The sequence below is a fragment of the Spirosoma sp. SC4-14 genome, from assembly GCF_037201965.1.
In the GTDB taxonomy this organism is placed as follows: Bacteria; Bacteroidota; Bacteroidia; order Cytophagales; family Spirosomataceae; genus Spirosoma.
Genome location: NZ_CP147518.1, coordinates 2,203,501 through 2,261,171, shown reverse-complemented (window position 1 = coordinate 2,261,171; position 57,671 = coordinate 2,203,501). Strand labels below are relative to the sequence as shown.

49 protein-coding genes and 1 tRNA gene (1 of these 50 running past the window's edge) are annotated in these 57,671 nt (G+C 47.8%); 36 read left to right on the top strand and 14 right to left on the bottom strand.

The genetic code is table 11. The features are described from left to right. Positions 1–32: 32 nt before the first annotated feature. From WBJ53_RS09145 to WBJ53_RS09130, 4 genes are all read right to left on the bottom strand, one after another. A complete protein-coding gene (locus WBJ53_RS09145) occupies positions 33–3,131 on the bottom strand; it encodes a lantibiotic dehydratase (protein ID WP_338875781.1) in 3,099 nt (1,032 codons plus the stop codon). A gap of 70 nt (positions 3,132–3,201) precedes the next feature. Further along, complete coding sequence (locus WBJ53_RS09140) at positions 3,202–3,345, bottom strand: hypothetical protein (RefSeq protein WP_338875780.1); 144 nt, start codon at positions 3,343–3,345, stop codon at positions 3,202–3,204. Between the two features lie 107 nt (positions 3,346–3,452). Beyond that, positions 3,453–4,202 (bottom strand): LytTR family DNA-binding domain-containing protein, encoded by a 750-nt coding sequence (locus WBJ53_RS09135; protein ID WP_338875779.1) that lies wholly within the window; start codon positions 4,200–4,202, stop codon positions 3,453–3,455. Further along, entirely contained in the window at positions 4,183–5,385 is a 1,203-nt protein-coding gene (locus WBJ53_RS09130; protein ID WP_338875778.1) for a histidine kinase, read from the bottom strand. Before WBJ53_RS09130 ends, WBJ53_RS09135 begins: the two co-directional genes overlap by 20 nt. Positions 5,386–5,981: 596 nt before the next feature. On the opposite strand from WBJ53_RS09130, the gene topA reads away from it, so the two are divergent. The 5 genes from topA (at position 5,982) to WBJ53_RS09105 (ending at position 11,468) form a co-directional block, all read left to right on the top strand. Beyond that, entirely contained in the window at positions 5,982–8,651 is a 2,670-nt protein-coding gene (gene topA / locus WBJ53_RS09125; RefSeq protein ID WP_338875777.1) for a type I DNA topoisomerase, read from the top strand. A gap of 62 nt (positions 8,652–8,713) precedes the next feature. Then, positions 8,714–9,178 (top strand): GNAT family N-acetyltransferase, encoded by a 465-nt coding sequence (locus tag WBJ53_RS09120; protein WP_338875776.1) that lies wholly within the window; start codon positions 8,714–8,716, stop codon positions 9,176–9,178. A 166-nt stretch (positions 9,179–9,344) separates the two neighbouring features. Continuing rightward, a complete protein-coding gene (ureG, locus tag WBJ53_RS09115; protein ID WP_338875775.1) occupies positions 9,345–9,983 on the top strand; it encodes an urease accessory protein UreG in 639 nt (212 codons plus the stop codon). After that, complete coding sequence (locus WBJ53_RS09110) at positions 9,980–10,777, top strand: urease accessory protein UreD (RefSeq protein WP_338875774.1); 798 nt, start codon at positions 9,980–9,982, stop codon at positions 10,775–10,777. The genes ureG and WBJ53_RS09110 overlap by 4 nt, the downstream gene beginning before the upstream one ends. After that, positions 10,767–11,468, top strand: coding sequence for a hypothetical protein (locus WBJ53_RS09105; protein ID WP_338875773.1), 702 nt, complete (start codon positions 10,767–10,769; stop codon positions 11,466–11,468). The genes WBJ53_RS09110 and WBJ53_RS09105 overlap by 11 nt, the downstream gene beginning before the upstream one ends. Before the next feature lie 81 nt (positions 11,469–11,549). Here WBJ53_RS09105 and WBJ53_RS09100 read toward each other — a convergent pair whose 3' ends face one another. Next, complete coding sequence (locus WBJ53_RS09100; protein ID WP_338875772.1) at positions 11,550–12,563, bottom strand: zinc-binding alcohol dehydrogenase family protein; 1,014 nt, start codon at positions 12,561–12,563, stop codon at positions 11,550–11,552. Positions 12,564–12,758: 195 nt separating this feature from the next. Beyond that, positions 12,759–13,601 carry a factor-independent urate hydroxylase gene (pucL, locus tag WBJ53_RS09095; protein ID WP_338875771.1) on the bottom strand — a complete coding sequence of 281 codons (843 nt, stop codon included), beginning with the start codon at positions 13,599–13,601 and terminating at the stop codon, positions 12,759–12,761. A 133-nt stretch (positions 13,602–13,734) separates the two neighbouring features. Here pucL and allB point away from each other — a divergent pair, with 133 nt between their 5' ends. The 7 genes from allB to WBJ53_RS09060 all read left to right on the top strand — a co-directional run bounded on the left by allB (position 13,735) and on the right by WBJ53_RS09060 (position 20,082). After that, complete coding sequence (allB, locus tag WBJ53_RS09090; protein WP_338875769.1) at positions 13,735–15,075, top strand: allantoinase AllB; 1,341 nt, start codon at positions 13,735–13,737, stop codon at positions 15,073–15,075. 30 nt (positions 15,076–15,105) lie between these two features. After that, positions 15,106–15,561 (top strand): hypothetical protein, encoded by a 456-nt coding sequence (locus WBJ53_RS09085; RefSeq protein WP_338875768.1) that lies wholly within the window; start codon positions 15,106–15,108, stop codon positions 15,559–15,561. Between the two features lie 73 nt (positions 15,562–15,634). After that, positions 15,635–16,867, top strand: a complete 1,233-nt coding sequence (locus WBJ53_RS09080) for an allantoate amidohydrolase (protein WP_338875767.1) — start codon at positions 15,635–15,637, stop codon at positions 16,865–16,867. A gap of 78 nt (positions 16,868–16,945) precedes the next feature. Then, on the top strand, positions 16,946–17,692 hold the full coding sequence (gene allE, locus WBJ53_RS09075; protein ID WP_338875766.1) for a (S)-ureidoglycine aminohydrolase: 747 nt from the start codon (positions 16,946–16,948) through the stop codon (positions 17,690–17,692). Further along, entirely contained in the window at positions 17,689–18,195 is a 507-nt protein-coding gene (gene uraD, locus WBJ53_RS09070; protein ID WP_338875765.1) for a 2-oxo-4-hydroxy-4-carboxy-5-ureidoimidazoline decarboxylase, read from the top strand. The genes allE and uraD overlap by 4 nt, the downstream gene beginning before the upstream one ends. Further along, positions 18,192–18,524, top strand: coding sequence for a hydroxyisourate hydrolase (gene uraH, locus WBJ53_RS09065; protein WP_338875764.1), 333 nt, complete (start codon positions 18,192–18,194; stop codon positions 18,522–18,524). The genes uraD and uraH overlap by 4 nt, the downstream gene beginning before the upstream one ends. Before the next feature lie 127 nt (positions 18,525–18,651). Beyond that, positions 18,652–20,082 (top strand): phosphoenolpyruvate kinase, encoded by a 1,431-nt coding sequence (locus tag WBJ53_RS09060; protein ID WP_338875763.1) that lies wholly within the window; start codon positions 18,652–18,654, stop codon positions 20,080–20,082. Between the two features lie 75 nt (positions 20,083–20,157). Here WBJ53_RS09060 and WBJ53_RS09055 read toward each other — a convergent pair whose 3' ends face one another. Further along, complete coding sequence (locus WBJ53_RS09055; RefSeq protein ID WP_338875762.1) at positions 20,158–20,622, bottom strand: CHRD domain-containing protein; 465 nt, start codon at positions 20,620–20,622, stop codon at positions 20,158–20,160. A gap of 297 nt (positions 20,623–20,919) precedes the next feature. Here WBJ53_RS09055 and WBJ53_RS09050 point away from each other — a divergent pair, with 297 nt between their 5' ends. Further along, entirely contained in the window at positions 20,920–23,187 is a 2,268-nt protein-coding gene (locus tag WBJ53_RS09050) for an aconitate hydratase (protein ID WP_338875761.1), read from the top strand. A gap of 208 nt (positions 23,188–23,395) precedes the next feature. Here the strand turns inward: WBJ53_RS09050 and WBJ53_RS09045 are convergent, their stop codons facing one another. Continuing rightward, a complete protein-coding gene (locus WBJ53_RS09045; RefSeq protein ID WP_338875760.1) occupies positions 23,396–23,755 on the bottom strand; it encodes a nuclear transport factor 2 family protein in 360 nt (119 codons plus the stop codon). 194 nt (positions 23,756–23,949) lie between these two features. After that, positions 23,950–25,449, bottom strand: coding sequence for a helix-turn-helix domain-containing protein (locus WBJ53_RS09040; protein ID WP_338875759.1), 1,500 nt, complete (start codon positions 25,447–25,449; stop codon positions 23,950–23,952). 286 nt (positions 25,450–25,735) lie between these two features. Between WBJ53_RS09040 and WBJ53_RS09035 the strand changes: the two genes are divergently transcribed. Continuing rightward, on the top strand, positions 25,736–26,020 hold the full coding sequence (locus WBJ53_RS09035) for an osmoprotectant transporter permease (RefSeq protein WP_338875758.1): 285 nt from the start codon (positions 25,736–25,738) through the stop codon (positions 26,018–26,020). Between the two features lie 140 nt (positions 26,021–26,160). Here WBJ53_RS09035 and WBJ53_RS09030 read toward each other — a convergent pair whose 3' ends face one another. After that, entirely contained in the window at positions 26,161–27,612 is a 1,452-nt protein-coding gene (locus tag WBJ53_RS09030) for an ammonium transporter (protein ID WP_338875757.1), read from the bottom strand. Positions 27,613–28,153: 541 nt separating this feature from the next. On the opposite strand from WBJ53_RS09030, the gene WBJ53_RS09025 reads away from it, so the two are divergent. The 4 genes from WBJ53_RS09025 (at position 28,154) to WBJ53_RS09010 (ending at position 30,957) form a co-directional block, all read left to right on the top strand. Next, positions 28,154–28,822, top strand: coding sequence for a hypothetical protein (locus WBJ53_RS09025; protein WP_338875756.1), 669 nt, complete (start codon positions 28,154–28,156; stop codon positions 28,820–28,822). Positions 28,823–28,951: 129 nt separating this feature from the next. Continuing rightward, a complete protein-coding gene (locus WBJ53_RS09020; protein WP_338875755.1) occupies positions 28,952–29,500 on the top strand; it encodes a hypothetical protein in 549 nt (182 codons plus the stop codon). Positions 29,501–29,824: 324 nt separating this feature from the next. After that, the gene (locus WBJ53_RS09015) at positions 29,825–30,202 is read left to right on the top strand and encodes a hypothetical protein (protein WP_338875754.1); all 378 of its coding nucleotides are present in this window, start codon (positions 29,825–29,827) and stop codon (positions 30,200–30,202) included. A 236-nt stretch (positions 30,203–30,438) separates the two neighbouring features. Then, positions 30,439–30,957 (top strand): hypothetical protein, encoded by a 519-nt coding sequence (locus tag WBJ53_RS09010; RefSeq protein WP_338875753.1) that lies wholly within the window; start codon positions 30,439–30,441, stop codon positions 30,955–30,957. A gap of 610 nt (positions 30,958–31,567) precedes the next feature. On the opposite strand, the gene WBJ53_RS09005 is transcribed toward WBJ53_RS09010, so the two are convergent. After that, a tRNA-Ser gene (locus tag WBJ53_RS09005) sits at positions 31,568–31,652 on the bottom strand. 181 nt (positions 31,653–31,833) lie between these two features. Between WBJ53_RS09005 and purL the strand changes: the two genes are divergently transcribed. Together purL and WBJ53_RS08995 are read left to right on the top strand one after the other, a co-directional pair. Beyond that, the gene (gene purL / locus WBJ53_RS09000; RefSeq protein WP_338875752.1) at positions 31,834–34,092 is read left to right on the top strand and encodes a phosphoribosylformylglycinamidine synthase subunit PurL; all 2,259 of its coding nucleotides are present in this window, start codon (positions 31,834–31,836) and stop codon (positions 34,090–34,092) included. A gap of 16 nt (positions 34,093–34,108) precedes the next feature. Continuing rightward, positions 34,109–34,666, top strand: coding sequence for an SIS domain-containing protein (locus tag WBJ53_RS08995; protein WP_338875751.1), 558 nt, complete (start codon positions 34,109–34,111; stop codon positions 34,664–34,666). Positions 34,667–34,722: 56 nt separating this feature from the next. On the opposite strand, the gene WBJ53_RS08990 is transcribed toward WBJ53_RS08995, so the two are convergent. The 3 genes from WBJ53_RS08990 to WBJ53_RS08980 all read right to left on the bottom strand — a co-directional run bounded on the left by WBJ53_RS08990 (position 34,723) and on the right by WBJ53_RS08980 (position 38,569). Further along, positions 34,723–35,433, bottom strand: a complete 711-nt coding sequence (locus WBJ53_RS08990) for a sulfite oxidase-like oxidoreductase (RefSeq protein WP_338875750.1) — start codon at positions 35,431–35,433, stop codon at positions 34,723–34,725. 54 nt (positions 35,434–35,487) lie between these two features. After that, positions 35,488–36,561, bottom strand: a complete 1,074-nt coding sequence (gene pheA, locus WBJ53_RS08985) for a prephenate dehydratase (RefSeq protein WP_338875749.1) — start codon at positions 36,559–36,561, stop codon at positions 35,488–35,490. A 109-nt stretch (positions 36,562–36,670) separates the two neighbouring features. Next, positions 36,671–38,569, bottom strand: coding sequence for a DNA topoisomerase IV subunit B (locus WBJ53_RS08980; protein ID WP_338875748.1), 1,899 nt, complete (start codon positions 38,567–38,569; stop codon positions 36,671–36,673). 251 nt (positions 38,570–38,820) lie between these two features. On the opposite strand from WBJ53_RS08980, the gene WBJ53_RS08975 reads away from it, so the two are divergent. The 16 genes from WBJ53_RS08975 to WBJ53_RS08900 all read left to right on the top strand — a co-directional run. Next, positions 38,821–41,421 carry an SLBB domain-containing protein gene (locus WBJ53_RS08975; protein ID WP_338875747.1) on the top strand — a complete coding sequence of 867 codons (2,601 nt, stop codon included), beginning with the start codon at positions 38,821–38,823 and terminating at the stop codon, positions 41,419–41,421. 14 nt (positions 41,422–41,435) lie between these two features. Further along, entirely contained in the window at positions 41,436–42,548 is a 1,113-nt protein-coding gene (locus WBJ53_RS08970) for a hypothetical protein (protein WP_338875746.1), read from the top strand. Positions 42,549–42,624: 76 nt separating this feature from the next. Then, the gene (locus WBJ53_RS08965; protein WP_338875745.1) at positions 42,625–43,464 is read left to right on the top strand and encodes an ABC transporter permease; all 840 of its coding nucleotides are present in this window, start codon (positions 42,625–42,627) and stop codon (positions 43,462–43,464) included. Between the two features lie 99 nt (positions 43,465–43,563). Further along, a complete protein-coding gene (locus WBJ53_RS08960) occupies positions 43,564–44,820 on the top strand; it encodes an ABC transporter ATP-binding protein (protein WP_338875744.1) in 1,257 nt (418 codons plus the stop codon). A gap of 41 nt (positions 44,821–44,861) precedes the next feature. Continuing rightward, positions 44,862–45,956 carry a DegT/DnrJ/EryC1/StrS family aminotransferase gene (locus tag WBJ53_RS08955; RefSeq protein WP_338875743.1) on the top strand — a complete coding sequence of 365 codons (1,095 nt, stop codon included), beginning with the start codon at positions 44,862–44,864 and terminating at the stop codon, positions 45,954–45,956. A gap of 42 nt (positions 45,957–45,998) precedes the next feature. Continuing rightward, positions 45,999–48,065 carry a glycosyltransferase family 39 protein gene (locus WBJ53_RS08950; RefSeq protein ID WP_338875742.1) on the top strand — a complete coding sequence of 689 codons (2,067 nt, stop codon included), beginning with the start codon at positions 45,999–46,001 and terminating at the stop codon, positions 48,063–48,065. Positions 48,066–48,125: 60 nt separating this feature from the next. After that, entirely contained in the window at positions 48,126–48,824 is a 699-nt protein-coding gene (locus WBJ53_RS08945) for a WbqC family protein (protein WP_338875741.1), read from the top strand. Positions 48,825–48,875: 51 nt separating this feature from the next. Further along, the gene (locus WBJ53_RS08940) at positions 48,876–49,529 is read left to right on the top strand and encodes an acetyltransferase (protein WP_338875740.1); all 654 of its coding nucleotides are present in this window, start codon (positions 48,876–48,878) and stop codon (positions 49,527–49,529) included. Positions 49,530–49,702: 173 nt separating this feature from the next. Then, positions 49,703–50,830 carry a glycosyltransferase family 4 protein gene (locus WBJ53_RS08935; protein ID WP_338875739.1) on the top strand — a complete coding sequence of 376 codons (1,128 nt, stop codon included), beginning with the start codon at positions 49,703–49,705 and terminating at the stop codon, positions 50,828–50,830. A 31-nt stretch (positions 50,831–50,861) separates the two neighbouring features. Next, on the top strand, positions 50,862–51,980 hold the full coding sequence (locus tag WBJ53_RS08930) for an acyltransferase (RefSeq protein ID WP_338875738.1): 1,119 nt from the start codon (positions 50,862–50,864) through the stop codon (positions 51,978–51,980). Between the two features lie 47 nt (positions 51,981–52,027). Beyond that, a complete protein-coding gene (locus tag WBJ53_RS08925) occupies positions 52,028–53,035 on the top strand; it encodes a glycosyl transferase (RefSeq protein WP_338875737.1) in 1,008 nt (335 codons plus the stop codon). Between the two features lie 85 nt (positions 53,036–53,120). Continuing rightward, positions 53,121–54,080, top strand: coding sequence for a glycosyltransferase family 9 protein (locus WBJ53_RS08920; RefSeq protein ID WP_338875736.1), 960 nt, complete (start codon positions 53,121–53,123; stop codon positions 54,078–54,080). After that, positions 54,077–54,904, top strand: a complete 828-nt coding sequence (locus tag WBJ53_RS08915; RefSeq protein WP_338875735.1) for a DUF5672 family protein — start codon at positions 54,077–54,079, stop codon at positions 54,902–54,904. The genes WBJ53_RS08920 and WBJ53_RS08915 overlap by 4 nt, the downstream gene beginning before the upstream one ends. 8 nt (positions 54,905–54,912) lie before the next feature. After that, positions 54,913–55,935: a glycosyltransferase family 2 protein gene (locus WBJ53_RS08910; protein WP_338875733.1), complete on the top strand. Its 1,023-nt coding sequence runs from the start codon at positions 54,913–54,915 to the stop codon at positions 55,933–55,935. An 18-nt stretch (positions 55,936–55,953) separates the two neighbouring features. Then, positions 55,954–56,976 carry a hypothetical protein gene (locus WBJ53_RS08905; protein ID WP_338875732.1) on the top strand — a complete coding sequence of 341 codons (1,023 nt, stop codon included), beginning with the start codon at positions 55,954–55,956 and terminating at the stop codon, positions 56,974–56,976. A gap of 105 nt (positions 56,977–57,081) precedes the next feature. Further along, positions 57,082–57,671, top strand: the 5' portion of a protein-coding gene (locus tag WBJ53_RS08900; protein ID WP_338875731.1) for a glycosyltransferase family 1 protein. 514 nt of this gene lie beyond the right edge of the window; the window shows 590 of its 1,104 coding nt (coding positions 1–590); the start codon lies at positions 57,082–57,084; its stop codon lies beyond the right edge, outside the window.

Genomic DNA, 57,671 nt, shown 5'->3' with positions numbered 1-57,671 from the left:
ACAAAGGCGGGTGTCTGCTCGTTTATAAGTCCTTAGCGGCATTGCCGAGCCTGTTGTGACTCATAATATCGAGCCAGAAAATGATAAATAACCATCTCGTGCGTGCGTTGCTGGGAAATAAACAGGCGATTCAAACTCATATGCAGATAACTGGCAATTAGCGAATATTCTGCTGGTTGGTGGCTAGTATTCTGGATGTTGCCCTTAATTCGATCAATAATGGCCTGGAGTTGCCGGGAGCGCGTCTGTAGATATGCGGCATTCAGGTTTGACCCTTCGGATAAGCCGCCAGAAAGTAACTGATCAATTATAGACCGGTCGTTTCGGTAGCGATCGTTCAGTTCTTTGCGGAGCGTTTTATCGGCTCGGTGTTCGGCTAAAAATTGACGTTGTAACTGCTGTAGCAAGCCAACTTTAGCCTGAATACTCAATCCAAAATCGTTTAGCAACGCATCGCAGCTTTGAAGGGCAAAAAGCCAACGATCCTGTAAACTGATTTCATCCTTCAGATAGTCCAGAATTGCCTGGCTATCGACGTCGAATAATTGCTCACTATCGACGATCGCACTAGCGCCGTAGCGTTCTATTTCCCGCTCATAGGTATCGGTTTGTACCCGATAAATAACCCCTGATTGTCGGTAAGGTGCCAGGAGTTGATAAAGCTGTTCGAGAACAGAGGTATAAAATTGAGGACGCGTACTATAAAAACGCAGACGTAGATGCGTATCAGGATCTGCATAGCGAATAAAAAAGAAAAGTTCGATCTGGTTTTGGGCTTTTAGTTGTTCAATAAATGGCCCGATTACTGTTTTTAGCAAGTCATCGGCTGGCTGTACGCCCATATAGAGTTTTACGTAGAGCCATTCGCTGCCTAGGTCAAAGGAACGAGTGTAGGAAAAGGAATCAGGTTCAGCCGCGCCCCAGGCCGTTGAAAATCTGTTTTGATTAAATAAAGGAGCTGGCGTTGTTCTGGTTTCACACGGAATAACCAGCTCGTTTACGTAGGAGCCGTCTTTGGTGGCTATCCAACATTGGTCGGGAGTAGCCACCCATTCTATAATTCGTAACGGAGATCGCCGACGGTATTCGTCCAATAACAACTGCTGTCCGATAAGCGACTCTAAATCAAGCACCAATTCATTATCTCCGTCAGCAATCGCAATCCATTTGGGAAGCTTATAGTGTATGGACAGATGCGCTATAAATTCGTTGAGCGAATTCGTTGGCAGGGTGTGCTGGCGAAGTATCCAGCGTGCGCGCGACAGGATAAGATTTTTGTATGTAACTCGGGGTAAAAATGGCTGATTATCTAAGGCCCCCCACTGCCAGCCAAGGTGCGTTGCCTGATTTTGCCGCTGCAAATCTGCCAAAAATTGATACGTACTTAAGCCTGTGTGGTAATTGTGAGCTGTCGATAATCGGGGAATAATTTCTTTCCCATATCGCTTCGAGCGTAATACTAATCGGCCATCTGCCTGTACTGAAAGCAGTAAATCATCGAGTGGTATTTGATGGTCTTTGTCTACCGAAGCCTGGCTGATATAGGGAATCTCATAGTCACGAAGAACAGGGCGCACCAGAATGTTTCCCAGCCTATCATCTGGCCAGTGAATTATTTCGGCAAAAATTGCATCGAGTTGTTCTTCTTCTTCGCGCTTGAGCAAGCGTTTTACCTGGTTGGTTAGCTCTGGCGAGTGAGCGCAGAACCGCCCCAGAAGGTTAGCGGCCGAAGGGCCCTCAGCAGATAGTATATTGAATTGAAAATCGCCACGGTCCAGATTTGCAGCCGATGCACTGAGGAGATTGCCTAAAACATAAAAACTACTGGCAAACGGAACGCCTGAACCCTCTAATGGAATCAGATCATCGGCTGTTAGTACTATGACGGGTTCATTCGCTCTTAAAGCCTGGCTGAACTTGCTCAGCACCAATTGTTCATAAGGCCCTAAAAGAAACTGGGTCGGCGAATTGGCAGGAGGAATCGTTAATGAATCTAAGAGAGGAGTATAGTTAGCCTGATCGCCCGATGAGTTGCCGTAACCAATACCAAAATCACTATCCAGCGCCAGTTGTAGGGGAATTTCCTGCTGATCGTATCGTTCCCGAAAGCGTCGGCTAAAGTCGGTGAGCTGTGTAGTGACAGATGATTGGTTTACGTCTTTTAGCTCTGCCAGTTGGCTAAGAATCGTCTGAATAACGTTCTGACTAATCTGATTGTCAGGTGTATTCAATGATGTGTCAGTTTGAATAAGCCGCTGAGGTACAGTTGATCCTGTATAGCCAGCTATTAGATTCTCTACAGATTGGTAAACGTCTCTTGAGTCAGCCGTTGTCGAACTGAGGAGGTGTTCAATCTGGCTCAATCTATTTACAAGAGAATGACTTCCCCGTAGTTGAGCAAGACGTTCGCGTAACCGGCAGATCATGGAAGGACCTGTAAGCATTGGCTCTAGTTCACTTACCAGCAATTGACTATCGACGAGTTCATCAACAAAGGCACGGGCTGTTTGATAGGGAGCGCCTGCCTGCTTGAGCAGGCAGGCCAGGTGTTCCAGGGATGCTCCGGTTTCCGTTCGTTGTAGTAAATCGGTTAAATAGTCCGTTTGGCTAACCGAGCTAATAAAGTAGTGGCGGCTTAAGCCTGTATCGTCCCGTTCGGTGTAGCGGAGTTCGTCGCCAACGGTATAGCGACTGTTGTTCGGGAAAAAAAGGAGTTGTTTTTTTATCGTAATATCGCTGTTAATGTGCCGAATCAAGCCCGCCATGCAATCCATATCGAGCCGTTGGTGTCGAACAACGACTTGTTCTGAATTGATGCTGACCCGGGTTGATTCGGCTAATTGACCTACCGAGAAGCCTGACATCAGACCGAAAGGGGTAGCTCGGCTGCTCATCCGCAGCGCATATTTTACCAACGAATGGAACAGCGCATTGGAGAGTGGCCAGCCTTTTAAAGAAATATGGTTACTAACTTGCTGATATAGCTCGGGGGAGGCAACAAACACGGCTTCGGCCAGAATTGTAGTTTCCCATAGATGTTGTAAAGAGGTGGCGATAGCCTCCACTTTTACGGATTGAAAAGGAAGAGCAGGAAGGCGGAGTAGATAAAAACTAGATGCTATACTAATCATACTCGCGTATTGAAAGAATAAAAAATCACACCAGATTTAAATCCGGTGTGATTTGCAAACCATTGTCCTACTAAAAGCTTGTGGCGATTGTTCCTGTTCCGGTTATAGTCGTAGATCGTTTAGGGTTGGTTGTCTGATGAGCAGATTTGGTAAGGTGATGCACTCGTTTTTTATTGAGTGTTGGTGTGAGCGAATTGTGCGTAGCTGTTTTCATTATAGAAAAAATTAAGTTTAGAAATAAGGAACATTCAAACGTAGACTATTCTGGTAGGCCGAACAATTTGTTTAGACTAAGTAGGTGATATTCTCGACTAAATGAATTTACTCTGGTGTTGTGCGTCCAATAAATGTATCACGCAGCGATTCCAGAACCGAATTTCGGTAACTGCTACCCATCACTAGTTCGTGTTTCGAAAGTGTTTCAATCGTATTTCCATGAATGGCTCGTATGGCTTTCTTGCGTACCAGATAAGAGCGATTGATGCGAAGAAATTGGCCCTTTGGAAGCAGTTCTTCCATTTTGGTCATCGTTAGGTAGGTAACCACTACCCGGTCAACCAGGTGTACCTTAACATAATCTTTAAGCCCTTCCATAAAGATCACGTCGTCGGTATTGATTTGTAGAAGTTTGGTACCTTCCTTGATCCAGAAGTATTGCCCATCTGCGGCTTTTGTTTCCGTTGGTATGGCTGTTGTTGTACCGTTGATTCGGCCTATGGAGCGGTTTACCGCTCTCAGGAAGTGCTCAAACGAAATGGGTTTAATTAAATAGTCGGTTACGTTATAGGTAAATCCTTCAACCGCATATTCAGAGTGGGCGGTTGTCATAATGATCTGAGGCCGATTGGCGGTTAAAGTCTGTAGCAACTCAAATCCTGTCATTTCGGGCATCGTGATATCCAGAAAAATAATGTCTGGATGAAACTGATGAATGGCGTCTATAGCTGCCACCGCATGGTTCGATTTTCCGATTAGTTTTAAAAATGATAATCGGGCCACAAACTTTTCAATTAAATTCTGGGCAAGAGGTTCATCATCAACAATCAGACAGCTATATGTGCGTTGCTCCATTGAGTGTGGTGATTACATTTTGTTGGGTTAGGAATGTCTCTGTCGACGCGGGTTTCGTCCGCTCAAGGTTAAGTGTCAGATTGACCGTAAAGGTTTCGGGGTCATTTTTTATTAGTAATTGATGTCGTTTTGGGAATAATAAGTTAAGCCGACGTCGTGTATTTTCGAGACCTATACCTTTAGTGCGTTTATTGTTTCGTTGTTGTACATCAAGAGGAGGCTTTGAGTTTTCTACTTGAAAATTCAATATACCATCTTCCTGAATTTGCAGCCGTACATTAGCCCAGGCCTGCCGATAAGTTGCATTGATCCCATGTTTGAAGGCATTTTCGACAAAGGTTACCAGCAGAAGCGGAGGAATTTGATACCCCTCTACAGAGCCTTCATTTTGAAACGAGAGCGTAGTGCGTTCATGTTGACGAACGGCCTCCAGCCCAATGTATTCGCGGAGAAATTCGACTTCCTTATCCAATGACACGGTTGGGTTAGCCGTTTCGTGAAGCGCATACCGTAGCAAGGCCGACAGACGTAGAAGCATCGTTGCAGCTTCATCGTCGGTACCGGCCACTACCGAATAAACGCTATTGATCGAATTTAAAACAAAATGAGGCTGAATCTGAGCTTGTAGAAATTGCAGTTCCAGCCGTATGTTATCCCGCTCCAGTTCGGCAGTTTTGGTTCGCGCCATCAAAATGTCTTTCACTACTTTCAGCGCTACCGGGATCGTCAATGACGATAGAGTAAACGACCAGTTAATTAATAAGGTATTGCTTTGTGTCAGCGCATGCAGTATTCCATTGCCTCCGAGGTTATCTGCAATTTTTGTAAATACATTATAGTGTGTGGCAACCCACACAAATGAGTAATAATTATACGCCGTCTGAACAATGTATAAGGCCACTACTAGCATTAAAAGCCGTAGCCATTGTTTTTGATACAGTAGAGGTAAACAATAGTGGGCAACAAAATAGTAGCTTGCCAGTACGATGGTTGTACCACTAAGGGCCAGGATAAAAATTAAAGAAGATTCATTGACCAGCCATTTATAGGTGTACAGCATAAACAGGAACATAAACCCCCAGAATATGCTATGCATAGCTAAGCGCCCTCGTCCACTCGCGTATAAGCCCTGATGAAGAATGGGAGAATTTAGCCAATTGTTAGGCTCTAGTCCGTTCGACATACATATATGCGTCTAATTAAAAATGAATCTTTGCTATTAAGGGATTAAAATCAAATGTATTAAATATATCTAAATTATTTACAAATGCCGGATACCGTATCCTTTCCTTTAGCAAACAGGTGTATCAGCATCGGTTACACTACATTAAGGATCGTTACCTTGCTGGACGATAGGCAATGGGTAACTCAGTAGACTTAACAGGAAGAAACGCTAAGCTCAGTATGATTACATTCAGACTAATTGAGAAATTTATTGCCAGTTGCTGGCATACATGGAGAGATGTGTAGCTAATGATTAATAGTGAATATAAACACTACCAGTGAATCAGCCTGCAGCGCATGTTTATTTCGGGTTAGCTTCTGTAAGACAGCCGGTTTTGTAGCTATTTTATCTTACACTCGTCAGCTACGTTACAGAATCTCTCGATAAAAATCCGAACGTTGATTTATTATATATTGTTACATACCTATATAATTTCCTCCTCTCATTTGGTTCCATAAAACTTGGCAGGTTGCACAAGTAAGGCTTTTGCGTCTATATTTGGCCCGGTCGATGCGAAAATAGCAGAGGAGGTATCATCAACCTGAACACCAACTATGTCGAAAAACTTAGTCATTGTGGAGTCGCCGGCGAAGGCGAAAACCATTGAAGGCTATCTGGGTAAGGACTTTACGGTGAAGTCCAGTTTTGGCCACGTTCGCGATTTGCCCAAAGATGGGCTGGCCGTAGACGTAGCCAATGGCTTCCAACCGTCTTATGAAATTTCGCCCGATAAAAAAAAGCTGGTCAGTGAACTCAAAACATTAGCCAAGTCGGCCGATGAAGTATGGCTTGCTACTGACGATGATCGCGAAGGAGAAGCCATTTCCTGGCACTTGAAAGAAGCATTGGGCCTGCGTGACAATACGAAACGAATTGTTTTTCGCGAAATCACTAAGAATGCCATCCAGAATGCCATTAAAACCCCCCGCACCATTGATGTCGATCTGGTTAATGCGCAGCAGGCTCGGCGCGTGCTCGACCGGCTGGTCGGTTACGAACTCTCGCCCGTTCTATGGCGTAAGATCAAAGGCGGCAGCACCGGATTGTCGGCAGGTCGTGTGCAATCGGTTGCGCTGCGGCTTGTTGTCGAACGGGAACGCGAGATCGATAGGCACCAGTCAAAATCGTCTTTTAAGGTTACTGCCCAGTTTATTGTCGATGGCACTAAAGTTCTGAATGCCGAATTGCCGAAGAACTTTGCCACCGCAGGCGATGCGCGTGCGTTTCTCGAAGCCTGTGTAGGGGCTACCTTTACGATCAAAAATCTGGAAGTAAAACCTGCCAAAAAATCACCAGCTCCGCCTTTTACCACGTCTACTCTCCAACAGGAAGCTTCGCGTAAGCTTAGCTTTTCGGTCGATCGCACCATGCGGTTAGCACAGAATCTGTACGAAGCCGGTAAGATTTCCTACATGCGTACCGATTCAACAAACCTGTCGCAGGAAGCAATCGATAAAGCCAAGGCCGAAATCGAAACTGAATTTGGACCGCAATATGTACAGACCCGGCAGTTTAAGACTAAAAACGAGTCGGCACAGGAAGCACACGAAGCCATTCGGCCTACCAACTTCAACGACCGCAATGCCGGAGCCGATCGGGATCAGAAACGATTGTATGAACTGATCTGGAAACGGTCGATTGCTTCGCAAATGGCCGATGCTCAACTGGAGCGGACAACGGTTACGATCGGTATCCGGTTTGCCAATGGTGCAACAGCAACAATACAGACTCATGTGGACGACAGTCCGTTTATCGATACTCTGGCTCAGCCACGCAATTTCCCCAATGAGCTGGTGGCACAGGGCGAAGTGATCAAATTCGATGGTTTTCTGCGCGTTTATCTGGAGTCGAAAGACGACGAAGATGGCGACGAAGATGCCAAAGGAATGCTCCCTCCCCTAACCATTGGCCAACCGCTGGCGCTTGGGCAGATGAAGGCAACCGAGAAGTTTTCGCGTCCGCAACCGCGTTATGCCGAAGCGTCGCTGGTAAAAAAACTGGAAGAAATGGGTATTGGCCGCCCATCGACCTATGCCCCAACAATTTCCACAATTATTAACCGGGGCTATGTAATTAAGCAGGACAAACCAGGCCAGGAGCGTAAGTATCAGGAGTTTACCTTACAGAACAACCAGATCAGAGAAACCAGTGGCAAAGAGACCTTTGGCTCCGAAAAAGCCAAGTTGTTTCCGACCAACACGGGTATTGTTGTCAACGATTTTCTGGTTGAATATTTTCCTGATATTGTCGACTACCAGTTCACAGCTACAGTCGAAAAAGAGTTCGACGAAATTGCAGATGGGCGGATGAACTGGAAGAAAATGCTGGAAGAGTTTTACGGCGACTTCCATAAGAGTATCGAAGATATTCAGGGAGCATCGGGGGTGTCGTTCAAAACCGGCGAACGTGTTTTAGGCGCTGATCCGGCAACGGGGAAGCCCGTGTCGGCACGGCTGGGACGCTATGGAGCCTATGTTCAAATTGGCGAAGCCAGCGATGAAGAAAAGCCCCGCTTTGCCAACCTGCGCGATGGGCAACTCATTGAAACCATTACTTTGCAGGAAGCCTTAGACCTGTTTGCGTTGCCCCGCGAAATCGGCTTCTTCGAAGATAAACCGATGGTTATTGGCATCGGAAAGTTTGGGCCCTATGTGAAGCACGACGACAAATATGTTTCACTCACTCGCGAAGACGACCCCTATTCGATCGATGCACCCCGCGCCATTGAACTGATTCAGGCCAAACGGGCCGAGTCGGTTAGCGAAACACTTGGCGATTTTGAAGGCAAGCCCGTTACAACCGGGAAAGGTCGTTTTGGACCCTATGTAAAGTTTGAAGATAAATACATTTCATTGCCCCGGAATGAGTCGCTGGCGGGTATAACGCTGGAGAGAGCGATCGAACTGATCCAGGCCAAACGGCAAATTGAAGCGAATAAGTATATTAAAGAATTTCCGGAAAATCCGGCGGTGAAAGTTGTGAATGGTCAGTATGGGCCGTATCTGGCAGTGGGTAAACGGAATATCCGAATTCCCAAAGATGTTGACCCGGCCAGCCTGACGCTCGACGATTGCCTGCAATTGGCGGGCGACGATCCGGCATCCACCAAAGCACCGGCCAAAAAAGCCAGTGCCACAAAAGCGAAAGCCAGCGATACTGCGGCAAAAAAAACAACAACGAAAAAGACGACGGCAACCGCAAAAAAGACAGCGTCGAAAAAGTAAATCAGTAAATCCCGTAGCCTACCCGCTGCGGGATTTTTTTGTTGCAACAAAGCAGATGTTATATGAATCAACAGCTTACCTTTCGATTAGCAACAGCGAATGATTTAGTAGAAATTGTACAAATGCTGGCCGATGATCCACTGGGGTCTATGCGCGAAAAGCTGGAGCTACCCCTTCCCGAAGCATACATAAAAGCCTTTGAACGAATCATAAAGGATTCGAATCAGGAGCTGACCCTGGCCGAATTGAACGGCAAACCCGTAGGTACATTCCAGTTGACGTTTATCCAATACCTAACCCATCAGGGCGGCCTCCGCGCTCAGATTGAAGCCGTAAGAGTTCATTCAACTCATCGTGGCAAAGGTATTGGAACGGCAATGTTTACCTACGCTATTGAAAGAGCCCGCGAGCAAGGGTGTTATATGCTTCAGTTGACAACGGATAAACAACGCCCTAAAGCTGTTCATTTCTACGAATCACTGGGCTTCGTGGCTACCCACGAAGGCATGAAATTAAACTTACGATAATTGGGCGCGCAACGCGAGACCTGGCCTGCTGGTATCATTACTACAAGTTGGAGCGACAATAGCGAATGTGTTGTTACTATGGAGCAGAACGGAACTCTCTCGGCTATTTCTTAAATTAGAGGGTGAACCCCGATACTGGTGGGTGGCTATTTTGTGACATCAATCCATGACATCAAGAAACTACATAAAAATTGGCGTGGCCGGGCCGGTAGGGTCAGGAAAAACGGCACTGATTGAGCGGCTATCGCGGCAAATGACCAGGCACTATAGCATTGGCGTTATCACCAACGACATTTATACCAAAGAAGATGCCGAGTTTCTGACGCAGAATAGCCTGCTGCCCCCCGAACGGATTATTGGTGTCGAAACCGGAGGGTGCCCGCATACGGCCATTCGCGAAGATGCCAGCATGAATCTGGAAGCAGTTGACGAAATGGCCCAGCGATTTCCCGATATCGAAATTATCTTCATCGAAAGTGGTGGCGATAACCTCTCGGCTACGTTTAGCCCCGATCTGGCCGACGTGACCATTTTTGTGATCGACGTGGCCGAAGGCGACAAAATCCCCCGTAAAGGCGGGCCCGGCATCACACGCTCCGACCTGTTGATTATCAATAAAATAGACCTGGCACCTTACGTTAACGCCAATCTGGACGTGATGGAGCGCGACGCCCGACGAATGCGCAACGGCCAGCCGTTTATATTCACCAACCTGATGAGCCTCGAAGGACTCGACAGTGTGATTGACTGGATACGGCGATATGCCTTACTCGAAACTATTGAAGAGCCTAAATTGTGGCGATGAAGGCCAAGCTACACATTCAGACCGCCCATCGGGAAGACAGAACCGTTCTTAAAAAAGCGTTTTTTACGCCACCGTTTAAAGTTGCCAATGTCACTGAAGACAAACGGTCGAATCTGCTGAAACTAATGCTGATGAGCTCGTCGCCGGGTATTTTAGAGGGCGACGTTTATCAGATACAGGTTGATGTAGCCGAGAATTGTGCGCTGGAGCTACAGACTCAATCTTATCAACGGCTGTTTAGCATGAAGCTCGGAGCTTCGCAGCAAACGCAGATTAGACTGGCGGCCAACTCTGCATTTTGTTACCTGCCTCATCCTACAGTACCCCATGAAGCTTCCCGATTTTCGGCCATTAACCGCATCGACATGACCGATTCGAGTAGTTTAATCTGGGGCGAAGTACTTACCTGTGGTCGTAAGCTCAACGGCGAAGTCTTCCACTTTTCGCGTTACCATAATCTGACGCAGGTATGGCTCAATCAGCGGTTAGTTGTCAAAGAAAATCTTTTGGTCGAACCTGATCGGATGAACGTACAGGCTATTGGCCAGATGGAAGGGTTCACGCATCAGGCCAACCTGCTCTACCTCCATCAACAAGCGCCGGTAAGCACGCTCAGCAACACCCTACACGACTATCTTAATCAGCAATCTGATGTTCTGTTCGGCGTTACGGCGGCACCAGTCAACGGACTGGTTATTAGACTCCTTGGCCATCGGGCCGAGCAATTACACACTTGTCTAAAAACCATTGCTAACCTTTTGCCGCAACCGAAAGCCGTAACCAATGCAGCCTGAAAATCAGCTACTGGTGCTTACTGCCCTCACCATCGCATTTCTGCACACACTTACGGGGCCAGATCATTATGTGCCATTTATTGCACTGGCCAGAGCCCGCGGCTGGTCGCTGACACGAACCATAGGCTGGACGCTCGTATGCGGTTGTGGCCACGTCTGGAGTTCGGTACTGCTCGGGTTAGGCGGAGCTGCGGTGGGCTGGTCGGTCGCCAGAATCAGTTGGTTTGAATCCATACGCGGTGGCATGGCAGGCTGGGCCCTATTGGCCTTTGGGTTTGTCTATTGCTTGTGGGGTGTGTATCGCGCTTATCAGAACCGCCCCCACAAACACGTCGATATCTACGACGATGGAGCGATGTATGTGTACCAGCATAAACATGGTCGGGCAGTTTACCCTCAGGAGCGATTCAGAGTAACGCCCTGGGTTATGTTTGTCATCTTTGTGCTGGGCCCCTGTGAGCCGATGATCCCTCTTCTTTATTTTCCCGCAGTCCAACACTCGTGGATGGGTATGCTGCTACTAATCGGCGTGTATACGCTCTGTACCCTGATCACGATGCTCGCGCTGGTCCTGCTCGGCTACTACGGATTTTCCTTCCTGAAAACTGACAAACTCGAACGCTATATGCACGCACTGGCAGGCATCACCCTGTTCCTCTGCGGTGCCGGTATGGTGTTTCTGGAATGGTGATATTTAGTGAAGAATGAAGAATAATTTCAAAGGATGCGGAGCTATTCTTCACTCTTCATTCTTCACTAACTAAGCTCTTCACTAAAAAGACGCTATCGCTTTAATAACGCCGTTGGCGGGATCGAGCCAGCTCTCAAATTCAGATTGAATCTGGTCGAAACCAACGCGATGAGTAATGTAGGTGGTGGGATCGACCAGGCCTTTTTTCATACTGGCAATCACGTGCTCAAAATCGACGCGGGTAGCGTTGCGGCTGCTCATGAGCGTGGCTTCGCGTTTGTGAAATTCGGGATGCGAAAAACTGATGTCGCCTTTCTGTAAGCCTACCAGCACATACCGGCCACTATGCGCCATATAAGCAAATGCGGTATTAATGGCTCGAAGGCTCCCCGTCGCGTCGATCACAACGGTAGGCATATCACCATTGGTAATGACTGAGAGTTGCTCAGCAACGTCAGGTGATAATGCATTGACAGTATGACTAACGCCTAAGCGGTTCTTGCAGAACGCCAGCCGGGATTCATTAATGTCGAGCGCGATGACGTTGGCACCAGCAATACGGGCAAACTCCATTGTTCCCAGGCCAATCGGTCCGGCTCCAACGACCAGCACATTTTCGCCCGGTTGCACATCGGCCCGACGAACGCCGTGGGCACCAATGGCCAATGGTTCTACCAGCGCCAGTTCGTCGTGACTCAGGCCATCGCCATGTACCAGCGAATAGGATGGCACAGAAAGGTATTCGACCATTCCCCCATCGATATGCACACCCGAAACCTGAATACGAACGCAACAATTAGGCTTACCCGACCGACAGGCAATGCAGTAGCCACAATTGAAATACGGAATAAACGTAATCGCTTCGCCAGGCATAAAATCGGGGGCACCATCAGCTTCGACCAGATCACCGGCCAGTTCATGCCCTAGAATACGAGGATAACTAAAATACGGCTGTGTACCTTCGAACGCGTGCAGATCGGTTCCACAAATACCAATACGCCGGATTCGGACAATGGCATTTCCGGCCGTCAGTACGGGTTTTTCGATCTGTTTATAGGCAAACTGTCGCGGTTCGATACACACTAATGACTCCATGAAATTGATTGAATAAGCTTACAGGAAAATTCAGAAACAAAGGAAACACATTTATCCATTCGAACAGTGCGCCAGATTATCCAATCGGTATGAGATTTTAGCCGTGTTTAGCGAAGAGGTTTATTTAGTGAAGAGTGTAGAGTGAAAAATAGCTCTGCATCCATTAAAACTATTTTTCACTCTACACTAAATAAATCACCGGCTCACCGTTCCCGTAATGTAGCCATAGGGCTCGTCGGTGGCGATGAAGATTTCGTTTTTATTTTCCATCCCAAACGGCTCCAGATTAAACAGAATATGGTGTTTATTGGGTAGCGTTAAACTAATCTCACTTACATCCGGCACAGCATTCAATACGGCTTCACCCATCGCCATCAAGGTTTGCTGAACCGACAGACTTTTATGATGCGCAAAGGTTTTCAGCAAGGCTTCGCGGATGGTTGCAAAGGTGGCCGTAAAATCCAGATCGGTTGACGTGTAGTCCCAGGTAGCTTCGCACTGCGTGGCAAAAATACGGTCGGCGGTTTCTTTCAGCGTCGTATACTGATCTTTAATGTAACCCTCAAAACCCGAGTCCGTCGTTTTCAGGATGAGCAGACCGTTCAGGCCCGAACAGATGGAAACACCTTCCCGCGTTTGCACTACCCTTGTCGTGTGTTTCTCTGAACTGCCACCTATGTAGGCATGATGGTGCAATTCGCCATCGAAGGTCATACGCGTCCATGGCAATTCAACAATATCGACTTTAGCCTGCGACACCTGCGGATTTGTCGAAACGAAATAATTAGCTAAATAGAGCGCAAAGTGTTCGATGGAGTCAGTAAAATGATCTTTTGCCAGCGCATACACCGTATTTTTCTGCGTATCGGTCGGCAAAATCCTGCTGTTGTCGCCCAGGGTGTGTGCGGTTTCAAAATCACCTTCTAATGAAATACTGACAGAAATCTGTCTGAATTCATGATAGTCAGCATGCCGAATAATTTTCGAAAGATTTACGGCATTCTTGCCGTAGGCATTTTTTTTAAGAACATGCTTCATGGTTGTTTCGGCTGTTTTAGGTAGTATTGACCCCTAGTATACATATTAATTTCCTATTTTTAATCAACGACAGCAAGTTCGTAAGTCTACTGAATAAGTACCCTGGTTTACGCTACGCAATACGACGAGCTCCATGATTGACTTCGCCATCAAAGGAAAAAACGTGATCACACCCAATGGTCTCGGGCCAGCGGTAGTTCTGATAAAGAATGGGCAGATTGCCGACGTTCGCTCCGAACTGCCCACAGGCTTTTCGGACAATGTGATCGACATACAGGACAATGTGCTGATGGCCGGAGTAATCGATCCGCACGTTCATATCAACGAACCGGGCCGTACCGATTGGGAGGGTTTCGATACGGCCACCCGAGCTGCCCTTGCCGGTGGGCTAACAACGCTGGTCGATATGCCGCTCAACTCGTCGCCCGTAACCACCACTGTAGCCGCTTTTGAACAAAAATTAGCAGCCACCCGTGGTCAGCTTCACACCAACTGCGGTTTCTGGGGTGGTGTAGTTCCGGGCAACGCCAACGATATTGAGCCACTGATCGACAAAGGCGTGCTGGGCTTTAAAGCGTTTCTGACGCACTCCGGCATCGACGATTTCCCGAACGTTACGGAAGCCGATCTGCGGCAAGCCATGCCCATCATTGCCCGCTACAACCTGCCTCTGCTGGTTCATTGCGAATTATCGACCAACGAATTGTTGGCAACGGGCGATGTGCGTTCGTATCAGAACTACCTGTTGTCGCGCCCGAAAGCGTGGGAAGACAATGCCATTGCCCTGATGATCCGGTTGTGCGAAGAATACAATTGCCGAACCCATATTGTCCATCTATCGTCGGCCAATTCCATCCAGCCCATTGCCAAAGCGAAACAGCATGGTTTGCCGCTAACGGTTGAAACAGCCCAGCATTACCTATTTTTCGATGCAGAAAGCATTCCCGATGGGCAAACACAGTTTAAGTGTGCTCCGCCCATCCGCGAACGAGCCAACAACGACCGCCTGTGGCAAGCGCTTGGCGCAGGTATTATCGATTTTGTCGCTACCGACCACTCCCCTGCTCCACCCGATTTGAAACATATGCAAAATGGCGATTTCCTGAAAGCCTGGGGCGGTATTGCGTCGCTCCAACTGGCCTTGCCCGTTTTGTGGACAGCCGCCCGACAGCGTGGTTTTTCTGTAACCGATATAGCAAACTGGCTTTCCGAAAAACCGGCACAACTAGCTGGTCTGGCAGCTACGAAAGGGAAAATTGCAGCGGGTTATGATGCCGATCTGGTTGTCTGGAATCCTAACCAGTCCTTCATAGTTACGGAAGATGCTATTTTTCACCGACACAAAATGACGCCGTATCTGCATCAGCCGCTTTATGGCGTGGTCGAGCAAACGTATCTGGCAGGCACATGCGTATTTGGTGCCGGAAGTTTCCTCAAGGAACAAATGGGATCTATTGTTCTGAATCAGCTTTAACCGTTTTATTTTTTCACCGTAACGTTTATTATGAAATCGACTGCCGTACTCCTGCTGGCTGTTTCATGGCTCGCGTCATGCAACAATAGCCAAACCCAGAAAAATGAAAAAGCTACTGCCGACTCAGCCAGCGCCCAACCCACCTCAACTGTAGTGGGAAATGACAAAGACGAACATGGCTGCATTGGGTCAGCGGGCTATATATGGTCGCCGGTCAGGAACGACTGTATTCGGGTATTCGAACAAATAAAATTACAATCAATTGCCGAAAACAGCGCCGATAGCGCAGCAGCGTTTCTGCTTTTCAGCACAGATCGGAAGCAGGCCGAATTGTTTTTGCCGGGTCGGCCCGAAGGACTTGTGTTAACCGAAACAGGAGAGAAAGGCAATCAGCACTGGACGAAAGACAGTCTGGAAATTATTCTCTGGAAAGGATACGTAGTCAGAATGAATGATAAGCCAATTTATCACGGCGATGACAAATGATCGCTAATGCCAACAAACCAGGCTGTTCTTATATAATTAATGCGGCTGGTTTGCTGGCGCTGATTTGAACAGCATGAATACTTATTTAGAACGGGCAGAAAACGTACTGACAAAAATCAACCAACTGGCTGCCATCAGCGAAGATCCTTCGTGTATTACGCGTACGTTCGGTACCGAAGCCTTTCGGCAGGGATCTGGGCTGATTCAGGAATGGATGCAGGCCATCGGTTTGCAAACGCAGGCCGATGCCATTGGCAATGTGCGGGGGCGGCTTATCAGCCCAGATCCCAACGCAAAAACCTTTGTGCTGGCTTCGCATATGGACACGGTCGTGAATGCCGGAAAATTCGACGGGCCAATGGGAATAATTATGGCCCTCGATCTGGTTAAACACCTCAAGTTGGACAAGCCGTTGCCGTTTCATCTCGAACTGATTGCCTTTAGCGATGAAGAAGGGGTTCGGTTTCACACGACTTATCTTGGCAGCAAGGTGGTAGCCGGACTATTCGACAAGCAGTTGCTCGACAAACCAGACGCCAATGGCATACCCCTGAAAGACGTACTAGCACAAATCGGTGGCGATGCAGACAAGCTAACCGCATCCGCAATTCTGAAAGACGATTGGCTCGGATATTTTGAAATCCACATTGAGCAGGGGCCGGTTCTCTACGAACGCAACATTCCCATAGCCGTTGTAACGGCCATTGCCGGACAGAAGCGTATCGAAATTACGTTTCTTGGTATGGCGGGTCATGCCGGAACGGTACCCATGGCGATGCGTCAGGATGCGCTGTGTGCAGCCGCCGAATTTGCGCTGGAGGCTGAAAAACTGGCCGGCAGCCAGCCAGATCTGGTGGCTACGGTTGGGAAATTGCATGTAGTCAATTCAGCCAGTAACGTTATTCCGGGCGAAGTCGTTTGCAGTCTGGATGTCCGCAGCAACGACGAAATAACCCTAACCAAAGCGTACCAAAGCCTACATCAAATCTGTTTGTCGATTGGGCAAAAACGTGCTGTAGCTATCAACTGGATGCTTATTCAGGAAACGGCTCCGGTTGCCTGCGACCCGGCACTCAGTAATCTACTCGCCCAGGCCATCGACAACAGTGGGTACGATGTGGTTCGGCTCGTGAGCGGTGCCGGGCACGATGCCGTTCCGATTTCGCAGGTAGCGCCGGTAGCCATGCTGTTTGTACGATGCTATAAAGGCATTAGTCACAATCCGCTGGAAAATACCGAACTGACCGATATGGCTGCCACCTTACGGGTAGCCGATTTATTCTTGCAACGTCTAATTGAAAGCTAATTTTATTGTCATTTGTCTCATTAGTCAGTAGATACTGATGACTAATGACCAGTATCCAATGACCAGCTCTTGAAATCTATGGAAATTTCTGCACTTACCCGGTCTGTTGTTAAACGCAATCATGCCATTATCAGCCCCGATGGCTATATCAACAGCCGCGTTCCGGGTTGGGACAACTGCACCGTCAATGTCATCATCAATGAACAAATGGGTGCCAACCTCTGCCAGACACTCATCACGCTAAACGAGAATGGCACTCTGACGGGCGCAACCAACGTAGCTCAACTGTTTTTCTATGTCATCGACGGGCAATGCCACGCAACGGTCGATGGAGAAAGCCAGACACTTTCTAAAGGGCAGTTTGTGTACATTCCTGTTGGCAAGGAATATCGAATCGAAAACCCAACACCGGGAACTCAACTCCTGACATTCCATAAGGTCTACGAAAAGCTTGCCGGTTACGACGTTCCATCCGTAATTTTTGGGGATGCCGCCAAGGTCGACGGCCCCACGTATCTGGGCGATCCGGCCCTGCGATTGCAGGTATTGCTACCCGATACGCTGTCGTTTGATATGGCCGTTAATATTTTCACCTACGATCCGGGCGGCCATCTACCATTTGTGGAAACACATATTATGGAACATGGGCTCATTTATTTGCAGGGACAGGGCGTATATATGCTCGACAAAGACTGGTATCCTATCAAAAAAGGTGATTCGATCTGGATGGCTCCCTACTGCCAGCAGTGGTTTACGGCAATGGGCAAAGAACCGGCAGTGTATATTTATTATAAAAATGTCAATCGTTTTCCGACATCCGTATGACCCTACCCGAACTAAACGAACTCCCGGTTGCCCGGCTAAAAGCAGTTCTGACAACGTGTTGTGGTTCGACGGCCTGGGCCAACGAAATGGCTAAACTCTTCCCGGTCGAAAGTCGCGAAGAACTGTTCGAACAGTCCGACGTAATCTGGTTTGCCTGCTCTGAACGAGACTGGAAGGAAGCCTTCGAACACCACCCCAAAATTGGCGATATCAATTCCCTGCGCGAAAAATTCGCCAATACCAAAGCCTGGGCATCGGGCGAACAGGCGGGCGTTTCGGCGGCTTCGGAAGCGGTTCTGAAACAGTTAGCCGAAGGAAACCGGCTTTATGAAGAAAAATTCGGGTATATCTTTATTGTATGCGCCACGGGCAAATCGGCCAACGAAATGCTGGACATTCTGCTAGCACGACTCCCTAATTTGCCCGATGATGAAATCCAGATTGCGATGCAGGAGCAAAACAAAATTACCCGAATTCGTCTGGAAAAATTACTGATCGCATGAGCCCCATTACGACCCATATTCTCGACACTACGCTCGGTAAACCGGCCAGCCATGTAGCCATTCGTTTATACCAGCAACAGGCAACGGACTGGACCGAACTCGCCAGCGGCCACACCGACGATGACGGCAGGATTCGCGATTTACTGGCCGAAGCCATTCCATCGGGCATCTACAAGCTACGCTTCGAAACCCAGGCCTATTTCGACCGACTGGGTGTTGCCAGTTTCTACCCTTTCGTCGAAATCATATTTTCGATAAAAACCGGCGAACATTACCACGTACCTTTATTATTGAACCCGTTTGGCTTTTCAACCTATCGTGGTTCGTGAAAATTACTATTGAGTGAATGAGTGATTGAGTGAGCGGCTTACCCAAGTGAATAATAAAGATCTGAATAGCCAATCACCTAAAGATTAGAAAGACATTCACTCAAGGCTGAATCAAAACACCAACTATATGAAATTCACCATTCAGGAAAGCGATAAAACCCGATTACTCGACAGCCTGAAACCTGCCAATCTGGCCTTTCAGGCAACCTACCCCGGCGATAAACCCGACCGTCAGCCAGTACATACCGTATATGGCGGAGCGAATCTGTTTAAGTCGGATACGTGCGTACGCATGGGCGAAATTGCCTTGAAAAACCTGCAAACCTATTCGCCTAATTTTGTTGTACTGGCCAATGTGCTGCAACTCGACGGCTACGATAAACTGCCGCATCTGCGCAAAGACATCGCTGATCTGACCGAACGACTCGATGAGATGACCGAAACAGAACGACGGAAACACCCCGCCTGGCTTGCTTATTCGGTCTATAACAAGATTGTTCAGAAACTCAGAACCGAACCGGTCGAAGATTTTCGCATCGACTTTGAAGACGGTTTCGGCAACCGCCCCGACAACGAAGAAGATGCAACCGCTGTGCAGGCTGCCTTCGAAGTAGCCGAGGGTATGAAAAATAAAACACTCTCGCCATTTATTGGCATTCGGATCAAACCATTTACTGAAGACCTGAAATTTCGCGGAGTACGTACCTTAGACTTGTTTCTGTCGACCCTACTCGACAAAACGGGCGGTGTATTACCGAACAATTTTGTCGTAATGCTTCCGAAAGTGACCATCCCGGAGCAAGTTATAACGATGGTTCGGCTGTTGGAACTGCTCGAAAAAGCCAACAACCTGGCTCCCGGCACACTGAAAATGGAAACGATGGTTGAGGCCACGCAGATCATCATGGACGAGGAAGGGCGCAACCCGCTGATGCGTATTATCAAAGCCAGCGAAGGCCGGTGCATTGCCGCGCATTTTGGTACCTACGATTATACGGCATCGTGCGGCATCACGGCTAAATATCAGACAATGGACCACCCTGTCTGCGATTTTGCTCACCACATGACCAAAGTAGCGCTGGGCGGCACGGGTATTTTCCTGTCTGATGGTGCTACCAATGTCATGCCCATCGGACCACACCGGGGAGACGATCTGACGTTTGAACAACAGGCTGAAAACCGCCTATCAGTACATCATGCCTGGAAAATTGGCTACAATCATACCATGCATTCGCTAATCAACGGGTTCTATCAGGGCTGGGACCTGAATCCGGCTCAGTTGCCGATGCGCTACGCAGCTACCTACAATTTTTTTCTGAGCAGCTACGATGATGCGGTATTCCGGCTGAAAACATTCGTGGAACGGGCCGCGATTTCGACCCTAACGAAAGACATTTTTGATGATGCCGCCACGGGTCAGGGCCTGCTCAATTTCTTCCTGAAAGCCATGAATTGCGGGGCTATATCGGAAGAAGAAGCCCTGGCAACGGGCCTGACACTAGCCGAAATCCGCAGTCGTTCGTTTTACCGAATTCTGGAAGGAAGACGAAAAAAATAGTGAAGAGTGTAGAGTGAAGAATAAACAAAAAGCGTCAGCCTTATTCTTCACTTTTCACTCTTCACTATTTTAAAACTACTGTTTCTTAATATCACCGCGAATTTCGCCAGCAGGATACGTTGAGGTGTGCAGATTGACGTAATAGAATCCATTTAGCATACTATCGACCTTTGTTTGGGCCAACGCACCCGTTGTGCCCGTAATGGGCGACGTCAGGCTGCTGAACGGAATTTCTACTGGGCCAGTGCCGTCGGCCTTCGTAATCCGGTGAATATGGCCTCCCGTTAGCGATGATGAGAACGGCCCAGTGTAGGTAACCGTATAACTCAACACGCGCGTTGTTGTGTTCAGATCGCCAACAAAGGTACCGGCCGCCGTTGACGTTGTCGAATTTGGTTTTTCGCTGGCTCCGTTTAAAGTAGCGGTTAGCCGTGTGCTTGTCGGGACGGTTGTTGGATTCTCTTCGTCTTTACACGACATAAACGTCATTCCCAGGGCCAACAGGGCCGCAATAGAGAGTAAGGCGTTCTTTTTAAACATAAAATTAGGTGTCTGTGTGTCTGTTTAAGGCCTTAATTAAATGGAATTACTCGAAAAAGACACAATTACTTCAGTAGAATGGTGAAATAATGAGTTTATTACCTGGCCTCTATCAAACTAAGGAAATGGCCGAACTGTTTGCCCCTCCAGACAGATTGTAACGACTCATTGGCAGATTATTTCCAAAACGCGGCAGAATCTTCTAATTTTGAGCCACGAACCGGAATCCATTTTGCGAATTCCTTGGTTATTTCTATAGAGTTATACCTTTCAGTAATCCCGTTATCCTATTTTGCTATGGCTTTTGATTTAGACATGATTCAGCGCGTGTATGCTAACCTCGGCGAACGCGTGGAAGCAGCCCGGCAGGCAGTGGGCAGACCGCTGACTCTGTCGGAGAAGATTTTGTACAGCCACCTTTTTGCGGGCACGCCTACCCAGGCGTTCGAGCGGGGGAAGGCCTATGTAGACTTTGCGCCAGACCGCGTAGCGATGCAGGATGCAACGGCACAAATGGCATTGCTTCAGTTTATGCAGGCAGGCCGGCCTAAAGTAGCGGTTCCGTCAACGGTTCACTGCGATCACCTCATTCAGGCCGAAGTAGGAGCAGAACAGGATCTGGACGTTGCCAAGAACAAAAACAAAGAGGTCTACGACTTCCTGTCGTCGATCTCGAACAAATACGGTATCGGTTTCTGGAAGCCCGGTGCTGGTATTATTCACCAGGTGGTGATCGAAAACTACGCCTTCCCTGGTGGTATGATGATCGGTACCGACTCGCATACACCAAATGCGGGTGGGCTGGGCATGATCGCTATTGGGGTTGGTGGTGCCGACGCCTGCGACGTGATGGCTGGCCTTGCCTGGGAATTGAAAATGCCGAAACTCATCGGTGTCAAACTAACCGGTAAACTGAGCGGCTGGGCATCGGCAAAAGACGTTATTCTGCGCGTAGCAGGTATCCTGACCGTAAAAGGTGGTACGGGCTGCATCGTTGAATACTTTGGCGAAGGCGCAGAAAGCCTGTCGGCAACGGGTAAAGGCACTATCTGTAACATGGGAGCTGAGATTGGTGCTACGACGTCGATCTTCGCTTACGATGAGAAAATGGCAAATTACCTGAAAGCGACCAGCCGCGCCGACATTGCTGATGCAGCGGATGCGGTTAAAGCTGATCTACGGTCGGATGATGAAGTCTATGCCGATCCAGCTTCATACTACGATCAACTGATCGAAATCGACCTGTCGGAGCTGGAACCACACATCAACGGTCCGTTCACCCCAGATCTGGCCTGGCCACTATCGAACTTCGCCAAAGCCGTTAAAGAAAACAACTGGCCCGAAAAGCTGGAAGTTGGTCTGATCGGCTCCTGCACAAACTCCAGCTACGAAGATATGACCCGTTCGGCTTCGATTGCGGCTCAGGCTACGGCTAAGAATCTGAAAGCAAAAGCGGAGTTCACGGTGACGCCCGGTTCTGAACTGGTTCGGTTTACGGCCGAGCGCGACGGTTTGCTCAATACATTCGAACAAATTGGTGGTGTTGTACTGGCTAACGCCTGCGGACCCTGCATTGGTCAGTGGGCTCGTCATATGGACGATCCAACCCGTAAGAACTCGATCATTACGTCGTTCAACCGGAATTTTGCAAAACGTAACGACGGCAATGCCAGCACGCACGCGTTTGTGGCTTCTCCCGAAATTGTAACGGCGTTTGCTATTGCCGGTGATCTGACTTTCAACCCAATGACCGACACGCTGACCAACGAAAACGGTGAGCAGGTGAAACTCGACGAACCAGCCGGTATTGAGCAGCCCATAAAAGGGTATGCCGTTGACGATGCTGGCTATCAGGCTCCGGCCGAAGATGGCTCGGGAGTTCAGGTTATTGTTAGCCCAACGTCTGATCGTTTGCAACTGCTCGCTCCGTTTGCAGCCTGGGAAGGCACGGATCTGAAAGGCCTGAAATTACTGATCAAGGCAAAAGGAAAGTGTACGACCGACCACATTTCGATGGCGGGTCCGTGGCTGAAATACCGTGGCCACCTCGACAATATATCGAACAACATGCTGATTGGTGCCGTGAATTTCTTCAACGAGAAAACCAACAGTGTTAAAAACCAGCTTACCGGCGAATACGGCGAAGTACCGGCAGTTCAACGGGCCTATAAAGCGGCTGGCGTTGGTTCGGTTGTGGTGGGCGATGAAAACTATGGCGAAGGCTCATCGCGTGAGCACGCAGCTATGGAACCTCGCTTCCTGGGCGTTCGGGCCATTCTGGTGCGCTCATTTGCCCGGATTCACGAAACGAACCTGAAAAAGCAAGGTATGCTGGCGCTAACATTTGCCAATCCTGCTGATTACGATAAGATTCAGGAAGATGATACGATCGATATTGAAGGTCTGACCGAGTTTGCTCCTGGTCGTCCGCTCGAAATCGTTCTGCACCATGCCGATGGTACAACCGACGAATTTCTGGCTAATCATACCTATAATGAAGGCCAGATCGAATGGTTCAAAGCAGGGGCTGCTCTGAACATCATCCGTATGAAACAGAACGCGTAATCTTTTCAGATTCCTCGTATAGTAGAACGGCCAGCTATCAGTAGCTGGCCGTTTTTATTTTATGCTGGCAGACTCCCCGGTCTGGATTCTGGTAAAAATAAGGCGTTTGCTACAGAGGTCGCCGAGTAAAATGCGACGTTCGCTAAGTACTCACTCTCTGCGACCTTAGCGCTCTTTGCGGTAACGAAATGAACGAATAACTTACGACTTAAAAGAAGAACTGTTCTTTAACGATTTTGCCATCTTTCACTTCAAAAACGGCAATTTCATCCATCTGCATACGAGGCTGACCTTTCATTTTTACGTCCATGCCCATTGCTACACTGAAAAAATTTCCACCAACGATCGGCTCCGAACAATAACCACCATACATTTCTTCGATCATTTCGCCGAAACGCTTCGCTTTTTCCCGGAGTGCGTCTATTCCTTTTACATGCTGAGGGCCACCCATGAAACCCATTGGCTCAATACTCTCACAATCGTCGGCATAAAGCTCCGGCTGAATCTGATGCGACAAACCTTGTTTATCTAATTCTACATAGCGCTGGGCAACCTCAAGAGTTGTCATTTCTTTGCTGTTTTTGTGTGAAACTTAATTTTTCACAAAGAACGCAGCAGCTAGTGACAACCCTATGTCAGCAGGCAAATAACTATTTTTAAAAATAATAAATACAAAAATGAAGCTATTTTACAAACTGAAAAAGGGTATTTATAGTCAGCCACTTACCTGATGACGAATTGCCAATGACCCCAAAGCGAGACTTACCGCAAATTTTCCATTGCCTTTTTCATACCGGCAAACTGGCGTTTTTTCTGGAGAACAACCGGAGCCGCCACGCGCTCCCGACAATCGAAAATACCGCAGCGTTCGCAGGCTTCGTTAACCACCCGAAACGGTATTTCGTCGGGCGAGGTGTTCATGAATTTCATTTTTCGCTTCAGGGCGTCGTTCACCGCAAAGCACATCGACACGCTGATATTCTGCTGAAATTGAGGCTGAAACGGGTGCGCAACTGAAATAATCAGGTATTGAAGTCCCGAATCGGCATATTCGGAAAGTTGCGCCCGGCAGAGCGTACCATCGAAACCTTTGGTCTGCTGCAACGATTGTAGCTCCTGCAAAATAGTCCAGGCAATCCACCGGCGGCAAAAGTGCTCATCGACAATGCCGCGCGGCCCCTGCTGACGCGACAGGTGCATTTCTTTGGTCAACTGAAATGATGTTTGACCGGCCGTATGATTAAATCGGTAGAAAAACAGTTGATCGATGCCAAAATGGCTGGGCAACACATTGCTGAGCCGGTAGAAGAAGCGCTCGGGCGTTGAGCCAAATTCGGTAATGAGTTGCAGAAAGGCATCGTTACTCCATGTATCGCGCGCGAAAAGCTCAGTCAGTTTCGACACCAGTACATCGCGTCGAATTAGAATGGCTCCGGCAAAATAAGACGCCTTATAATTGTTCAGAATCTGTTCGAACGAGTCGGCTTCAACCCACGAATAGGTATAAGGTCGGTTTTTCAGATTCAGGTACTGAAATCCGACTTCACGCGCCAGAATAAACGACCGCTGCTCGGATGTCAGTGCCACATTGAGGTAAAGCCGCCGATGTTCGGGCCGGAAAACCGACCGTAAGGATACCAGTTCGGGCTGGCTGAGCGGGTCGAAATACTCAATATGTACGTCGTAGCGCGTTTTAAGCAGATTTGTTAGCAGAGCTTCACCAACGGGCTGTTCGGTTGTGTGAGCAGCTACGGGCGCAAACTCATTCAGAAATCGCTCTGCTTCGGCTTCAATCTCAGGGAAATAATTATCGTGCATTTCCTGATACGAACGCAGCATGGTTAGGTATAACCGTTCGACACTCATGTTATAGCTCAGTGCAATATCCATGAATGTCCGAATCATAGCACTAACTTTAGCCGGTGCTTCGGCTAGTAGTTCGAGCAGATCCGAGGGGTCGATACCGAAGAGTTCGAGTGGAATTTCGGTCAGGAATTTAGACCGGAGCAGATCCGAAATTGGCTCGAGTTTTTTGCTCAGCTTCAGCGAAACCAGCGTGTCGTAATCGACCTGCATAGCATTAGCCAGGGCAGAAATCTTATCGGCTTTAGGGTATTTGCGGCCCTTTTCGATTTCAGTAACGTAGGATACTGACAAACCCGATTGCTGAGCCAACTCGCTCACAGACAAACCTCTATCGAGACGCATCTGGCGCATTTTCAGGCCAAATAACAGGCGAATATGATCAGCAGGTAAATTCAAAGGATAAAGGTTCTGAAGCGAAACTGTGGCTCTTCTGGCAACAGCGAATGGGTAAAATTACAAAACAGTTGCGAATTGAACCGTATAATTCATTGGGAGTGGTTACCGACGGGCAAGCATACCCTTATGTTGGCATAGTAGAGCCCATAATCGGCAGGTTATTTACTTAACGATACCAATTATTAATTCCTGATAGCTTTTTGAGACGATCACCTTCAATTTAGCGGAGCAAATTTCCGCAGTCGGGAAACGGGCCTTCCTCTTTTTTTTAAACGATACCTAAATCATGACTTTTTTCTGGATCTTGTGGGCTTTTGACGCCATTATTGCCCTGATCATTTTTTACTTCTTTTTTATCGGTCTGGCCGATGGCACAGTAAGCTCGTTTAACGCGGGCCTCTGGTTCTTTATTCTGGCTGCGGTTGGCGTCATTATGATCGGTAGTTACTGGTTGCAAACCCATCAGTATGGGCTATGGGCCAAAGTTCTGCTTTCAGTACTGGCTATTCCCGGTGCACTTTACGGGCTATTTATATTACTTATTCTGATCACCAATCCGCGCTGGAATTAATAAAATTCTCTACAAAAGAGTCGACGGACTATTGATCGTCGGCGCATATTTCCCAAAAAAGGAAGGTGCAAACTACTGCTTATACAGGCTAGTTGCACCTTCCTTTTTATTCAGCAATCTACTACACAGTACTGTAGGCCCTAAAGACCTTCTACAGCCGCTACTCCTTTACCATTTGTATGGTTAATGATAGCACCGGGACCCGTTGGCTCAAGCACGAAGTTGCCATAAGCGGTGTTGCCATGTTCGCCCAGATCCAGCCCTTCGAGCTGTTCGGCATCGCTTGCCCGCAGGCCAACGGTAGCCTTGATAATCTGAAAAACCACAAACATCACAACGAATGAGTAAACCAGAACTACGCCAACGCCCACCAGTTGTGGCCAGAGCTGGCTAAATCCTCCCCCAAAGAATAAACCATCCTGAATGGCCGTATCTTCGGCCCAATACTGAATATCGATGGAACGCTGCCCGAAAAGGCCTACGGCTAATGTACCCCAGGCACCACACACACCATGTACGCTGATAGCGCCAACCGGATCATCGATTTTAGCTTTGTTCTCCAGAAACAGGCAGGAATAAAATACCAGAATACCCGCTATCAGACCAATAATGGCCGCACTTACGGTACTGACCGAAGCACAGGGAGCCGTGATGCCGACCAATCCAGCCAGTGCGCCGTTGAGCGTCATTGACAAATCGGGCTTTTTGAACGTAATCCATGATACAATCATAGCGCCAATAGCACCGGTAGCTGCAGCGAGCGTTGTTGTTACGGCCACGTGCGATACACCCGCAACCGCTGTCAGGGTTGAACCGGGGTTAAAACCATACCAGCCGAACCACAGAATAAACACGCCCAAAGCCGCCAACGGCATGTTGTGGGGCAAAATGGTATTAACAGAACCATCTTTGTTGTATTTACCCAGACGCGGCCCTACAACCATAGCGCCTGCCAGAGCAGCCCAACCACCTACAGAGTGAACAACGGTAGAACCTGCAAAATCGCGGAAGCCCATATCGCTCAACCAGCCACCGCCCCAAATCCAGTGGCCACTGATTGGGTAAACGATCGCTGAAATAATACACGAATAAATCAGATAGGAAATCAGCTTCGTCCGCTCGGCCATAGCACCCGACACGATGGTAGCAGCCGTAGCAGCAAAGACAACCTGAAACAACCAGGCGGCACTCGTGCTATAGCCTGCGGCATCGGTTGGCGCATTGGCCGACCCCAGAAAGGCCAGGGCCGTATCGAAACCAAGGAAATTATAGTCTCCACTACAATACATGATAGCATACCCAATAGCCCAGAACAATACAGCCCCCAGGCAAAAATCCAGCAAATTCTTCATCATGATATTTACTGAGTTCTTGGCGCGTGTCAGTCCCGATTCTACCATAGCGAAGCCAGCCTGCATAAAGAATACAAGGAAGGCCGCCAGGCAAAGCCAGATAATGTTAGCCACATCCTGCGACAGAGCGGGTGTGCTGGTAGACGTACCTTGTGCATAGGTCCGGGTTGCACTCACAAGCAACACAGTTACCAGGGCGAGAAGTTTAGAGGCTGTACGTAGATTTTTTTTTGTCTCCATAGGGGGTGTACTAGTTTGATTAGAGTGGTTAAATAAGGGAGCAACTAAATTATTGGTAGGCGTAAACTGGGTAATACGATCAACAATTGTCTGGACTTTAACAGGATGCCAACGGCGTTGAGCAATGGCAGGAGTACCTACCCACTTCCAGTTCTCGAAACAACCGTATAATTCATAGTTAATTCCGAAAGATTCAATTACGGCAAAATTTAGTTTTGCTTTTTATCTATTCCAAGAAATCTTATATTATAATTTTCACTTTTCTAATATCACAGGATTAATCCAGTAGATAATTTTATTATTCTCCTATAAGCCACTGAATATCAAGCGTAAGTCACTTTTAATGTCAGACTATGAGCGGTTACCATGTTTTTTACTAGTTGCTTAAAAAGCAAGACTTTTTTTAATACCACGAACCAACATATTTAGTAATATAGCCTACCCATTTTTCCATTGTCCATACCCATGCCGATTGATCCTCGTTCAGAAACGAAGTTCTATGGCGAACCTATTCGTACACACCAAACCAACTCGTCGAATTATGAAACTTAACTACTTTTTTGCGCTCATCCTGACTGGTATGCTGGGCAGCTTACAACCTGTTTGCGGACAGCACCGTTTTTCAGTATCTGTCAGTGCGGCTCCGGTGTATGCACAAACGGACCTTAAAGTAATCGGACCCGTTACTACTCCCGGCTCTCAACCAATAGACATCGTTGAGCACGCACATGGCGTTGGCTATTCGATTGGTCTGCTTGGCCATTATAATTTTACGCCCAAATGGTCAGCCTCAGCAGGGCTTTGGGCAACACAAACGGTATCGTCCACTATCGATTTATCGACCAATGGTGTCGATTATACTGTCAACTATGCCAATTCACGTCCATTCAATTATGCCTATAAAGCTCCGGTAATGATTAATTTCCGATCCTCTATGAAGCGGCTTTCTCCCTATTTTTCAGCAGGTGCTTCCGCCGATTTCAGAGCAACCAGCTACGCCACTATAAATGGTACCGAAGTCCCCCTAAAGTTTGGCAAGACAGTAACGTTTACACCTTTGCTTGGTGCCGGAATTATCTATGGCCTTTCTGATCGACTCTCGTTGCTGGCCCAGCCAATGCTTCAGTACAATCTGGATTCTCATCCATCCTATTCGTATTATCACTCGTATCAGTTGAGCCTTCAAATGCAGTTGAAATACCAGTTATAAGAATGAATCGATACCTACAGGCAATCTATACGATCAGCCTTCATAGCTAGTTAGTCGTTTGAGTTTAAGAAACTACAATACGCTGTTTCAGACAATAGACCACAACCATATCAACAACTGCTCAGCCCAATGAGCTCACAAAGAATCGTCGTCGTTCTGGAGCGATCCGATCGTTTCGTTCCAGAACGCATTCAGTTTAGTACCGTTTTCTATTTTAGTGATCAGGAATCCCTAACGAAGAATCTTCCGACAGCGGAGGCTGCATTTCTCCGTTTTTTAGCCGACAACAAGCTGGAGCATGAAGGTCCATATCCGGGCAAACTCCATACGGAATTCGAATACACTTATCCTTCCTATAAAATCATGCTAACACCGGCCAGTTATCAGCTAGTGGAAAAATTCAGAGATAGCCACCCTGAACTAGCCTTAACTGTACTCAGCAGTACATTTTCGAAACGGGATCAGGAACAGTTTCTCCAGAATACGATTGAAGCGGCCCGAAAGAAAGCACAGGAGAAAGCCCAAACCGAGGAGCTTGTTCTGAAAGAAGGTTTTGAATTTGAAGAAGTCCCAATGCCTAAGCCCCGTTGGGTGGTTGGGCCACCTCTATCGGCCCGATATGATCACTTTTGGCAGCCAATCTCTGGTCATTTTAAATTTTATTTTCTGGGCGAGTAAACAAGGAGACTTCCTACTCAAGCGAATTTAGCAGTATATTGACAATCTATTCAAATCGCAGACCATATGGAATGGATACTCACTATTGCGCTATTTGCCTGGTATTGCTCCAGGACGCTCAGCCCCACTCCGAACAAGGCAGACTGGCATCGGGCCATTGCAGCCACGCTCCTGTGGCCGTTTTCGCTCTTCATGAAACGGTACAGATAATACGCTGGCTTGCCTTTTATTTTAGCAAAGCCACAATGGTAACTCGTGCTTTGTAAGCTGAATCTATGTTGCGCTTTTGGGGAATAAGACCGTATTTTGTTAAGACAAAGCACAATGAGCAAAACGGCTCCCTACATACCGCAATGGCTAAAATTAACGGCTGTTTTTGGGGCTGTCTGGCTTTTTGCGGTCTTACCCGTTCAGGCAACAGAATCGGGAGCGCAACTTCACCATCAGGCTTACTTTTCAAATACCCAGCCGGAGCGTGAGGCCGACATTAGCTCAATCCTTTGTAATCGGGATGCCCTTGTTCTTATCAGTCTTCGGGCGAGTTACTCGTTTTCTTCCTCCCTGCTTTTCTTCCCAAGCCTTCTTTCAGCTACGTTTAGCGCCCTTTGCCTGCCCTTGCTAACAAGGCTTCGGGTTGCTGTTTTTCCTTTCTTTTTTCTTCGGCTGATTTTTGAACACCAGATTGCCATCAACGCACCCTGACGCGGGTTGACACCCTTCTTTCATCTTCTTTTCCACTAGTTAGCAAAGACCGGCTGGCAGGCCAAATTCTGTGTTGCTGGTCATCTGAAACTGCTCACTGAACCGTGGCACGGTTAATTATCAAAATAGCTACTTGTTGCTGGTAAAACCGTAGCGCCCTATTCAGGCTTCCTGTCTCCTATGATGCAGGAAAGGTCTCTTCGTTAATCCACTCATCAAAAATTTATCGATCGACTATGGAACAGGATATAGTCTCAACCGTACTATGGAGTTGGCTAATCGCCTGTGGTGTCTGGACAGTCAATCAATACCGGCAAATTCACTGGGAACAAGCATTAGTAGGGCACATTCGGCCCTATCGAACCCGAAAGGTTCGCCTGGGGCTGTCTGCTCTTTATGGCATTTCTCTGTTGGTAATTGCTGTTTACTGGATCGATTTTTCGGGGCAGCGCTGGCTCCTGCCCATGGAGAAATTAGACATTCCCCTCCTGAATCAGCTTGGTTTACTGGTGCTTCGGATAGCGGTTTGCTGGCTGGTTTTTAGCACCATGCAGCGTGAACGCAGCTACCGATCCATGCAGCACAACCACATCCTCGACTTTCTACTGGACTGGGAGGCTCATTATAACCGGCAAATTGCGGTGGTTGTCGGGGTGCTGCTGTTCGGTTTATTTCTGTGTCTTTCGGGCGGAGTTACCGCCAGTTTATGTATGCTCGGCTGGGCGCTGGGCTGGCGACTGTGGCGGATTGGGTGATGGATTATTTAGGAGCGAACTTTTACTTATTTTTTTGTTAGAATAGGGTACGAAATTTCAAGTACATCCAGGCCAAACGCAGGCGCGACCGAGTGTAATATCAAAACAGGGCTTTTTCATAAAAATGCCGTAGGCATGTCATCGTAGTAGCTATTCAGTCAGTCTATGTATGTATGTATAGCTCCGTAGGAGCGATATCTGCCGGAATCATGTCGCCCCTACGGAGCTATACATACAGGAAATGCCAATCAGTACTACTAAGATGCCACCGCACCGGCGGCCCACCACTACGTGGTTATAAGTTTTCATAAAAAAGCCCTGATTATCAAAAGGTGTGTTTACACTGCAACATGAAGTACGAAAGCATACGAATGGATACTGCTTTCTGCTGTTATCGGTGTGCGAGGGCGTCTAGAAGGAAAAGAAATTCATTGTAGTTATTGTTTCTCTATAAATGCCTAGGCAAAGGTGTCAAATAAAGGTGCTGACTATAAGACACTTATATACTTGTCAAATAGCATTCAATACTTAATTACGATCATAATTTAGGATACAATCAAACAAAAAAAGCACTCAAATCGCTAATTTTGAGTGCTTTATATATTCTTCGCAGAGAGAGAGGGATTCGAACCCCCGGACCTGTTACAGTCTTCGGTTTTCAAGACCGACGCAATCGACCACTCTGCCATCTCTCTTTCTGGCTGCAAATATACGGACAATTCGATATTTGTCAACTCACAGCAGGCAACTTGCCCTAAAAAAATGTAGTTTTGCAGTATATTAATGATTGAGTGATTGAATGGTTGAATGATTGAATAGGCATTCGCAATCGCTCGGGCGGCCCGTTCAATCATTCAATCATTCAATCATTCAATCATGGACGCTACTGAATCGCTACCCTCGCTTGAAACAGCCCGCAAACTGGGCCTGCTCCCCGAAGAATTTGACCGTATTAACCAGATTCTGGGCCGTCGGCCAAACTTTACCGAACTGAGTATTTTCTCGGTGATGTGGTCGGAGCACTGTTCCTACAAAAACTCCATCGTATGGCTCAAAACCCTGCCCCGCGACTCTGGCAGCGGCCAACCAGACCGGATGCTGGCCAAAGCCGGTGAAGAAAATGCCGGACTGGTTGACATTGGCGATGGTCTGGCCTGCTCATTCAAGATCGAATCGCACAACCACCCTTCGGCCCTCGAACCCTATCAGGGAGCCGCAACGGGTGTCGGCGGTATCAACCGCGATATTTTTACAATGGGCGCACGACCCATTGCCCAGCTTAACTCGCTCCGGTTTGGCGATCTGAACCTGACCAAAACCCGGCGGCTACTACGCGGTGTCGTAAAAGGTATCGGCGATTATGGCAATGCGTTCGGTATTCCCACGGTAGGCGGAGAAATCTATTTCGACGAATGCTACAACACCAACCCACTGGTCAATGCGTTCTCGGCCGGGATCGTGGAAGTCGATAAAGTAGCCAAGGCTACGTCCTATGGCGTTGGTAATCCGGTCTTTATTGTTGGATCAGCCACGGGGAAAGACGGCATCCACGGCGCTACCTTCGCTTCAGAAGACATTACAGCCGCATCGACCGAGAAACTGCCTGCCGTTCAGGTAGGCGACCCGTTCATGGAGAAGCTGCTGCTCGAAGCCACTCTCGAAATCATTGCCACTGGCTACGTAATCGGTATTCAGGACATGGGCGCTGCGGGTATTATCTGCTCTACGTCGGAAATGAGTGCCAAGGGCGAACACGGTATGATTATCGACCTCGATAAAGTGCCAACCCGCCAGCCTAATATGGCTCCGTTCGAAATCCTGCTGTCCGAATCGCAGGAGCGGATGCTGGTCGTTATCGAAAAAGGCAAGGAAGACGTTATCCAGGCTATTTTCGATAAGTGGGACCTGAACTGTGCCCAGATCGGCGAAGTAACACCCCCAACCACTGAAGGGGGCGGAAGGCTACATTTCTATCGCTACGGCGAGTTGGTAGCCGATGTGCCTGCCTACGATCTGGTGCTCGGTGGGGGCGCTCCACAATATCACCGCGAATACCGTGAACCAGCCTACATTCAGGAGTTCGCCAAATTTGATCCGTCGGATGTGGACGATCTGGAAAAAGACGAACTCAAAAAAGTAGCCGTTCATTTGTTGTCGCACCCGAACATCTGCTCACGCCAGTGGGTATACGAACAATACGATTCGATGGTTGGAACGGCCAATCGCAGCACCAATGCACCGTCGGATGCGGCCGTTGTTCGGGTAAAAGGCACCGATAAATCCATTGTGATAACGGTCGATTGCAACAGCCGGTATGTGAACGCCAACCCACGTCAGGGTGCTATGATTGCCGTAGCCGAAGCCTGCCGCAACATTGTATGCTCGGGTGGCGAACCGCTGGCCGTAACCAACAACCTGAATTTTGGTAATCCCTACGTTCCTGAAGTTTACTGGCAGTTTGTTGAAGCAGTTCAGGGCATGGGCGAAGCCTGCCGCCGGTTTAGCACACCCGTAACGGGCGGTAACGTTAGTTTCTACAACCAAAGCTCCGACGATGGTCCGGTATTTCCGACGCCAACGATCGGTATGCTTGGTTTGCTGGAAGACCCTGCTCACCACATGACGCTCGACTTCAAAAACGAAGGTGACCTGATTTTCCTCGTAGGACCGTCTACCGACGACATTGCTTCGTCGGAGTATTTATATTCTTATCGTGGCGTAAAAGGGTCGCCTGCCCCCTACTTCGATTTCGATACCGAATGGCGCGTTCAGGAGTCGATCAAAACCATGAACCGTAACGGATGGCTAAAATCGGCGCACGACGTTTCGGATGGTGGTCTGTTTGTGACGCTGGCCGAGTCGGCTATGGCAGGCAATACGGGTTTCCAGATCATGACTGACGATCGCTATCGCAGAGATGCCTTTCTGTTTGGCGAAGGCCAAAGCCGGGTGGTGATTTCGGTTGCTCCCGATCAGCGGCATCATGTAGAGGCTTATCTGGACGATACCATTTTGCCCTTCTGGTATCTGGGTCAGGTAACAACAAGTGGCTTTGTTGTTGATGATGTGGCTATTGTAAGCCAGAAAGAAGCTAACGACCTATATAACAACGCACTCGGTAAGATTATGAGCTAATACGGCTCACGTTGACATGGATAAAGCGTATTTTGAAAACTATCTGACGCGTCAGAAAACCGTTTACGACGCCATTCCGATCGATCAGGTTGAACGGTTGATCAACCTGATCAAACAGTGCTGGCAGGAAGACCGTCAACTGTTTGCCTTTGGCAACGGAGGAAGTGCCTCAAATGTGTCGCATTTTATTACCGATCTGGGCAAAAGCGCATCGGATCGGATGGGTAAGCGGTTCCGCTGTATGTCGTTGAACGAAAGTATTTCGTGGATTACGGCACTTGGCAACGATTATGCATATGAAGATGTGTATGTTCAGCAATTACACAACTATGCGCAACCGGGCGATCTGGTGCTGACACTCAGCGTTAGTGGAAACTCCCCCAATGTGGTGAAAGCCGTTCAGTGGGCTAAAGATCATGGATTAACGACCATTGCGTTGGTTGGCGGAAAAGGCGGTCGGCTGGCAGCCGTTGCCGATGAGGTCATTATTGTTCAGGATGAACACTACGGCCGGGTCGAAGATGCCCAAATGACCATCTGCCATATGCTTTGCTACGGCTTTATTGAAAGTTAAAAGCGGGGAAAAGGCGCGGGGGTTTCCCCGCAACCCCCGCGCCTTTTCCCCGCTTTTTAAGAATATCGGTCGTTTCGCCAGGGGTAGGCCGTGTTGGAGTAGCCACGTTCTTCCCAGAAACCAAGCTGGTTCTTCGTTAAAAATTCGATACGCTTAATCCATTTCGAGCCTTTCCAGGCATAAAGCTGGGGCGTAATCATTCGAAGTGGGCCACCATGTTCGCGGGTTAATGGCTGGCCGTCGGCAGTATGAACCAACAATACATCGGGTTTTAATGCTTCTTCGAGCGACACGTTAGTTGCATACCCATCGTAGCCGTAGCACATCACATGCGTAGCCGTACTTTTAGGATCGACCAGAGCCGCAAGATCCATAAACCGCACTCCTACCCACGGCACATTCAGCCGCGACCAGGTTGTTACGCAATGGAAATCGCTGGTATCTTCCACCTGCGGCAAGGCCATCAAATCTTCCCATTTAAGCCGAATAGGATTCGTAACTTCACCGTCGATGTTGAGTTGCCATTTGTCGAGTGGAATTGAAGGCTGATAGCCCAGATCCAGCACCGGCCATTTGGTCGTTACGGTCTGCCCAATAGGTATGGCTGGCATACCATGCCGGTTGAGTGGTCCCGAACCGCGTGGGTTCTCGTCGGTCATGGAAGGCGTTTGTGCCATTTTCTCCTCAAAACGCCGTTTCAGTTTCATCCGGGCTTCCACAATACGGTCGAGCTTATCTGGATTTTCTGCTGACGAATTAGCTTCCATTTCTTTATCGTTTTTTTGAAAACAGGCTTTTCGCCTAACCCATTCCCTACCTACTCACGAAACGCGCACATAGCTGCCCAGGAGTTTAACTTCCGACGCATGGCGACTCATGATTTCCTGCAAACCAGGATCGTCGGAATGACCTTCGCACTCAATTAAAAACCAGTAACGGAATGTAGCACCATCACGCAGCGGACGGCTTTCAATTTTGGTCAGGTTAATGTTTTTCGCGTCGAACTCCTGCAAAAACTTCGCCAGCACCCCCGGCGATTCGGTATTGACCAGTTTAGCAATCAGTGAGGTCTTATCGCTGCCACTAGGCTGATTTTTGAAATCTTTGGCCAAAATCAGGAAACGCGTCCGGTTCAGGTCGCTGTCTTCGATGTTGTCGAACAGGATAGGCACATCGAATAATTTGGCGGCAATGTGTGAGCAGATAGCCGCCGAGTAGGGGTCCTGGGCGGCCATTTTTGCTGCCCGCGATGTCGATTCAACAGGCACGAGTTCGGCCTGTAGTCCTTCAAACGAATCGCTCAGAAATTTGCTGCATTGCCGAAACGCAATGTCTTTGGAGTAGATATGCGTAATATCATTCAGATTTTCGCACTGCGTGGCAAATGTGAAATGCACAGGAATTTTTATCTCGGCGGCAATCGACAGATCTTTTTCGAGCAGCAGATCGATAGCTTCTTCAACAATACCCTCCTGGTTGTTTTCGATTGGAATAACCCCAAACCGAACCCGCCCTGTTTCCACACTTTCGAACACCGACCGGATGGTTGGCAGAGCCATATAAGCGCTCATAGCCCCGAACCGGCTTTCGGCCGCCTGATGGGTAAAACTCCCCTCAGGTCCCAGAAAGGCAATACGTTCGGGTAGTTCCAGATTACGGGAAACGGCAAAAATTTCCAGAAAAATGGCTTCAATAGCCGACCGATTCATCAACCCATTGTTCTGGTTATAGAGCCGGTCTATTATTTGTTTTTCACGCTCGGGTCGATAAATAACTGCATTGGTCGACCGTTTCAGTTCACCTACTTTACGAACCAGTTCCATACGCTGGTTGAGGAGCGCAAGAAGCTGATCGTCGAGGGAATCAATGTCATTCCGGAGGGATTCGAGAGTCATTTTAATACGTTTTCAGTTTTCAGTCTTTGGTTTTCAGTAAGTAGCCACGAAAACTGATTTACAAATGACCCACTGAAAACTGAAAACTCAAAGACTGAAAACTGAAAACTTACACTAAAGCGGCATCTTCTACATCTTTCTCGATCCGCAGGTTGTCGATAATGAATCGCTGACGGTCGGGGGTGTTCTTACCCATATAATAACTGAGCAGTTTGGTAACCGATGTTTCTTTCTCCATAATGACCGGTTCCAGCCGCATGTTTTCACCAATAAACAGTCCAAATTCTTCCGGCGAAATCTCTCCGAGTCCCTTAAACCGTGTAATTTCGGTTTTTTTGCCGCTTTTCATCAGCTTATCGATAGCCGTTTGCTTCTCCTCCTCCGAATAGCAATACGTAGTCTCTTTATGGTTTTTAGGGTTACGCACGCGAAATAATGGCGTCTCAAGAATGTAGAGATGACCATTACGAACTAAATCAGGAAAGAATTGGAGAAAGAAGGTTAACATCAGCAGCCGAATATGCATACCATCGACATCGGCATCCGTAGCAATCACAATGCGATTATAGCGAAGCCCCTCCAGTCCATCTTCAATATCGAGTGCGTGCTGGAGTAAATTAAACTCTTCGTTTTCGTAAACTACCTTTTTGGTGAGGCCAAAGCAATTGAGTGGTTTACCCCGCAGGCTAAACACGGCCTGCAACTGCACATTACGCGATTTGGTGATAGAACCGCTGGCCGAATCGCCTTCCGTAATGAACAACGTCGACTGATAGCGGTCTTCGGCTTTCAGGTCGGTTAGGTGATTGCGGCAGTCGCGTAACTTTTTATTATGAAGACTTGCCTTTTTGGCACGGTCATTGGCTAGTTTTTTTATACCGGCAAGTTCTTTTCGTTCCCGTTCCGATTGCTCGATTCGTTTTTTGAGTGCATCGCGCACGGCCGGGTTCATATGCAGAAAATCGTCGAGTCGTTCTTTGACGAAATCCTTGACGAACGAGTTGACTGACTGCGCATTGGGCTCGGGCGACATATTGATCGAGCCGAGTTTGGTTTTGGTTTGCGATTCGAAAACGGGTTCCTGCACGCGAATGCTGATGGCCGCAATAATAGAGGCTCTAACGTCGGCTACGTCGTAGTTTTTGTCGAAATGTTTTCGAATTGTTTCGACAATGGCTTCGCGCAGAGCCTGAAGGTGAGTTCCGCCCTGAGTAGTATACTGTCCGTTCACGAACGAATAGTATTCTTCGCCGTACTGGTTGCCGTGTGTCATGGCAATTTCCAGATCATTTCCTTTGAGGTGAATGATGGGATACCGCAGCGATTCTTCGTCTTTCTTGGTCTTATCCCGAAGAAGATCGAGGAGGCCGTTTTGAGAAACGTATTTCTGTTTATTAAACGTAATGGTCAGTCCCGCATTCAGGTAGCAGTAGTTCCAGATCATATTTTCCAGAAACTGCGGAATAAAATGAAAATGCTTAAAGACGGTATCATCAGGTTCGAAGCACACGAGCGTTCCGTTGCGTTCGCTGGTCAATTCGTCGCCTTTCTGCTTCAGTTCTCCCCGTTCAAACTCGGCCCAGACCGTTCGGCCTTCCCGAAAAGACTGTACGCGGAAATAAGCCGACAGCGCATTAACGGCTTTGGTACCAACGCCATTAAGCCCTACCGATTTCTGAAAAGCGCCGGAATCGTATTTACCACCCGTATTAATTTTAGAAACGACCTCAACGACCTTGCCGAGCGGAATGCCCCGGCCATAATCACGAACTTCGACCCGATGATCGGTAACGCGTACGTCGATATTCTTGCCAAAGCCCATAACGTGCTCGTCAATACAGTTATCCATCGTTTCTTTCAGGAGGACGTAAATGCCATCGTCGGCAGCCGATCCGTCGCCAAGTTTACCGATGTACATACCGGGCCGCAAACGAATATGTTCGCGCCAATCGAGAGAACGGATACTATCTTCGTTGTACTGTACGGGCTGATTTGCCTGTTCTGCCATGGGTGGTTAATAGGTAATTTAAGAGCGGACAAATGATTGAACAAACTAATGTTCAATGTAAAACATTAGAAAAATCATACCTGATGCAGGCATGGGAAGAAAAGACTCCACATAGTAAGAAATCGTTCGTAATCCGGCAAAAGTTCATTTACTTTGCTGGCTGAACTAAGAAACGTACTACATAGTCAAGTTTATCGTTACATACAGGCCCATATATAGTATCAGCCAGTAGTATTCGACTTCTTAAAAATATGCAAAAAACCCGAAATTATCACTACGTCGTGTTAAAATATTTTTACGAAATCACTTGCCTTTTCCCACGCCAGGCATTCATCGCTTTAGCCATAATTAATTTGGGACTAGGAAGTCTTTCTGTCCAGGCGCAGGTTTCTCCGGCACCTGCCACCAGCACAGGTTCGTCGTCGGGAGCCGTCCGATCGGGTACTTCACCTGCCGCCACTCAGGGAAGCAGCATACAGGGCGCTTTGCCAGCGGGTGTAAATATAAATAACCTTCCGGCTAATGTTCGCCAGCAAATTCAACAACAGGCAACCCAACAACAGGGCAAAGGTACCACAACAACGCAGCAATCGACGAATCAGGCCAATCAGGATGGCCGCACAAACGAAATACTGGATACGACCGGAACGGGAGCCAAAAGCAATAACCAGGTTCTTGAAGATGGTTATCAGCAGGCTCGCAACCGCGAAAAAGAACTACAGCGGCAGAAAATTTTTGGCTACTCACTCTTCAATGATCCAGACCTGAAGGGCACTTTCCAGCCTAACCTGAGTATGGCCACTCCACGAAATTACATCGTTGGCCCAGGCGATGAACTAAATATCAGACTGTATGGCTACTCTGAAGCCGATTTCAGCCAGAAAGTGTCGCCGGAAGGTTCCGTCTATTTCACTGGGCAGACCGGTATTGGCCCCGTATTCGTATCGGGCTTAACAGTAGAACAGGCTCGGGCACGCATGATTAGCCGACTCGCCACAAAATTCGTTGGCTTACGGAATTCCAGTTACGGGCCAGTCAATACATATCTGGAAGTTTCGCTGGGAAGTATTCGGAGCATTCGGGTCACGGTAACGGGCGAAGCCGTTCACCCCGGCACTTATACCATGTCGTCACTATCGACCGTGATGAACGCTGTTTATCAGGCGGGTGGCCCCAACGAGCTAGGCTCTTTCCGAAAAGTACAGCTTATCCGGAATAACAAAGTGATTACTACTCTGGACCTGTACGATTATCTGCTGAATGGTACGCAACGCAACGATTTCCGCCTACAGGATAACGACAACATTCGTTTTACAACCTATATCGAGCGGGTTGAAATTACGGGGACGGTTAAGCGCAATAATATTTTCGAAATGTTGCCCGGCGAAACGTTTGATCGGCTGTTATACTATGCGGGCGATTTTGCGGCCAATGCCTACAAAGGTCGGGTAAAAGTAACGCGTTTGACCGACCGCGAGGTGAAAGTAATTGACGTTACGGCGCCTGAGTTTAAAACGTTTGTGATGCAGGATGGCGATGTTGTAACGGTAGAGCAGCTTCTCGACCGGTTCGAAAACCAGGTAACAATTGAAGGTGCGGTGTATCGTCCGGGGCAATATTCGCTCGATCAGAACAAGACACTCAAGCAGCTTGTCAGCTCGGCCGAAGGGCTCAAGGGCGATGCCTTTCAGGGTCGTGTAAATATAGTTCGGACCCGCGAAGATCTGGCTATCGAAAATATTACCGTCAACCTGGCCAATATAATGTCTGGAGTTGATCCCGACTTGCCTCTTCAGCGCGAAGACCAGGTTATAATTACATCGCGTTTCGATCTGGCCGAACAGGCTAGTATTTCGGTACAGGGCGAAGTAAACCAGCCTATTGAAGGCATTCCATACATGGCCAACATGACACTGGAAGATGCGTTGCTGAAAGCCGGTGGCATGAAAGAATCGGCAGCAGCATCGTTAGTGGAAGTAGTTCGCCGGAAAAAAGATGTTGACCCCCGCTCCAATTCAGCCCAGATTGCTGAAACCTACCGGTTCAACGTAAACCGGGATCTATCGATTAGTAATGACCAGAATCGGTTTGTTCTGGAACCATTCGACCAGATCATTGTTCGTCGGTCGCCCAATTATCTGGTTCAGACCTATGCCAACATCGAGGGCGAAGTTATTGTGCCGGGCGCTTATCCGATTCGCAGCAAAGACCAGAAAATTTCTGATCTGATTACACTTTCTGGCGGTCTGACTCCTCAGGCCTACGTTGAAGGAGCCACGCTGATTCGACGCGTAACACTCAGCGAAGACGAAATACAACGGCGTCAGAAGTCGGTCGAAGATCTGGCTCAGGCAACGGCAACCGGTAAGGCCGTTGTAGAAACCGAAACACTCAGCACCGACAAACCCGAATCGATTGGTATCAACCTGAAAAAGATTCTGGCCAGACCAGGTTCGTCGGAAGATATTCTGGTGCAGGAAGGCGATATTCTACGGATTCCGAAGCTCCTCGAAACAGTGCGTGTTCAGGGTGAAGTACTGTTACCAACAACGGTAAAATACCGCTCAGGACAAACGTTCCAGGACTACATTTCGCAGTCGGGAGGTTTCACGTCCAAATCGCAACGCCGGAAATCGTTTGTGGTTTATGCTAACGGATCAGTTGACCGGACCCGGAAGTTCATGTTCTTTAACGTTTATCCACGGGTAGAACCTGGTTCTGAGGTAATTGTACCGAAGAAAACGACAACCCCTCTAACTCCGCAACAAATACTGAGTTCAACCGCTGGCACAATTTCCTCACTGCTTTCAGTAATTGGGCTGGTGATTGCGCTATCCAGAGTTGGCAATTAAAAATAACGCAGGACATGAGTTCGACAAACCTGACAACAACAGATTCGAATGGCATGGCTAATCAGCCTTTGCCTCCTGATCAGATTTCGCCAAAGTCCGTAGTGGTACGGATCATGAAGCTTAAGGATGTCTTTCGGCGAAACTGGAAACTGCTGCTTATTCTGGTAGCTATTGGCGGAATAAGCGGGTTTATTTATGATATCACGCATAAGAAACAGCCTGTTTATACGGCTACGATGACCTTCAACCTGGGTGGCGGTGGCAGTAGTAACAGCTTTGGTGATCTGGGTTCACTGGCCAGCGCGTTCGGTCTTGGCCAGGGCGCATCGGATGCCAACATCTTTGCGGGTGATAACTTTATGATCTATGCCCAATCGAGACCGGTTGTCGAAAAAACACTGATGAAGACCGTTAAGATTAATGGGCGGGATACATTGCTGATCAACTACTACATTCGTCACAGCGGTATTCGGGATGAGGAGTGGGAAAAAAGCGATACGCTACGCGCCTTCTATTTCCCAAGGGCTAAACTACCCGAAGAATATACGAAGCTGGAACGGGTAGCCATGTCGCAGATCTATACGCGGATCAAATCAGAAATGACCGTGTCGCAACCCGAACGAAAATCGTCGTTTATGGAACTTCGCTGTGGGATGCAGGATGAAATGCTGGCCGCCAACTTCATCGAAAACCATCTGAACACCATTGAGCAGGATTACCGCCAGAAGCAAACCAAAAAAACGCGGGAAATGTATGAACTGCTCACATCGCGGGCCGATTCAATAGCCCGAGTACTGACTGGCACCGAAAATAAACTGGCTCAGTACATGGACCAGAATCAGCAGGTAGTTGTCGCTCAGGGGCAGATCAATCAAACTAAACTCACCCGCAATTCCACGTTTCTTAGCACAATTTATTATCAGGCCGTTCAGAGCGCCGACAATATGCGCCTGTCGCTGATTCGGGAAGCCCCCCTGTTTACCATCATCGAACCCGTTGAACTGCCATTATATAAAGAAATAATTACCCCAATTGGTATGCAGGCAGGCATCGCCCTTGGGCTGATTCTGGCACTAATCATTATATTTTTGCGGGAAACTTACCGCTCAGTAATGAACGAAGGCTGAGATGACTGACTATGGGTTAATTGACCGATTTTTGCCTTAATGGCCGTCGATTAGCCCGTAGCCATTACCCATTATCATGAAAACACACGAAGTAATTATTGAACCAGGACGGTCTGAACGGCATTATTGGCGTGACTTATGGCGGAATCGTGAATTGATGTATATTCTCTCCATGCGCGATGTGTCGGTACGCTACAAACAAACCGCTTTAGGAACCGCCTGGGGACTTATTCGCCCGCTGACAACGATGCTGATTATGGTATTCGTTTTCAGCAAAATTGCCAAACTTCCCGCAGATCCTGGTGTGCCCTACCCGCTGATGGTTCTGGGCGGCATTACAGTCTGGACATTTTTTTCAACAGCCTTCACCCAAATCAGTAATAGCGTTACGCTAAATTCTAACCTCGTCACAAAGGTTTATTTTCCGCGACTGATCATGCCAATCAGCTCGATAGCAGTGAGTTTTCTCGATTTTTTAGTATCATTGGGATTATTCATTCTATTGGCAATCTGGTATAAGTTCGTACCAGACTGGCATTTAGTTCTATTACCTGCCTTTATTGTGTTGGCCCTGCTGGCATCATTTGCTTTCGGGTTATTTTTTGCGGTTGTCAATGTGCGCTTTCGCGATATTGGGCAGCTTATTCCATTTATTGTACAGGTAGGCTTTTATATCTGCCCAATTGCCTATAGCAGCCGACTCGTTGCCGAAAAGGCAAACGAATGGTGGGCCCCACTCTATTGGCTTAACCCGTTGGTGGGTATTATTGATGGCTTTCGCTGGGCTTTGCTGGGCGAGAAAGCATACTTTAATCCGCAAAGCCTATTGACATCCATTGTCATTGTAGGGATTTGTCTAAGTTTATCTCTTTACTTTTTTCGCAAACGCGAAAACACATTTGTCGATGATATCTAACCAGGTTGTGAGTGACTTCGGTAAGTGATTGCAGGTTCGGTATCACCTATACCCACCCTTATTGCCGAGTAGCCACTTTACAACTGATGACTTATAGCTATGTCCGTCATTACTGTCGAAAATATAAGCAAGCAATACATCATTGATCACCAGAAAGGTAAAGGCACCAATACCCTTCGTGACGTACTCTCCGAAAACTTCCGGCAATTGTTCGGCGGTAAAAAAGCACAGCAAACCAATACCCGCGAAGAATTCTGGGCGCTTCGCGATGTAAGCTTTTCGGTCGAACAGGGTGATCGAGTTGGTATTGTTGGTCATAATGGCGCTGGCAAATCCACTCTTCTGAAAATTCTGAGTAAAATTATTGAGCCAACAACGGGGTCGGTTCGTATTCGGGGACGAGTAGCCTCACTGCTTGAGGTTGGAACGGGCTTTCATCCTGAACTGACTGGCCGCGAAAATATTTACCTCAACGGGTCATTGCTGGGCATGAGCCGAAATGAAATCCGCGAACGTTTCGACGAAATTGTAGATTTTGCCGGTGTCGAGAAATTTCTGGATACTCCCGTAAAACGGTATTCGTCGGGTATGTATGTTCGGTTGGGTTTTGCGATCTCGGCTCACCTCAATCCCGAAATTATGATCGTCGACGAAGTACTGGCCGTTGGCGATGCCGAGTTTCAGAAGAAAAGTCTTGGCAAAATGCGCGACAACTCAGCCAGTGGTCGTACTATTCTGTTTGTCAGTCATAATCTGACAGCCGTACAGGCTCTTTGTAATAAAACGCTGTACTTCGAAAAAGGTCAGTTGCTCGAACAGGGCGAAACCAATCAGGTCATTGCCACTTACCTGAGTAAAGTATCGAAAACCCGGTTGCTTCGCCAGTGGGACACCCCCGAAGAAGCCCCCGGTAACGACCTCATCCGAATTAAACGCATTGAGCTGATTCCAGAGTATCAGGATGAACTGACCCACATCGATGTACGTACGCCCATGAAGTTCCGGTTTGAGTTCTGGAATATGATGGATCGGGCCAATCTGAACCTGTCTATGCACCTCAACTCACTCACGGGCGAATGTATTTTCAACGTCGGCACACGATCGCAATCGTATGAGAAAGGATTAATTGTGGGCGAATGTACTATTCCAGGCTATTTCCTGAATGATGGTTCCTATACCATTTCTATAATGGTAGTAAAAGATACCGTTACTCCCCTCTACGTTATGGAAGAAGGTATTACCTTCGATGTGGAAGACTATCGCGAAGGAATTGCCTGGTACGGAAAGTGGCCGGGTTATGTTCGTCCACAATTTCCGTTCGAAATGGGGATGCTAGAACCAGCATCTATAAAATGAGTTTTCGAGGGTTATCTTATCGAAAACTAAAAACTTAGCCAATGATTAACGTTACCAAATCATATCTGCCCGACCTGGAGGAATATACGCAGTATCTCAAGGGTATCTGGGAACGCGTTCACCTAACCAACGACGGGCCTCTGCTCCGTGAGCTGGAAGGTCAACTAAAAGAATTTCTGGGCGTTAAGCACCTGAAGTATTGTACCAATGGGACGGTAGTTTTACAAATGGCCCTCAAAGCCCTCAACATTACCAAAGAGGTCATTACAACCCCCTTTTCTTACGTTGCTACGACTAATGCACTGTTGTGGGAAGGCTGTACGCCTGTTTTTGCTGACGTTCGCCCCGACGATTATTGCATTGATCCCGACAAAATTGAACCGCTCATTACCGAAAACACACAAGCCATTCTGGCTACGCATGTCTATGGCAACGCCTGCCGGATCGAGCAGATTCAGGCAATAGCCGAAAAATATAACCTGAAGGTCATCTACGATGCGGCCCATACCTTTGGAGCAACCTACAACGGAAAATCTATTCTTAGCTACGGCGATCTGAGTACATGTAGCTTTCATGCTACTAAAGTTTTTCATACGGTAGAAGGTGGTTGTATTGTTACCAATGACGATGAAATGGCGGAGAAACTGCATTTCTACCGCTCATTTGGTCATCGCAACGACGATTATTACAGCATCGGGATCAATGCCAAAAACTCGGAGTTCCATGCCGCTATGGGCCTTTGTGTTCTACCGAAAGTACCTGATCTGATTGAATCCCGAAAACAGGTTTTCGGCTGGTATAACGACCGGCTGAATTTCGGCCGGATTACTCGCCCTGTGTTAACCCCGGGTGTTGCCTATAATTATGCCTACTATCCGGTTGTTTTCGATTCAGAAGCTACCCTGCTGCGTGTTATGGAAGCCCTCAACGCCCAGCATATTGTCCCGCGTCGATACTTCTATCCATCGCTCAATACACTACCTTTTGTGGTGGGGCATCAGCCATGCCCTGTATCGGAAGACATTGCTCTGCGCGTGCTGTGCCTACCCCTCTATCCGGGTTTGCCCGAAGAAGATGTCGATCGGATTTCGGCGATTGTAAATGAGGCTATTGCCGTGTTGAGCGAACCTGCATAATGAATTGACTGGCCTATACCGTCAATCTTTCATTAGTACTATATGACCATCCTTTATCTAATTTCTTTTTTTCTATTCGTCATTTACCTCGGCCGGTTATCGGCGCGTATCTGCCGGAAATCGGTGGTCGAATGGCTACTTACAACATTTTTGTTGGGAGCCGGGAGCGTTATCTTAACCGGCTTCGTTTTATCGGCGCTCTATCAAACGGCCAATACACCGGTTTGGGCAGGATCGGTATTTATTACGGCAACTCTGATTGGCTGGGTCGTACAAAAACTAACTCCGAACCATCAGCGCTTTTCGGTTTCCTTACTGCTCCGTCAGCGTCGGAGAACTTATGGGCGCTGGTTTCGGAACCTTACCCCTTTCCCCAGATTTCTGTTTTCAGCGTTGCTGATTTCGCTAACCCTCATTGCCCTTACCAACCTATTGCTGGTCTTGTTCACCGTTCCTAACGAATGGGACAGCATGACGGGGCATCTGAATCGGGTGATGCAGTATATCCAGCGCGGCACTATGCGCCACTTTGGCGGTACGAACTGGAACATCGATACATACCCAAAGAGTGTCTGTACGCTACAGATCTATTCGTTTCTGATAACGGGCCACTTCGAAAATGGCTTTAAGTTTATTCATCACCTGAGCTATTGGGTAGCCATTGTGTCGGTGTTCGGCATTGTGCAGCGTATTGGTGCTGGCCGGCCCGAGCAAACACGTTTATCTGCCAGTTTCTTTTCAGCGCTGGCCTATGCATTGCTCCCCGATTTTCTGATGCAGGCCATCACAACCGAAACAGACATTGTACTGACGGCTTACCTGAGCGTGCTGCTGTATATGCTGTTTACCTATCGGCAAACCAACGACTCTCGTTATTTATGGTTGGCAGGGATGGCCTTTGGCATTGCCTTTGGGCATAAAATCACCTTTGCGCTGCTGTTACCATCGGTGTTCGTTATCATGCTCTATACCGTTTTTTTATCGCCTTCGCTGGCCATTACGTTCCAGCGAACCTGGCGACTGGCAGCGGCTATTGTAGTAGCGGTTTGCATCTGGACACTGCCAACAGGCTATCTGAAAAACATTGAAGTGTTCGGCCATCCCATTGGTCCACCTACGGCGCTGAAACACCAATCCGTAGAACGGGCTGGCCCACTAAGCAACCTGTTGGAACAAGGTAGCCGCAATGTGGTTCGTTATGCCTACGACCATGTCAATCTGGATGGTATCCGAAACCTGAAAGCAGGAGCAGAATTGAACCATGCCATGCGCCAGCCGCTGGTGATGCTGGAAGATAAGCTACATATGCGGCTCGATGAAGAAACCGATTTTTCTATTCAGCCGTTTGCCTTCGACCGTCGGTTCGTTTTTTACAATGCCAATCCCTACTGGGGTATTTTTGGTTTCGGACTAGTGTTTCCATTGCTGTTTCTGGTGCTGATTGGTTTTATACGGTCAACTCCGCATGTTTACATCGGCATTGCCCTGCTACTGCATTTTCTGGCACTCTCCTACTCTGCTCCTTACGATCCGTTTAAAGGGCGCTATTTTATTGAAACCGGCCTGTTCGGGATCACGTTTCTGGCACTCGTATTTCTCTCTCCCCGCGCAACCGTCGATGTGCCAGGTCGACTACTCTGGAAAAGTTACGTTGGATTGGTAACGGTGCTTGGCTGCATTTCGGCCTTATTATCGATCTTTCTTAATACACGGGCACTACCTTTTGCCTGGACTGCTCCTGATGGAAAATCGTTTCCATCGGCATTTCAGTCCGATCGTATCGAACAAATGACGCTGGGGCGACCCGATATTTATGTTGCTTATAAACGATTCGACGAACTGGTGCCCGATACGGCTACAGTTGCCCTGGGCACAATCAACGATGATTATGAATATCCGCTCTATGGCCCCAAACTGTCGCGTCGACTGATAACGATCAATCCGTTTGAACAGGGCGTACAGCCAATTCCCAAAAATGCCAGTTATCTGTTCTTTGCTAAAAGTGTAATCGCTCCCCGTCCGGGTGATATCCGGTTAGGAACCGATACAACCATGCGAAACAGCGTGATTGTGCCCGGCGAAGATTATTACCTGCGTAAGTTAAACTAGACTAGTGGCTTGTGGTTTAGCCGTAAACCCAGTCCACACAAACTAAACTCCCGAAGACTCATGACTCTTGCCATCATGCAGCCTTATTTCATGCCTTACGTTGGCTATATGCAGCTCATGAAGGCTGTTGATGCATTTGTGCTTTACGATGATGTAGCCTTTATTAATCGGGGCTGGATCAATCGTAATAAACTCCTGATTAATGGACAGGAGTATTTGTTTACAGTACCTCTAAAAGATGCCAGCCAGAACAAACGTATCAACGAAGTACACCTGGCCGATGATCCTAAGTGGCGGAGTAAACTCCTCAAAACCGTTGAACAGGGCTATCGGAAAGCGCCCTATTATGCAACGGTGATGCCGCTGACCGAAAAAATTATCAATTTTACCACCGATTCAATTGCCGATCTGATCCATTTCAGTCTGGTTGAGTTAAATCAATATCTGGGCCTGACAACCCGTCTCATTGCGTCGTCATCGATATACGATAATTCGCAGTTGAAAGCTCAGGAACGGATTCTGGATATTTGCCGACAGGAAAATGCAACAGGTTATATCAATCCTATTGGCGGACTCGAACTTTATGATAAACCAACCTTTGCTCAGGCCGGAATCAATCTGAATTTTCTGAAAGCGAAACGGGTGGAATACTCGCAGTTTAAGAATGATTTCATTCCCTGGCTGTCCATTTTGGATATCATGATGTTCAACGATGTGGCAACCGTAAGAGTACTTTTAGACGAATATGAATTAGTATAATTGTGAATGAGTGATTAGGCGATTCACTCATTCACAATTCACTCATTAACTATGGCAAAAGTTATCATCTTTGGGGTAATGGATACCGCCGAACTGGCACACTTCTACCTTACCCACGATTCGGAACACGATGTGGTAGCCTTCACGGTCAGTCAGGAATACCTGAACGAAACGGAGTTCCGGGGCTTACCAGTAGTAGCCTTCGAACATGTCGAAACGCTGTTTCCTCCACAGGACTATAAATTTTTTGCCCCAATGACCGGGCGCGGCATGAACCGAAACCGCGAACGGATCTACCTCGAAGCCAAAGCCAAGGGCTATGAATTCATTTCCTATATTAGCTCGAAAGCTACGCTGTTTGGTAATCAAATCGGTGAAAACTGCTTTATTCTGGAAGACAACACTATTCAGCCATTTACCACAATTGGCAATAATGTTGTTCTCTGGAGCGGCAATCATATTGGGCACCACGGCCAGATCAAGGATCATGTCTTTTTTACATCACACGTGGTCATGTCGGGGCATTGTGTTATTGAACCGTATTGCTTCTTTGGAGTCAACAGCACTATACGCGATTTCCTCCATATTGCGACCGGTACCCTGGTTGGTATGGCCTCTGCCATTTACAAAGACACCGATGAATGGGGTGTCTACATCGGAAATCCCGCCAAAAAACTACCCAAACCCAGTCATGAAACGTATTAAAGTTTATGGTTTACAGCCTATCGTTTATGGTTGCTCCGCCTGAGCCTAAATCAGCAGCACACCCATAAACCATAAACCATAAACGGTAAACCCTCCATCGTACACTGAAAAAGATACTCTTAGTAGGGCACGACGCCAACCGGGCAGGAGCCCAACTGGTTTTACTTTCTCTGATGCGGCATCTGAAAGCAGAAGGTTTTCAGATGCATTTGTTATTAGGCGAAGGGGGACCTCTTCTGAACGACTATCGGTCAATATGTTCGGTTACACTCTGGCCTGCTCCCAAACCCTATGTTATGGGTTCGGTAGCCGATAAGGTGCTGGGGAAGCTAGGCCTGTGGGAACAATTCCATCAACGACAGCGCCAGCAGGAACAACAAACCGTCAGTGCTGAGCTTGGCCTCGAATCAGTCGATCTGATTTTGGTCAATACCGTCACCAGCAGCCGATGGTTTGCCCATCTGGCTATTCCAGAAAAAATACCGGTCGTCACGTTTGTGCATGAACTGGATATGTCGGTCCGCATCTATACGCAACCCCAACAACTGGCATACCTGCTCCGCCGAACCAATCATCTGCTGTCTGTATCGAAAGCAACAGCACGGTACTACGAACAACAGCATGGCTTCGATCCGGCCCGCATCACGCTCTTTACACTCATTGACACGCCTGCTCTGGAACGGGCTGTTCAACGCGCCCGCGAACAACCAACCCTATATACCGCATTAGGTATCGCCGATGATGCGCTGATTGTAGGCGGCTGTGGTAATGCCGAATGGCGAAAAGGAAACGATTTGTTTGTAACGCTGGCTCGCCAGATCAGTGGCCGCTCCAATAATGCTAACATTCATTTTGTGTGGGTTGGTGTTCCACCCGGCCCACTGCACGACGACTTGTCGCTCGACATACGCAAAGCGGGTTTAGCCGGTCGTGTTCACCTCCTTCCGCCAACACCCGACGTGTTGCGGTACATGAACCGTTTCGACGTTTTTGTGCTCTGTTCGCGCGAAGACCCCTACCCACTGGTTGTATTTGAAGCCGGTTTGAGCACTGTTCCGGTAGTTTGTTTCGACAATGCCGGGGGCTCGCCCGAACTGGTTGAAGCCGACGGTGGTTTTGTGGTTCCTTATCTGGATCTCGATACGATGAGTGCCCGAACGCTGGACCTGCTGAATCAGCCCGAACTCCGGACAACAATGGGAAACCGACTCTGTCAGAAAATTCTGGACCGGCATCCGGCTCATCAAAGCGTCGAAACTATTGTAACTTTGTTTGATCAATTAATCAGCAAACACGGATAGTAGCTACTATCCGTCACGTTTTTCCAGCCGAATGCCTAAGATTCCATCGGGCCATATGCCTCAGTTAGATTCCCTGCGAACGTTTGCCGTTCTGCTGGTAATTCTGTATCACTGGTTCCCGGCTGGCGAAGGCATCAACCGATTACCCAATGGAACCATTGGCGTTATGGTTTTTTTTGTGATCAGTGGCTTTCTGATTACCCGTATTCTGCTTGAGAACCGCAACCGAATCAATGCGGGGCAAACCACTCTGGGCGAAACCTATCGAAATTTCTTTGTTCGGCGTGTGCTGCGGATTTTCCCCCTCTATTACCTGGCTATCACGTTTGTCTGGATAGCCTTCCCCGAAACATCTGACATCGACCAACATCCGCTCTATTACTACCTCTACGGTTACAATATTCTCCTGAATAAGACGGGCAACTGGGCCGATATTCTGTCGCCGTTCTGGACACTGGGCGTAGAAGAACAGCTTTACCTTGTCTGGCCCTGGATCGTCTTATTAACCCCTAAATCCGTTCTGAAATGGGTTATTGCCGCCATGATCGCAAGCGGAATTCTGTTTCGGGCTTATGGCTACTGGCAGGGAAACCCCGATGGCGTACTAACACCAGCCAGCTTCGATGCCTTTGGAATGGGGGCACTATGGGCCTGGACCATTACTGACCAGTCTGAGTTGATTCCTACGCTCTGGAAAAGGCTTTCACAGGTATCTTTACTGGCTTTGGCTGGTTTTTTCGGGCTGCTTACCTTACCGGGCGATCATATTGTCGTTGTCTTGTTCCAGCGTTTTTTTATTTCCATTCTCTCCCTTTTCCTAATTGTCAGAGCCAGTGTTGGCATCGGTGGCATTGCCGGATCAGTACTCAATACCACCGGTTTACAATACATTGGACGAATCAGTTACGGCATTTATGTTTTTCACATGATGGTACCCGGTTTTATTGTTCCTTTTGTGATGAAGGTCATCAACCGGCTTGGCCTTCACATATCGTTAGGATACTGGTCGCATCGCCTGGTAAGTCTCTTATTGCTCCTGATTGTGGCTTCGGTATCGTGGTATCTGTTCGAAAAACCCATTAATGAACTCAAGCGTTATTTTGCCTATACAAAACCGGTCAGTAAGTCGGTTGGCCAATCAAGTAGTTAATTAACCCTCGCCAACCTATCAATAGACTGACCTATTATCTTTGAGGTATGACATTAGCTTTCACGATTTGCTCAATTAATTATCTGGCACAGGCCAGAACACTGGGCGACTCGCTTAAACAGACAAATCCCGACTATCAGTATGTGATCGGATTAGTCGATAAACTGAACGGGGCCAATCTTCCAGCCGATCTGCTACCAGCTTACACCATGCTCGAAGTCGACCAGATCGACATACCCGACTTCAAAGCCATGTGCGATCGTTATGATATTACGGAATTAAACACTGCCGTTAAACCCTATTATATCGATTTCTTTTTCAAGCATTATCCAGAAGCAACCGAAGTTATTTATTTCGACCCCGATATTATTGTTTTTCAGCCACTTGATGTCTTAAATACAAACCTTAAACAGTATAGTTTAGTACTAACCCCACACATCTGTTCGCCCACTCCCGACTGGGAACGCCCCAATGAACAACATCATCTAAACACCGGCATTTTCAATCTTGGCTTTATCGGTCTGCGGAAGGATAGCACCTCGCAGCACTTTATCGACTGGTGGAAACAACGCCTGGCCTACGAATGCCGAAACGATCTATGCAATGGTCTGTTTGTTGATCAGCAGTGGGTTAATTTTGCTCCCCTTTATTATGATAATGTTTGGATTGAGAAACACATGGGCTATAATGTAGCCTACTGGAATCTGCATGAGCGCCATCTGTCGGCCGACCAAACCGGCCAGTGGTGGGTAAACGAAACCGAACTTTTACAGTTTTTTCATTATAGTGGCTATAGCCCATACCGGCCCAATGATGTATCGAAGTATCAGACCCGCTATACTTTCGATGAAACCGAAATTCCGGGCATCGACCGGTCCGATGCGAAACCCTTATTTGACTTATACCGAAACCAGTTGCTGCTCAACCATAATGAGCAATACCGATCTTATCCGTGCATCTATATTAAACCGCCCGTAGTATTGCGCTATAAACGGGTACGTAAACTCATCAATACTCCGTTTAATCAGCTTATTGCATTATTAGAAACCCAATAATATGGCTTCAAAGACCTTCTGGGAAACTAAACGAGCGCTTTGGACTCACCGTTATACTAAGTACACCCATATAGTGGAGAAATTTATGTCCGTTGTATGGAAATATCTATACTTACGCTGGCAGAAATACCGCACCGCCAACCGACCTCTCATTGCCATTATTTTATCGGAACAAATTGGCGATATAATTGCCTGCGAACCCGTTGTCCGCGAAGTCCGCCGACGCCATCCAAATGGTTATATTATCTGGATGGTCCGGAAACCCTATGTCGAGCTGGTAAAACATCACCCCGACCTTGACGGCTATTTAATCGAAAAATGCCCCAGCGAACGCGTTTACCTGCTAAAAACAGGTATTTTCGATAAAGTGTATAACATGCACATTTCGCACCGCAAGTGTAAATACTGCCCCGAAGACCCCGTTAATCCGACAGCCGATAAAATTGGCCTCACTTTTGATAACTATTATCACCGGGGCGATCTGCTGTACATGTTTTCGCAGGCAGCGGGGCTGCCTCCTATAACGGCCGATCCTAAGATGTATATTCCAGAAACGGTTCGGCAACGAATCTCGAGTCTACAGCTTCAGGAATCGCCAATTGTTATCCATTGCCAATCCAGCCACATTGCCCGCGATTGGCCAGCTAACGACTGGAACAAACTTGTGAAATGGCTATTAGCCACTTACCCGTATCCAATAATTGAACTTGGTTTAGAACCTGTTATCACTCAAAAACACCCTAACTTTCGCAACTTATGCGGGCAACTAAGCCTGTTGGAAACAGCCGAAGTGATTCGGAGAGCACATTTGTTTATTGGTATTGATAGTGGACTTGCCCATATGGCTAATGCCAGCACAACCCCCGGTATTATTCTACTTGGGCAATTATATGATTTTGTTGATTATCTGCCTTTTTCGGGGCGATATAAGCGCGGAGAAGACATTACGATTCTGAATAATTTTGGGTATCCCTGTTCAGAATTACCCTACAATTGGGTAAGAAATGCAATTCAGCGGCAACTTGGCGAACCTAAATTTGCATGAACCATATCGATCCATCGACGATAGGTATAGTCATTCCTGTCTATAAACCGACCATGACCCCTCATGAACATATTGCCCTTAAGCAGTGTATGCAGGTATTAGGTCGCTATAGTGTCTGGCTGGTGGCTCCGCATTCGCTCGATATTTCAGCTTACCGGGCGCTATACCCTGCGCTAGGCCTCAAAACGTTCGATGACCGTTTCTTTTCAGATATCCAGGCGTATAATAAGCTAATGCTATCTGAAGTATTTTATGAGGCTTTTACGAACCTGGATTATATTCTTATTCATCAGTTAGATGCGTTTATTTTTAAGGACGAACTTCTGGAATGGTGTCAGAAAGGGTACGATTACATTGGTGCCCCCTGGCTGCGTGACCGCGATTTTACAGGTTGGCGGGATGAAGTATGGTTTAAAATAAAACAACGAATTGCGACATTACTTGGCCTGAAAAAACCAGATGGTGTGACCCCGAAGGAAATAATCAGTTTAAATAGTGTTGGCAATGGCGGATTATCTTTACGTCGTGTTTCAGCTATGTTGAAATGTCTGCATGTCTTTAGCGATAAGATTTCTCACTATGAAAGCCAGAATATACACCAATATAATGAGGATATATTCTGGGGAATAGAAGTTAATCGGTTCTGGCCCAGACTACGTATCCCTGATTTTCGGACAGCGATGCGCTTTGCCGTCGAATTCTACCCTCAACGTGCTATTGAGGTATATAATGATGGAGAACTACCATTTGGGTGTCATGCATGGGACATTCATGACACGGCTTACTGGCGACCTATTTTTGCACAGTATGGTTACCAAATCTGAACCTGGAAATGAATAGCTTACCCCGACCTACCGTATCGATTGCGCTATGCACCTATAACGGCGAGGCTTATTTACCTACCCAATGGCAAAGTTTGCTCGATCAGCAGCAATTGCCCGATGAGGTAGTTGTGTGTGATGACTGTTCGAAAGATAGTACCCTATTATTACTAAATCAATTTGCAGCCGAAGCGCCATTTCCTGTCAGGATACTAGCCAATCAGACCCAGATCGGATCGAACAAAAACTTCGAGCGTGTCTTATCTGAATGCACAGGCGATCTGATTTTTATCTGCGATCAGGACGACTACTGGTTCCCCAATAAAATCAGCACCATGACCGATTACATGGTCAATCATCCCGAACATCAGATTGCTTTCTGCGATGCGTGGGTAACTGATGAGCACTTGCAGGGGCGACAAAGTCGGTTCTGGACCTGGGTTCGGTTTGATAAAGCAGCCCAAACCCGATGGCGTAATGGCGAAACGATGGACATCATGCTCGATGGCAATCGAGTAATGGGCTGCGCTATGGTTATTCGACGAACATTTTTGAGTAAGGCCTTACCCATTCCCGATAAAATTCCGGGCTACATTTACGATGGCTGGATTGGCTTAGTGGCAGCCGCTTATAACGTTGTTCAGTTTGTTGATCAACCCTTACAGTTGTACCGAACCCACGTACAGCAACAGGTTGGCGTTCGGAGCGAAGCCCCTCAGGAAAAAATTCGACTGAAAGATCGATTCAGTCGCCATCGATCGTTAAAACTGGCTCCACTGCGCGAAAAACAGGCTCAGCTTGCCGCAATTAGCCATTTAATAACCGAACGCGTTCCCGACAATGCCCCCGGGCTCCCGCAGCTACGCCAGCGCTTGTTGCATTTTACCATGCGGAGTTGCCTGCCTCATGAACGGCTCCGACGCCTGAAACCTGTACTGGAAAGTTTTAGTCAGGGCGATTATAGCCGATATGCCGATGCATCTGCCAACTGGCTAGCCCCTTATCTGGCGGCTCTGGGTGATGTATTCGAATGATAAGATATTCTATTTACTGTGCTTACAACCATTTGTACAATCCGACAACTTCCCCAGGCACTGGCTCTGGGCGATAGTTTTGCTAAAAATGCATCAGAAACAGGTGGCAACCTCCGGCCATTTGTTATTGGCCTGGCCGATAACCCAGCCCATATACCTGCCAACTTCCAGTCACCCTATCCAATATGGCCCATTGGCGATATAATTGGAGCCCAGGAACTCCAGACATTATCGGCCAAATATACACCTACCGAGTTTATAGCCGCCTGTAAACCGGCCCTACTCCGTGAAATCTTTCGCCGGTTGCCCGACGTTGATGAACTCATCTACGCCGACCCAAATGTGCAATTCTTCGGATCGCTGGCCCCTGTCTGGCAACAATTACAATCGGCCAATATCCTCTTAACACCCCATATTACTCAGGCCCCGCCCGAAACAGTTAACAACGATCGGGCCTGGCCCGACGAAAAATTTTTCCAGAACATAGGGTTATACAGCGCTGATTTCCTTGCCTTTAAACGCTCAAACGAGACCGACCGCATGCTTGCCTGGTGGCAGGATCGTGTACAGGAACGGGCCGTTGTCGATTTCTGTGTGGGTTTGTGCACCGATCAGATCTGGCTAATGCACGTACCTGTTTTTTTCAACGGAGTAAAGGTTATAAAAGAACCGGGCTGGCACGTAGCCATCTGGAATCTGCCACAGCGTCCGTTATATCAGCAAGCCGGGCAGTGGATACTAAGAGCGGGTAAGCAACCCCTGCTATTTGCCAATTTCAAAGGATTGTATACCTGGAATGAAGGCTTTTTCCCTCATCAGAACCGACTTAATCTGAAAAAAAGATCCGAGCTTTCACTGCTCATGGCCAACTACCGAAACGCAGTGGCAAAATACCAGAAACCAGATTTCCAGAACACGGTTCCAGCATATGGCCAACAACCCGAACCAATTGTACTGCGCGGGTGGCGCAGGGCCTCGGTTCAGGTAATGCGGGCTGTCACGACGTTTGTCAATCAGGTACCACTGCCCGTTTTACGATAGAAACACGAATACAAGACGATCAGTATAATCTTGGCTTTATCGTATTAAGTTGTATTTTTGTAGCTGTATTTTCTCAAAAAAATACAAACTAGTAGATTTCTGTTCATGAATGTTCTGTACGACCATCAGTGTTTTACTGGCCTAACCTACGGTGGAGTATCCCGGTATTTTTTCGACTTGATGAGTTCGTTTTCCAGTCGTTCAGATATAGACTTCGAATTGTCCTTACGGCTATCCAATAACGAATATCTCAGTAAGGCATCATTCAGTAAGCATCTTCCCTATCGGCAACTGGCACATTCGCGGAATGTCAATCGGGCCGCGTCGCTTTTCAATCGTCTGTATAGTCAGCAACGAATAAAAGCCGGACAGTTCGATGTATTCCACCCAACCTATTACCATCGATATTTCCTGAAGTCGATTAATAAAAAACCGTTTGTTGTCACCTTTCATGATGCAACGAGCGAACGATATGGGAAAATTTATCCGGATGTTGGTGAAGGGCTCTACGAGGTTAAGAAACAACTTATGCACCGGGCCAATCGGATTATTTCGGTTTCAGAGTTTTCGAAACAGGAGATTGTTCGCTTCTTCCCCATCGACCCCGACAAGATCAGTGTCATACACCTCGGCACTACTTTTCAAAATAATGCACAACATGAAGTAGCCCCTTCGGCTGAGTTTCCGTATTTGCT

Coding starts and splice junctions, on each gene's coding strand:
- pucL (WP_338875771.1), bottom strand. CDS start 13,601: ATGAAGCATGTTCTTAAAAAAAATGCCTACGGCAAGAATGCCGTAAAT.
- WBJ53_RS09035 (WP_338875758.1), top strand. CDS start 25,736: ATGACTTTTTTCTGGATCTTGTGGGCTTTTGACGCCATTATTGCCCTG.
- WBJ53_RS09135 (WP_338875779.1), bottom strand. CDS start 4,202: ATGGAGCAACGCACATATAGCTGTCTGATTGTTGATGATGAACCTCTT.
- pheA (WP_338875749.1), bottom strand. CDS start 36,561: ATGACTCTCGAATCCCTCCGGAATGACATTGATTCCCTCGACGATCAG.
- WBJ53_RS08935 (WP_338875739.1), top strand. CDS start 49,703: ATGCGGCATCTGAAAGCAGAAGGTTTTCAGATGCATTTGTTATTAGGC.
- WBJ53_RS09110 (WP_338875774.1), top strand. CDS start 9,980: ATGAAGGCCAAGCTACACATTCAGACCGCCCATCGGGAAGACAGAACC.
- WBJ53_RS09025 (WP_338875756.1), top strand. CDS start 28,154: ATGAAACTTAACTACTTTTTTGCGCTCATCCTGACTGGTATGCTGGGC.
- WBJ53_RS09010 (WP_338875753.1), top strand. CDS start 30,439: ATGGAACAGGATATAGTCTCAACCGTACTATGGAGTTGGCTAATCGCC.
- WBJ53_RS08930 (WP_338875738.1), top strand. CDS start 50,862: ATGCCTAAGATTCCATCGGGCCATATGCCTCAGTTAGATTCCCTGCGA.
- WBJ53_RS09045 (WP_338875760.1), bottom strand. CDS start 23,755: ATGACAACTCTTGAGGTTGCCCAGCGCTATGTAGAATTAGATAAACAA.
- WBJ53_RS09130 (WP_338875778.1), bottom strand. CDS start 5,385: ATGTCGAACGGACTAGAGCCTAACAATTGGCTAAATTCTCCCATTCTT.
- WBJ53_RS08920 (WP_338875736.1), top strand. CDS start 53,121: ATGTCCGTTGTATGGAAATATCTATACTTACGCTGGCAGAAATACCGC.
- uraD (WP_338875765.1), top strand. CDS start 17,689: ATGACCCTACCCGAACTAAACGAACTCCCGGTTGCCCGGCTAAAAGCA.
- WBJ53_RS09050 (WP_338875761.1), top strand. CDS start 20,920: ATGGCTTTTGATTTAGACATGATTCAGCGCGTGTATGCTAACCTCGGC.
- purL (WP_338875752.1), top strand. CDS start 31,834: ATGGACGCTACTGAATCGCTACCCTCGCTTGAAACAGCCCGCAAACTG.
- ureG (WP_338875775.1), top strand. CDS start 9,345: ATGACATCAAGAAACTACATAAAAATTGGCGTGGCCGGGCCGGTAGGG.
- WBJ53_RS08975 (WP_338875747.1), top strand. CDS start 38,821: ATGCAAAAAACCCGAAATTATCACTACGTCGTGTTAAAATATTTTTAC.
- WBJ53_RS08910 (WP_338875733.1), top strand. CDS start 54,913: ATGAATAGCTTACCCCGACCTACCGTATCGATTGCGCTATGCACCTAT.
- WBJ53_RS08915 (WP_338875735.1), top strand. CDS start 54,077: ATGAACCATATCGATCCATCGACGATAGGTATAGTCATTCCTGTCTAT.
- WBJ53_RS08980 (WP_338875748.1), bottom strand. CDS start 38,569: ATGGCAGAACAGGCAAATCAGCCCGTACAGTACAACGAAGATAGTATC.
- WBJ53_RS09120 (WP_338875776.1), top strand. CDS start 8,714: ATGAATCAACAGCTTACCTTTCGATTAGCAACAGCGAATGATTTAGTA.
- WBJ53_RS09015 (WP_338875754.1), top strand. CDS start 29,825: ATGAGCAAAACGGCTCCCTACATACCGCAATGGCTAAAATTAACGGCT.
- WBJ53_RS09060 (WP_338875763.1), top strand. CDS start 18,652: ATGAAATTCACCATTCAGGAAAGCGATAAAACCCGATTACTCGACAGC.
- WBJ53_RS08955 (WP_338875743.1), top strand. CDS start 44,862: ATGATTAACGTTACCAAATCATATCTGCCCGACCTGGAGGAATATACG.
- WBJ53_RS08960 (WP_338875744.1), top strand. CDS start 43,564: ATGTCCGTCATTACTGTCGAAAATATAAGCAAGCAATACATCATTGAT.
- WBJ53_RS09140 (WP_338875780.1), bottom strand. CDS start 3,345: ATGAAAACAGCTACGCACAATTCGCTCACACCAACACTCAATAAAAAA.
- WBJ53_RS09055 (WP_338875762.1), bottom strand. CDS start 20,622: ATGTTTAAAAAGAACGCCTTACTCTCTATTGCGGCCCTGTTGGCCCTG.
- WBJ53_RS09100 (WP_338875772.1), bottom strand. CDS start 12,563: ATGGAGTCATTAGTGTGTATCGAACCGCGACAGTTTGCCTATAAACAG.
- WBJ53_RS08945 (WP_338875741.1), top strand. CDS start 48,126: ATGACTCTTGCCATCATGCAGCCTTATTTCATGCCTTACGTTGGCTAT.
- WBJ53_RS08995 (WP_338875751.1), top strand. CDS start 34,109: ATGGATAAAGCGTATTTTGAAAACTATCTGACGCGTCAGAAAACCGTT.
- WBJ53_RS08950 (WP_338875742.1), top strand. CDS start 45,999: ATGACCATCCTTTATCTAATTTCTTTTTTTCTATTCGTCATTTACCTC.
- topA (WP_338875777.1), top strand. CDS start 5,982: ATGTCGAAAAACTTAGTCATTGTGGAGTCGCCGGCGAAGGCGAAAACC.
- uraH (WP_338875764.1), top strand. CDS start 18,192: ATGAGCCCCATTACGACCCATATTCTCGACACTACGCTCGGTAAACCG.
- allE (WP_338875766.1), top strand. CDS start 16,946: ATGGAAATTTCTGCACTTACCCGGTCTGTTGTTAAACGCAATCATGCC.
- WBJ53_RS09085 (WP_338875768.1), top strand. CDS start 15,106: ATGAAATCGACTGCCGTACTCCTGCTGGCTGTTTCATGGCTCGCGTCA.
- WBJ53_RS08990 (WP_338875750.1), bottom strand. CDS start 35,433: ATGGAAGCTAATTCGTCAGCAGAAAATCCAGATAAGCTCGACCGTATT.
- WBJ53_RS09020 (WP_338875755.1), top strand. CDS start 28,952: ATGAGCTCACAAAGAATCGTCGTCGTTCTGGAGCGATCCGATCGTTTC.
- WBJ53_RS09105 (WP_338875773.1), top strand. CDS start 10,767: ATGCAGCCTGAAAATCAGCTACTGGTGCTTACTGCCCTCACCATCGCA.
- WBJ53_RS09030 (WP_338875757.1), bottom strand. CDS start 27,612: ATGGAGACAAAAAAAAATCTACGTACAGCCTCTAAACTTCTCGCCCTG.
- allB (WP_338875769.1), top strand. CDS start 13,735: ATGATTGACTTCGCCATCAAAGGAAAAAACGTGATCACACCCAATGGT.
- WBJ53_RS09145 (WP_338875781.1), bottom strand. CDS start 3,131: ATGATTAGTATAGCATCTAGTTTTTATCTACTCCGCCTTCCTGCTCTT.
- WBJ53_RS08925 (WP_338875737.1), top strand. CDS start 52,028: ATGACATTAGCTTTCACGATTTGCTCAATTAATTATCTGGCACAGGCC.
- WBJ53_RS08940 (WP_338875740.1), top strand. CDS start 48,876: ATGGCAAAAGTTATCATCTTTGGGGTAATGGATACCGCCGAACTGGCA.
- WBJ53_RS09080 (WP_338875767.1), top strand. CDS start 15,635: ATGAATACTTATTTAGAACGGGCAGAAAACGTACTGACAAAAATCAAC.
- WBJ53_RS08965 (WP_338875745.1), top strand. CDS start 42,625: ATGAAAACACACGAAGTAATTATTGAACCAGGACGGTCTGAACGGCAT.
- WBJ53_RS08970 (WP_338875746.1), top strand. CDS start 41,436: ATGAGTTCGACAAACCTGACAACAACAGATTCGAATGGCATGGCTAAT.